At 69.6% G+C, this 54,286-nt stretch carries 61 protein-coding genes and 1 riboswitch (2 of these 62 only partly in view); of the genes, 31 read left to right on the top strand and 30 right to left on the bottom strand.

Going from position 1 to position 54,286, the window contains the following annotated elements:
• Nucleotides 1-146 carry the 5' portion of a glycine cleavage system aminomethyltransferase GcvT gene (gcvT, locus tag ACFC3F_RS04905; protein ID WP_376127253.1) on the bottom strand. 979 nt of this gene lie to the left of the window's left edge, so the window shows 146 of its 1,125 coding nt (coding positions 1-146); it begins with the start codon at nt 144-146; the stop codon falls past the left edge of the window.
• Nucleotides 147-297: 151 nt separating this feature from the next.
• Nucleotides 298-395, bottom strand: a riboswitch (glycine riboswitch).
• Between the two features lie 37 nt (nt 396-432).
• Nucleotides 433-1,605, bottom strand: a complete 1,173-nt coding sequence (locus tag ACFC3F_RS04900) for a MarP family serine protease (protein WP_376127251.1) — start codon at nt 1,603-1,605, stop codon at nt 433-435.
• Nucleotides 1,606-1,711: 106 nt separating this feature from the next.
• Here ACFC3F_RS04900 and ACFC3F_RS04895 point away from each other — a divergent pair, with 106 nt between their 5' ends.
• From ACFC3F_RS04895 to ACFC3F_RS04870, 6 genes are read left to right on the top strand one after another with little or no spacing between them, the layout of a single operon-like run.
• Nucleotides 1,712-2,452, top strand: coding sequence for an NUDIX domain-containing protein (locus tag ACFC3F_RS04895; RefSeq protein ID WP_376127249.1), 741 nt, complete (start codon nt 1,712-1,714; stop codon nt 2,450-2,452).
• A 24-nt stretch (nt 2,453-2,476) separates the two neighbouring features.
• Entirely contained in the window at nt 2,477-3,802 is a 1,326-nt protein-coding gene (nadA, locus tag ACFC3F_RS04890) for a quinolinate synthase NadA (protein WP_376127247.1), read from the top strand.
• A gap of 59 nt (nt 3,803-3,861) precedes the next feature.
• Complete coding sequence (nadB, locus tag ACFC3F_RS04885) at nt 3,862-5,571, top strand: L-aspartate oxidase (RefSeq protein ID WP_376127246.1); 1,710 nt, start codon at nt 3,862-3,864, stop codon at nt 5,569-5,571.
• The gene (gene nadC, locus ACFC3F_RS04880) at nt 5,565-6,413 is read left to right on the top strand and encodes a carboxylating nicotinate-nucleotide diphosphorylase (RefSeq protein WP_376127244.1); all 849 of its coding nucleotides are present in this window, start codon (nt 5,565-5,567) and stop codon (nt 6,411-6,413) included. The genes nadB and nadC overlap by 7 nt, the downstream gene beginning before the upstream one ends.
• Before the next feature lie 2 nt (nt 6,414-6,415).
• On the top strand, nt 6,416-7,546 hold the full coding sequence (locus tag ACFC3F_RS04875; protein WP_376127274.1) for a cysteine desulfurase family protein: 1,131 nt from the start codon (nt 6,416-6,418) through the stop codon (nt 7,544-7,546).
• A complete protein-coding gene (locus ACFC3F_RS04870; protein WP_376127242.1) occupies nt 7,543-8,472 on the top strand; it encodes a glycosyltransferase family 2 protein in 930 nt (309 codons plus the stop codon). The genes ACFC3F_RS04875 and ACFC3F_RS04870 overlap by 4 nt, the downstream gene beginning before the upstream one ends.
• 22 nt (nt 8,473-8,494) lie before the next feature.
• Here the strand turns inward: ACFC3F_RS04870 and ACFC3F_RS04865 are convergent, their stop codons facing one another.
• On the bottom strand, nt 8,495-10,426 hold the full coding sequence (locus ACFC3F_RS04865) for an ABC transporter ATP-binding protein (protein ID WP_376127272.1): 1,932 nt from the start codon (nt 10,424-10,426) through the stop codon (nt 8,495-8,497).
• Nucleotides 10,427-10,481: 55 nt separating this feature from the next.
• On the opposite strand from ACFC3F_RS04865, the gene ACFC3F_RS04860 reads away from it, so the two are divergent.
• A complete protein-coding gene (locus ACFC3F_RS04860) occupies nt 10,482-10,697 on the top strand; it encodes a hypothetical protein (protein ID WP_376127240.1) in 216 nt (71 codons plus the stop codon).
• A gap of 9 nt (nt 10,698-10,706) precedes the next feature.
• Here ACFC3F_RS04860 and ACFC3F_RS04855 read toward each other — a convergent pair whose 3' ends face one another.
• The gene (locus ACFC3F_RS04855; RefSeq protein ID WP_376127238.1) at nt 10,707-11,345 is read right to left on the bottom strand and encodes a DUF1345 domain-containing protein; all 639 of its coding nucleotides are present in this window, start codon (nt 11,343-11,345) and stop codon (nt 10,707-10,709) included.
• A gap of 118 nt (nt 11,346-11,463) precedes the next feature.
• Between ACFC3F_RS04855 and ACFC3F_RS04850 the strand changes: the two genes are divergently transcribed.
• Complete coding sequence (locus ACFC3F_RS04850) at nt 11,464-12,975, top strand: DHA2 family efflux MFS transporter permease subunit (RefSeq protein WP_376127237.1); 1,512 nt, start codon at nt 11,464-11,466, stop codon at nt 12,973-12,975.
• A gap of 22 nt (nt 12,976-12,997) precedes the next feature.
• On the opposite strand, the gene ACFC3F_RS04845 is transcribed toward ACFC3F_RS04850, so the two are convergent.
• Nucleotides 12,998-13,543, bottom strand: a complete 546-nt coding sequence (locus ACFC3F_RS04845; protein WP_376127235.1) for a hypothetical protein — start codon at nt 13,541-13,543, stop codon at nt 12,998-13,000.
• A 247-nt stretch (nt 13,544-13,790) separates the two neighbouring features.
• On the opposite strand from ACFC3F_RS04845, the gene ACFC3F_RS04840 reads away from it, so the two are divergent.
• Complete coding sequence (locus ACFC3F_RS04840) at nt 13,791-14,339, top strand: type 1 glutamine amidotransferase domain-containing protein (protein WP_376127234.1); 549 nt, start codon at nt 13,791-13,793, stop codon at nt 14,337-14,339.
• A gap of 3 nt (nt 14,340-14,342) precedes the next feature.
• Here the strand turns inward: ACFC3F_RS04840 and ACFC3F_RS04835 are convergent, their stop codons facing one another.
• The gene (locus tag ACFC3F_RS04835; protein ID WP_376127232.1) at nt 14,343-14,813 is read right to left on the bottom strand and encodes a GNAT family N-acetyltransferase; all 471 of its coding nucleotides are present in this window, start codon (nt 14,811-14,813) and stop codon (nt 14,343-14,345) included.
• Entirely contained in the window at nt 14,810-17,308 is a 2,499-nt protein-coding gene (locus ACFC3F_RS04830) for an MMPL family transporter (protein WP_376127230.1), read from the bottom strand. Before ACFC3F_RS04830 ends, ACFC3F_RS04835 begins: the two co-directional genes overlap by 4 nt.
• A gap of 74 nt (nt 17,309-17,382) precedes the next feature.
• On the opposite strand from ACFC3F_RS04830, the gene ACFC3F_RS04825 reads away from it, so the two are divergent.
• The gene (locus ACFC3F_RS04825) at nt 17,383-17,958 is read left to right on the top strand and encodes a TetR/AcrR family transcriptional regulator (RefSeq protein ID WP_376127228.1); all 576 of its coding nucleotides are present in this window, start codon (nt 17,383-17,385) and stop codon (nt 17,956-17,958) included.
• Between the two features lie 8 nt (nt 17,959-17,966).
• Here the strand turns inward: ACFC3F_RS04825 and ACFC3F_RS04820 are convergent, their stop codons facing one another.
• A complete protein-coding gene (locus ACFC3F_RS04820; protein WP_376127227.1) occupies nt 17,967-18,701 on the bottom strand; it encodes a hypothetical protein in 735 nt (244 codons plus the stop codon).
• A 540-nt stretch (nt 18,702-19,241) separates the two neighbouring features.
• Here ACFC3F_RS04820 and ACFC3F_RS04815 point away from each other — a divergent pair.
• Nucleotides 19,242-19,445, top strand: a complete 204-nt coding sequence (locus ACFC3F_RS04815; protein ID WP_376127225.1) for a cold-shock protein — start codon at nt 19,242-19,244, stop codon at nt 19,443-19,445.
• Between the two features lie 52 nt (nt 19,446-19,497).
• Here ACFC3F_RS04815 and ACFC3F_RS04810 read toward each other — a convergent pair whose 3' ends face one another.
• The gene (locus tag ACFC3F_RS04810) at nt 19,498-19,815 is read right to left on the bottom strand and encodes a YchJ family protein (protein WP_376127223.1); all 318 of its coding nucleotides are present in this window, start codon (nt 19,813-19,815) and stop codon (nt 19,498-19,500) included.
• 30 nt (nt 19,816-19,845) lie between these two features.
• Here ACFC3F_RS04810 and ACFC3F_RS04805 point away from each other — a divergent pair, with 30 nt between their 5' ends.
• The 4 genes from ACFC3F_RS04805 to ACFC3F_RS04790 all read left to right on the top strand — a co-directional run bounded on the left by ACFC3F_RS04805 (nt 19,846) and on the right by ACFC3F_RS04790 (nt 23,281).
• A complete protein-coding gene (locus ACFC3F_RS04805) occupies nt 19,846-20,094 on the top strand; it encodes a DUF4287 domain-containing protein (protein WP_376127221.1) in 249 nt (82 codons plus the stop codon).
• Nucleotides 20,095-20,180: 86 nt separating this feature from the next.
• Nucleotides 20,181-20,402 (top strand): DUF2188 domain-containing protein, encoded by a 222-nt coding sequence (locus ACFC3F_RS04800; protein WP_376127219.1) that lies wholly within the window; start codon nt 20,181-20,183, stop codon nt 20,400-20,402.
• A 4-nt stretch (nt 20,403-20,406) separates the two neighbouring features.
• A complete protein-coding gene (locus ACFC3F_RS04795; RefSeq protein WP_376127217.1) occupies nt 20,407-21,600 on the top strand; it encodes a saccharopine dehydrogenase family protein in 1,194 nt (397 codons plus the stop codon).
• Between the two features lie 97 nt (nt 21,601-21,697).
• Nucleotides 21,698-23,281 carry a glycosyltransferase family 2 protein gene (locus ACFC3F_RS04790; protein ID WP_376127215.1) on the top strand — a complete coding sequence of 528 codons (1,584 nt, stop codon included), beginning with the start codon at nt 21,698-21,700 and terminating at the stop codon, nt 23,279-23,281.
• Here ACFC3F_RS04790 and ACFC3F_RS04785 read toward each other — a convergent pair.
• Nucleotides 23,278-24,045, bottom strand: coding sequence for an EI24 domain-containing protein (locus ACFC3F_RS04785; RefSeq protein WP_376127214.1), 768 nt, complete (start codon nt 24,043-24,045; stop codon nt 23,278-23,280). The genes ACFC3F_RS04790 and ACFC3F_RS04785 overlap by 4 nt on opposite strands.
• 118 nt (nt 24,046-24,163) lie before the next feature.
• Here ACFC3F_RS04785 and ACFC3F_RS04780 point away from each other — a divergent pair, with 118 nt between their 5' ends.
• Both ACFC3F_RS04780 and ACFC3F_RS04775 read left to right on the top strand, forming a co-directional pair.
• Complete coding sequence (locus tag ACFC3F_RS04780) at nt 24,164-24,382, top strand: hypothetical protein (RefSeq protein ID WP_376127212.1); 219 nt, start codon at nt 24,164-24,166, stop codon at nt 24,380-24,382.
• A gap of 108 nt (nt 24,383-24,490) precedes the next feature.
• Nucleotides 24,491-24,841: a LysR family transcriptional regulator gene (locus ACFC3F_RS04775; RefSeq protein WP_376127210.1), complete on the top strand. Its 351-nt coding sequence runs from the start codon at nt 24,491-24,493 to the stop codon at nt 24,839-24,841.
• 9 nt (nt 24,842-24,850) lie between these two features.
• On the opposite strand, the gene ACFC3F_RS04770 is transcribed toward ACFC3F_RS04775, so the two are convergent.
• Nucleotides 24,851-26,491, bottom strand: coding sequence for an ABC-F family ATP-binding cassette domain-containing protein (locus tag ACFC3F_RS04770; RefSeq protein ID WP_376127208.1), 1,641 nt, complete (start codon nt 26,489-26,491; stop codon nt 24,851-24,853).
• 99 nt (nt 26,492-26,590) lie between these two features.
• Here ACFC3F_RS04770 and ACFC3F_RS04765 point away from each other — a divergent pair, with 99 nt between their 5' ends.
• Both ACFC3F_RS04765 and ACFC3F_RS04760 read left to right on the top strand, forming a co-directional pair.
• Entirely contained in the window at nt 26,591-26,971 is a 381-nt protein-coding gene (locus tag ACFC3F_RS04765) for a hypothetical protein (RefSeq protein ID WP_376127206.1), read from the top strand.
• A gap of 201 nt (nt 26,972-27,172) precedes the next feature.
• Entirely contained in the window at nt 27,173-28,561 is a 1,389-nt protein-coding gene (locus ACFC3F_RS04760; RefSeq protein ID WP_376127204.1) for a DUF222 domain-containing protein, read from the top strand.
• Nucleotides 28,562-28,602: 41 nt separating this feature from the next.
• Here the strand turns inward: ACFC3F_RS04760 and ACFC3F_RS04755 are convergent, their stop codons facing one another.
• The 3 genes from ACFC3F_RS04755 to ACFC3F_RS04745 form a co-directional block, all read right to left on the bottom strand.
• Nucleotides 28,603-29,052, bottom strand: coding sequence for a VOC family protein (locus tag ACFC3F_RS04755; RefSeq protein ID WP_376127202.1), 450 nt, complete (start codon nt 29,050-29,052; stop codon nt 28,603-28,605).
• A gap of 10 nt (nt 29,053-29,062) precedes the next feature.
• A complete protein-coding gene (locus ACFC3F_RS04750) occupies nt 29,063-29,620 on the bottom strand; it encodes an alpha/beta fold hydrolase (RefSeq protein ID WP_376127200.1) in 558 nt (185 codons plus the stop codon).
• Between the two features lie 79 nt (nt 29,621-29,699).
• Nucleotides 29,700-30,389, bottom strand: a complete 690-nt coding sequence (locus ACFC3F_RS04745; RefSeq protein ID WP_376127198.1) for an SDR family oxidoreductase — start codon at nt 30,387-30,389, stop codon at nt 29,700-29,702.
• 86 nt (nt 30,390-30,475) lie between these two features.
• On the opposite strand from ACFC3F_RS04745, the gene ACFC3F_RS04740 reads away from it, so the two are divergent.
• Nucleotides 30,476-31,048 (top strand): YdeI family protein, encoded by a 573-nt coding sequence (locus tag ACFC3F_RS04740; RefSeq protein ID WP_376127196.1) that lies wholly within the window; start codon nt 30,476-30,478, stop codon nt 31,046-31,048.
• Between the two features lie 3 nt (nt 31,049-31,051).
• Here ACFC3F_RS04740 and ACFC3F_RS04735 read toward each other — a convergent pair whose 3' ends face one another.
• Together ACFC3F_RS04735 and ACFC3F_RS04730 are read right to left on the bottom strand one after the other, a co-directional pair.
• Complete coding sequence (locus ACFC3F_RS04735) at nt 31,052-31,516, bottom strand: aromatic ring-opening dioxygenase LigA (RefSeq protein ID WP_376127195.1); 465 nt, start codon at nt 31,514-31,516, stop codon at nt 31,052-31,054.
• A gap of 205 nt (nt 31,517-31,721) precedes the next feature.
• On the bottom strand, nt 31,722-32,564 hold the full coding sequence (locus tag ACFC3F_RS04730) for a PhzF family phenazine biosynthesis protein (protein ID WP_376127193.1): 843 nt from the start codon (nt 32,562-32,564) through the stop codon (nt 31,722-31,724).
• A gap of 19 nt (nt 32,565-32,583) precedes the next feature.
• Here ACFC3F_RS04730 and ACFC3F_RS04725 point away from each other — a divergent pair, with 19 nt between their 5' ends.
• On the top strand, nt 32,584-33,156 hold the full coding sequence (locus ACFC3F_RS04725; protein ID WP_376127191.1) for a tetratricopeptide repeat protein: 573 nt from the start codon (nt 32,584-32,586) through the stop codon (nt 33,154-33,156).
• Nucleotides 33,157-33,302: 146 nt separating this feature from the next.
• Here ACFC3F_RS04725 and ACFC3F_RS04720 read toward each other — a convergent pair whose 3' ends face one another.
• The 6 genes from ACFC3F_RS04720 to ychF form a co-directional block, all read right to left on the bottom strand.
• Nucleotides 33,303-34,214, bottom strand: coding sequence for a restriction endonuclease (locus ACFC3F_RS04720; protein WP_376127189.1), 912 nt, complete (start codon nt 34,212-34,214; stop codon nt 33,303-33,305).
• 74 nt (nt 34,215-34,288) lie between these two features.
• Nucleotides 34,289-34,609, bottom strand: coding sequence for a HigA family addiction module antitoxin (locus ACFC3F_RS04715; protein WP_376127187.1), 321 nt, complete (start codon nt 34,607-34,609; stop codon nt 34,289-34,291).
• Nucleotides 34,584-34,790 carry a type II toxin-antitoxin system RelE/ParE family toxin gene (locus ACFC3F_RS04710; protein ID WP_376127186.1) on the bottom strand — a complete coding sequence of 69 codons (207 nt, stop codon included), beginning with the start codon at nt 34,788-34,790 and terminating at the stop codon, nt 34,584-34,586. Before ACFC3F_RS04710 ends, ACFC3F_RS04715 begins: the two co-directional genes overlap by 26 nt.
• 183 nt (nt 34,791-34,973) lie before the next feature.
• Complete coding sequence (locus ACFC3F_RS04705; protein ID WP_376127184.1) at nt 34,974-35,453, bottom strand: flavin reductase family protein; 480 nt, start codon at nt 35,451-35,453, stop codon at nt 34,974-34,976.
• The gene (locus tag ACFC3F_RS04700) at nt 35,441-36,163 is read right to left on the bottom strand and encodes an LLM class flavin-dependent oxidoreductase (RefSeq protein ID WP_376127182.1); all 723 of its coding nucleotides are present in this window, start codon (nt 36,161-36,163) and stop codon (nt 35,441-35,443) included. Before ACFC3F_RS04700 ends, ACFC3F_RS04705 begins: the two co-directional genes overlap by 13 nt.
• 66 nt (nt 36,164-36,229) lie before the next feature.
• Nucleotides 36,230-37,303 (bottom strand): redox-regulated ATPase YchF, encoded by a 1,074-nt coding sequence (gene ychF / locus ACFC3F_RS04695; RefSeq protein ID WP_376127271.1) that lies wholly within the window; start codon nt 37,301-37,303, stop codon nt 36,230-36,232.
• A 108-nt stretch (nt 37,304-37,411) separates the two neighbouring features.
• On the opposite strand from ychF, the gene ACFC3F_RS04690 reads away from it, so the two are divergent.
• A complete protein-coding gene (locus ACFC3F_RS04690; protein WP_376127180.1) occupies nt 37,412-38,017 on the top strand; it encodes a 3'-5' exonuclease in 606 nt (201 codons plus the stop codon).
• A 93-nt stretch (nt 38,018-38,110) separates the two neighbouring features.
• Nucleotides 38,111-39,409 carry a DNA recombination protein RmuC gene (locus ACFC3F_RS04685; RefSeq protein ID WP_376127178.1) on the top strand — a complete coding sequence of 433 codons (1,299 nt, stop codon included), beginning with the start codon at nt 38,111-38,113 and terminating at the stop codon, nt 39,407-39,409.
• A gap of 3 nt (nt 39,410-39,412) precedes the next feature.
• On the opposite strand, the gene ACFC3F_RS04680 is transcribed toward ACFC3F_RS04685, so the two are convergent.
• A complete protein-coding gene (locus tag ACFC3F_RS04680) occupies nt 39,413-39,622 on the bottom strand; it encodes a UDP-N-acetylmuramyl pentapeptide phosphotransferase (protein WP_376127176.1) in 210 nt (69 codons plus the stop codon).
• A 172-nt stretch (nt 39,623-39,794) separates the two neighbouring features.
• Nucleotides 39,795-40,784 carry a class II fructose-bisphosphatase gene (gene glpX, locus ACFC3F_RS04675; protein ID WP_376127174.1) on the bottom strand — a complete coding sequence of 330 codons (990 nt, stop codon included), beginning with the start codon at nt 40,782-40,784 and terminating at the stop codon, nt 39,795-39,797.
• A 183-nt stretch (nt 40,785-40,967) separates the two neighbouring features.
• On the opposite strand from glpX, the gene fbaA reads away from it, so the two are divergent.
• Nucleotides 40,968-41,999 (top strand): class II fructose-bisphosphate aldolase, encoded by a 1,032-nt coding sequence (fbaA, locus tag ACFC3F_RS04670; protein WP_376127172.1) that lies wholly within the window; start codon nt 40,968-40,970, stop codon nt 41,997-41,999.
• A gap of 145 nt (nt 42,000-42,144) precedes the next feature.
• Here the strand turns inward: fbaA and ACFC3F_RS04665 are convergent, their stop codons facing one another.
• The 3 genes from ACFC3F_RS04665 to ACFC3F_RS04655 are packed head-to-tail and all read right to left on the bottom strand — an operon-like array spanning nt 42,145 to nt 44,296.
• Nucleotides 42,145-42,699 carry an MOSC domain-containing protein gene (locus ACFC3F_RS04665; protein ID WP_376127170.1) on the bottom strand — a complete coding sequence of 185 codons (555 nt, stop codon included), beginning with the start codon at nt 42,697-42,699 and terminating at the stop codon, nt 42,145-42,147.
• Complete coding sequence (locus tag ACFC3F_RS04660) at nt 42,696-43,259, bottom strand: DUF6264 family protein (protein ID WP_376127168.1); 564 nt, start codon at nt 43,257-43,259, stop codon at nt 42,696-42,698. Before ACFC3F_RS04660 ends, ACFC3F_RS04665 begins: the two co-directional genes overlap by 4 nt.
• Entirely contained in the window at nt 43,256-44,296 is a 1,041-nt protein-coding gene (locus ACFC3F_RS04655; RefSeq protein WP_376127269.1) for a 4-hydroxy-3-methylbut-2-enyl diphosphate reductase, read from the bottom strand. Before ACFC3F_RS04655 ends, ACFC3F_RS04660 begins: the two co-directional genes overlap by 4 nt.
• A 108-nt stretch (nt 44,297-44,404) precedes the next feature.
• On the opposite strand from ACFC3F_RS04655, the gene xseA reads away from it, so the two are divergent.
• From xseA to ACFC3F_RS04620, 7 genes are all read left to right on the top strand, one after another.
• On the top strand, nt 44,405-45,709 hold the full coding sequence (gene xseA, locus ACFC3F_RS04650; protein ID WP_376127167.1) for an exodeoxyribonuclease VII large subunit: 1,305 nt from the start codon (nt 44,405-44,407) through the stop codon (nt 45,707-45,709).
• Nucleotide 45,710: 1 nt separating this feature from the next.
• Nucleotides 45,711-45,950 carry an exodeoxyribonuclease VII small subunit gene (locus tag ACFC3F_RS04645; RefSeq protein ID WP_376127165.1) on the top strand — a complete coding sequence of 80 codons (240 nt, stop codon included), beginning with the start codon at nt 45,711-45,713 and terminating at the stop codon, nt 45,948-45,950.
• Nucleotides 45,950-46,603: a DUF4245 family protein gene (locus tag ACFC3F_RS04640; RefSeq protein WP_376127163.1), complete on the top strand. Its 654-nt coding sequence runs from the start codon at nt 45,950-45,952 to the stop codon at nt 46,601-46,603. The genes ACFC3F_RS04645 and ACFC3F_RS04640 overlap by 1 nt, the downstream gene beginning before the upstream one ends.
• On the top strand, nt 46,600-47,250 hold the full coding sequence (locus ACFC3F_RS04635) for a carbonic anhydrase (protein ID WP_376127161.1): 651 nt from the start codon (nt 46,600-46,602) through the stop codon (nt 47,248-47,250). Before ACFC3F_RS04640 ends, ACFC3F_RS04635 begins: the two co-directional genes overlap by 4 nt.
• A 28-nt stretch (nt 47,251-47,278) precedes the next feature.
• Entirely contained in the window at nt 47,279-48,673 is a 1,395-nt protein-coding gene (locus ACFC3F_RS04630) for a class II fumarate hydratase (protein ID WP_376127159.1), read from the top strand.
• Between the two features lie 97 nt (nt 48,674-48,770).
• Entirely contained in the window at nt 48,771-50,237 is a 1,467-nt protein-coding gene (locus ACFC3F_RS04625) for an ATP-binding protein (protein WP_376127157.1), read from the top strand.
• A complete protein-coding gene (locus tag ACFC3F_RS04620) occupies nt 50,234-50,890 on the top strand; it encodes a response regulator transcription factor (protein WP_376127155.1) in 657 nt (218 codons plus the stop codon). The genes ACFC3F_RS04625 and ACFC3F_RS04620 overlap by 4 nt, the downstream gene beginning before the upstream one ends.
• Nucleotides 50,891-50,968: 78 nt before the next feature.
• Here the strand turns inward: ACFC3F_RS04620 and ACFC3F_RS04615 are convergent, their stop codons facing one another.
• The 3 genes from ACFC3F_RS04615 to ACFC3F_RS04605 all read right to left on the bottom strand — a co-directional run.
• On the bottom strand, nt 50,969-51,631 hold the full coding sequence (locus tag ACFC3F_RS04615; RefSeq protein WP_376127154.1) for a hypothetical protein: 663 nt from the start codon (nt 51,629-51,631) through the stop codon (nt 50,969-50,971).
• A 108-nt stretch (nt 51,632-51,739) separates the two neighbouring features.
• Nucleotides 51,740-53,095 (bottom strand): PhoH family protein, encoded by a 1,356-nt coding sequence (locus ACFC3F_RS04610; RefSeq protein WP_376127152.1) that lies wholly within the window; start codon nt 53,093-53,095, stop codon nt 51,740-51,742.
• A 183-nt stretch (nt 53,096-53,278) separates the two neighbouring features.
• Nucleotides 53,279-54,286, bottom strand: partial view of an aminotransferase class V-fold PLP-dependent enzyme gene (locus tag ACFC3F_RS04605; RefSeq protein ID WP_376127150.1) — the 3' portion only. It continues 117 nt past the right edge of the window; 1,008 of the gene's 1,125 nt are visible here — the last part of the coding sequence; its start codon lies beyond the right edge, outside the window; the stop codon is at nt 53,279-53,281.

The following is a 54,286-nucleotide window of genomic DNA, read 5'->3' as shown; positions in this document are numbered from 1 at the left end:
AAGATCCCGGCGGCCGAGCGCACGGCGTGGTGCTCGGCGAGATCGGAGGTGTAGCGCACGGGCATCGACCACCCGCCGAAATCGGTGAAGGACGCACCGAGCGCCTCGTGGCGCTCGCGCAGCGGGGTCGAGCGTAGGTCGGACATGAGTTCTCCCGTCGAGCAGTCGGGTCGGACACCACGCGGCGTCCGGGGAACTCCCCCTCTGTCATAGGCCTGAGAGCTTCGCCGGCGAACCGGCTTTCTCCTTCGGCGGATGCGTGCTCACCAGCTCGCGCGCATCACTCTCCAGAGCGGCCGGACGTGGGCGGTACGCGGACCTGAGAGATTGGCGGGGAGGCTTGCTCCTTCGGTGCCCGCTCCGTCGCCGGATCGGGGCTCTCCCGCACACGTCATGCGGCCTGTCTTCAATTACTCCGCCAGCATAGCGGGCTCACCCGACACAGCGCCCCGACGAGACGGCGTCGGAGTAGCCGGGGGCCGCCTCGGCGACGGGGGTGAGCTCGGCCATCGTCATGGCGTAGCCGCGCGTGTCATCGCCCTCGGCGCGCGCGAACACGACACCGGCGACCTCGCCGCCGGCCGTGAGAAGCGGTCCGCCCGAGTTCCCCGGCCGCACGGTGGCCTGCAGCGCGTACACCTCGCGGGGAGTGAGCCCCTCGTCGTGGATGTCGGCGACCGGTACCGTGCCGACCGAGAGGACGCTCGCGGGGTTCGACGTGAAGGGTCCGCCGTGCGGGTATCCCTGCACGGCGCCCGCTGCCCCGGGCGCGAGCGTGGGCGAGCGCGGCAGTGGCGCCGCACCGAGGTCGTCGACGGCGATGACGGCGAGGTCGTCGACGGGGTCGAAGTACACGATCCTGCCCTCGCGCGCCGCCGCGCCGGGAAGCTCGACGATGGGCACATCGACACCCGCGACGACGTGCGCGTTGGTCACGACACGGTCGGGGGCGACGACGAAGCCGCTTCCTGTCGCGCTGAGACCGCACGAGTACGCGGTCCCCGAGACGCGGGCGACGGATGCCGCGGCCCGCTGCAGCGCCGGATCGTCGAGTGCGACCGGCGGTGCCGGCTGTGCGCCGCCCGGACCGAGCAGATCGCCCAGACGCGGAAGCCCGTCGTCGAGCACGGTCGAGCGAAGCTCCGCCAGCGCGGCGTCCACGGGCGCCGGGGTGAGCGCATCGAGCACCTGCAGCACGCGGGACGACGCGACGGCGGTCGAGATCCCCGGAATGCCGACGGCGGAGACGGCGGGCGCCACGAGCACGAGCGCGAGGGCCGCGACGACGACGCTCGCGATCCCCCCGAGGAACCGTTCGATGCCGCGCAGCTTGAGCCGGTCCGTGCCCGAGCGCAGCGCCGTGCCGATCACCGAGCCGATGAGCGTGCCCGCGACGAGAAGGCCCACGGCCGAGGCGAGCACGGCGACGCCGCGCCACGCCGACGAGGGCACCCACGCGCTCACGAGAGGCGTGAGCCAGAACGCGGCGATGCCGCCCGCGACGAGCCCCGCGAGCGTGCCGACGCTCGCGAAGAACCCGCGCCGGATGCCGCCGACGAGGGCGAGCACGAGCAGCACGACGAACAGGACATCGACGATGATCACGCGCGTCCCCCTCTCCGCGACAAGCGTAAGCACGTCGACCGACAAAACGCCGGTTTGCGTTGGCGTCGCCCGGACCCTACGATCGCTTGCGGGAGTTAGGGTCACGATGACACGAACACGAGCGACGGCGGATGCCGCGCCCTCGGGCGCCGCAGACGAGGCGACGCGCGTCGCCGTCTCGACCGTCATCTTCACGCTGCGCCGCGCGGCCGGCGCGGAGCACGCATCGCTCGCCCTGCCGCTGGTCCGCCGCACGCGCGACCCCTACGCGGGCCTGTGGGCGCTGCCCGGCGGCTGGCTCGACGTGACCGAGAGCCTCGATGCCGCGGCATCCCGCACTCTCGCGGAGACGACCGGCCTCGCGCCCAGCTATCTCGAGCAGCTCTACGCCTTCGGCGCCGTCGACCGCTCCCCCACGCGGGTCGTGTCGATCGTCTACTGGGCGCTGCTGCGCGCCGACGACGCCGCGACGGGACTCGTCGACCCCGCGGTGCACGACCCCGAGAACGTCGGCTGGTTCGATGCGTCATCCCTGCCGCCGCTCGCCTTCGACCACGGCGAGATCATCGACTACGCCCTGTGGCGCCTGCGCAACAAGGTCGGCTACAGCCGCATCGCGCACGGTCTGCTCGCCGACGAGTTCACGCTCGCCGAGCTGCGCGCCGTGTACGAGTCGATCCTCGGCCGGCACCTGGATCCGGCGAACTTCCGTCGGCAGGTCGAGAACTCCGGCACCCTCATCCCGACGGACCGCTTCCGCACGGGCAGCCACCGACCCGCACGGCTGTACCGCTACAACCAGAACGTCGAGCTCACCGACCGCGGTCCGCTCGGCGCTCGCGACTGACCCGACCCGAACGGAGCACCCGGCATGCCCGCCGTCAACACCACCCTGCAGCCGCGTCGGCAGCTCGACGCATCGGTCGACCACCTGATCCAGGACATCGTCTCGGGCGCATCGGCCGACGAGACCTGCAGCACGGATCTCGCGGCAGGCCCGTGGGACTTCGACGCGCGACCCGGCTACGGTCCGGGCTCGTCGATGGGCGACGTCATCCCGACGGGAGCGCCGCGCCAGGGCGAGCTGCCCCGCGCGTACCGCGAGGCATCCGACGACGAGCTGCACGCCCGCATCGTCGCGGCGAAGCAGACGCTCGGCGACCGCGTCGTGGTGCTCGGCCACTTCTACCAGCGTGAAGAGGTCGTGCGTCACGCCGACTACGTGGGCGACTCGTTCCAGCTCGCGAACGCGGCGCTCGAGCATCCCGATGCGGACGCGATCGTCTTCTGCGGCGTGCACTTCATGGCCGAGACCGCCGACCTGCTGTCCCGCCCCGAGCAGGCGGTCATCCTGCCGAACCTCGCGGCCGGGTGCTCGATGGCCGACATGGCCGACATCGACCAGGTCGAGGAGTGCTGGGAGCAGCTCGAAGACGTCTACGGCGACCTCGCCGCCGTGGATGCCGACGGCCGCGTGCCCGTCATCCCCGTCACCTATATGAACTCCTCGGCCGCGATCAAGGGCTTCGTGGGGCGGCACGGCGGCATCGTGTGCACGTCGTCGAACGCGCACACGGTGCTCGAATGGGCCTTCGCGCGCGGGCGCCGCGTGCTGTTCTTCCCCGACCAGCACTTGGGGCGCAACACCGCGAAGGCGATGGGCGTGCCGCTCGAGCAGATGCCGCTGTGGAATCCGCGCCGACCTCTGGGCGGTGCATCCGTGGCCGAGCTCGAAGACGCGCGCGTCATCCTGTGGCACGGGTTCTGCTCGGTGCACCGCCGGTTCTCGGTCGAGCAGATCGACAAGGCGCGTGCCGAGCATCCCGGCGTGCGCGTCATCGTGCACCCCGAATGCCCCATGGAGGTCGTCGACGCCGCCGACGAGTCGGGGTCGACCGACTACATCCGTCGCGCGATCGAGGCGGCGACCGAGCCCACGACGTTCGCGATCGGCACGGAGGTGAACCTCGTCCAGCGCCTCGCGGCGGCGAACCCGCAGCACGAGATCTTCTGCCTCGACCCCGTCGTGTGCCCCTGCTCGACGATGTACCGCATCCACCCCGGGTACCTCGCCTGGGTGCTCGAGGGGCTCGTCGCCGGCGAGGTGGTCAACCGGATCACCGTTCCCGCGGACGTCGCCGATCCTGCTCGCGTCTCGCTCGAGCGGATGCTGGCGGCCAAGCCCCCGGCTCGATGACTCCGCCGCCCGGCTCCCCGGCTCCCACGCCCGCCTCGGCGGCGCCACCGCCCGCCTCCGTGAGCCTCCACCCGGCCCCTGAGCCTGCCGAAGGGTCGCCGCACATCGTCGTCGTCGGCAGCGGCATCGCCGGGCTCACGACGGCGATCCGCGCGACAGACCGCGGGTGCCGGGTCACCCTCGTGACGAAGGACGAGCTCGAGCACGCCAACACGCGCTTCGCGCAGGGCGGCATCGCGGGGGTCATGTTCGGCGACGACCGCATCGACGACCACATCGCCGACACCCTCACGGCCGGAGCCGGGCTGTGCGATCCCCTCGCTGTGCGTGTGCTCGCCGAAGAGGGACCGGCGCGCATCCGTGACCTGGTCGCGGCCGGTGTCGCCTTCGACCGGGGCGCGGACGGCGGCTTCGTGAAGGGGCTCGAGGCCGCGCACTCCTACCCGCGCATCCTGCACGCCGGCGGCGATGCGACGGGGACCGCGATCGAGTCCGCGCTCGTGATGCAGGTGCGCGCGGGCGGCATCCGCGTCCTCGAGCACGCCTTCCTCGTCGACCTCGTCGTGCACGACGGTCGCACGACAGGGGTCGAGCTGCTCGTGGGCGGCGCCTCGACGGGGGCTCCGCGGCGCGAGGTCGTCGCGGCGGATGCGGTCGTGCTCGCGACCGGCGGTGCCGGCCGGCTCTATGCGCACACGACCAATCCGCCGGTGGCGACAGGCGACGGCATCGCCGCGGCGCTGCGGGCCGGTGCGCGGATCGACGATCTGGAGTTCTTCCAGTTCCACCCGACCGTCGTCGGCGGCGCAGACGCCTTCCTGATCTCCGAGGCCGTGCGCGGCGAAGGCGCGACGCTCATCGACGAGGAGGACCGGCGGTTCACGTTCGATGTGCACCCCGACGGCGAGCTCGCGCCGCGCGACGTCGTCGCCCGGGCGATCGCGCGCCGGATGGAGCGGCAGGACGGGCGTCCCGTCCGCCTGGATGCCACGCACCTCCACTCCGACGATGCCGACGAGCGTGCGGCCTTCCTCGCCCGGCGCTTTCCGACGATCGACGCCGCACTGCGCGCGCGGGGCTTCGACTGGGCGCGCACGCCTGTTCCCGTCACCCCCGCAGCCCACTACCTGATGGGCGGTGTCACGACCGACCTCGACGGCCGGACCACTGTTCCCGGCCTCTATGCCGTGGGCGAAGTCGCCCGCACGGGAGCCCACGGGGCGAACCGTCTCGCTTCGAACTCGCTGCTCGAAGGCGCCGTCTTCGGCGCCCGCGTCGCCGACGTCGTGGCCACCGACGCGGCATCCGGTTCCTGGCCTCGCTCCCGCCGCTTCGTGCCCCCCTCTCCCGTCGCTCCCCGGCGGCGTTCCGCGGGGCCCCACCCCGACCGCCCGCACGGCGCGGCCGGGGAGCCACCCGCCGCCCAGCCGTTCTCGCGCGAGGCGCTGCAGCGACTCATGTGGGAGTACGCCGGACTCGTGCGCGACGCGGACGGCCTCGAGCACGCCGCGGGCGTCCTCGAGAGCTGGCGCGACGAACCTCGCACGCCGGGATGCATCGCCGAGTTCGAAGACGAGAATCTGCTCGTCGTCGCCTCGGCGCTCGTCGACGCGGCCCTCGCGCGGCGTGAATCGGTCGGCGCGCACTTCCGCGCCGACGGCGGTGCGCCCGTTCCCGCGCACTCCCGGGCCGTACTCCCGACAGCCCGTTCGACCACCCCTGTGCACCCGATCCGCACGCACCAGCCCGAGGAGGCCGTCCTGTGTTGAGCCCCGCCACGATCGACCGTGTCGTCGCCGCAGCGCTCGAGGAGGATGCGCCGTGGGGCGACCTCACGAGCCAGACCCTCATCGCGTCGACCGCGACGGCGCACGCCGACCTGGTCGCCCGCGAAGCCGGCGTCTTCAGCGGCGGCGCGGTGTTCGCCGCCGCGTTCCGGCTGACCGATCCCCGCATCGGGGTCGAGCTCGTCGTCGAGGACGGCGAGTGGTTCGAGCCCGGCACCGTGCTCGCGACCGTGACGGGCCCCGCTCGCGGCGTGCTCCAGGCCGAGCGCATCGGGCTCAACTTCGCGCAGCGCATGTCGGGTGTCGCGACCCTGACGGGCCGCTACGTCGCCGAGGTCGCGCACACGGGTGTGCGCATCGCCGACACTCGCAAGACGACGCCGGGACTGCGTGCCTTCGAGCGCAAAGCCGTGCGCGACGGCGGCGGCCGCAACCACCGCCATTCGCTCTCGGACGCCGTCATGGCCAAGGACAACCACCTCGCCGTGCTGGGCGGGTCCGTCACCGATGCGCTGCGCGCAGCGAAGGACCTGCTCCCCCACACGATGCACATCGAGGTCGAGGTCGATCGTCTCGACCAGATCGAGCCCGTGCTGGCCGCGGGAATCGGCACGATCATGCTCGACAACTTCTCGCTCGACGACCTGCGCGCGGGCGTCGCGCTCGTCGCGGGTCGCGCGACGGTCGAGGCGTCGGGCGGTGTCGACCTCGGCACGGTGCGCGCGATCGCCGAGACCGGCGTCGACGTCATCTCGGTGGGCGCCCTCACCCACTCGGCCCGTGCGCTCGACCTCGGCCTGGACGTGCGCATCGAGGCGCCGTGACGATGCGCTATCTCGACAATGCCGCGACGACGCCCGTGCGCCCCGAAGTGCTCGAGGCGATGATGCCGTTCCTCACGCACGCGTACGGCAACCCGTCGAGTCACCACACGATCGGCGAAGCCGCCGCCGACGCTCTCACCGACGCTCGCCGCCGGGTCGCGCGCGTGCTCGGGATGCGGGCATCCGACATCGTCTTCACATCGGGCGGCACCGAGGCGAACAATCTCGCCGTCAAGGGCATCGCCCTCGCGGCCGCGGGCAAGCGGCACATCGTGACGACGGCCATCGAGCACGAGTCGGTCCTCGCGGCGGTCCGCTATCTCGAGCGTCTGCACGGCTTCGAGACGACCTTCGTCGCGGTCGACGACACGGGCCTCGTCGCTCCCGACGCGCTCGCCGCGGTCCTCCGCGACGACACGGCGCTCGTCTCGGTGGGCTACGCCAACAACGAGGTCGGCACGATCCAGGATGCCGCGGCCCTGGCCGCCGTCGCGCACGCGCGCGGCATCCCGTTCCACCTCGACGCCGTCCAGGCGGCCGGCTGGCTGCCGCTGGCCGGCACGGGTGCCGACGCCCTGTCGATCGCGGGGCACAAGCTCGGCGCACCGAAGGGCACCGGCGCGCTCGCCGTGCGCGGACGGATCCCGCTCGAGCCGCTGCTGCACGGCGGGGGGCAGGAGCGCGGCCGCCGCAGCGGCACGCCGGACGTCGCGGGCGCCGTCGGCCTCGCGACGGCGCTGGAGCTGGCCGAGAACGGACGGGCAGAAGCGGCCGCACGCGTGCGGGCGCTGTGCGATGCGTTCGTCGCGGGGGTGCTCGGGAGCGTTCCGTCGGCGCGCCTCACGGGGCACCCCGTCCGGCGGCTGCCCGGCACGGCGAGCTTCACGTTCGCCGGAACGAGCGGCGAGGCGGTCCTCCTCGAGCTCGAACGACGCGGCATGGTGAGCTCGAGCGGCTCCGCGTGCGCGGCGGGCAGCGACGAGGCATCCCACGTCCTCGTCGCCCTCGGCGTCTCGCCAGAGGTCGCCCATACGGCGGTGCGCGTCACGCTCCCGCACGACGCGCGGCTCGATCCCGGCGAACTGGCAGCCGACGTCGCCGCGTCCGTGGCGGCGGTAGCATCGGGCGGGTGAGTCCCGCCGTCACGGTCATCGTCCCCGGCTTCGACGTCGCACCCTACGCGGCCGAGGCGATCGACTCGCTCAGGGACCAGACCCGCGTCGACTGGACGGCCGTGCTCGTCGACGACGGCTCCACCGACGAGACGGGTGCGATCTTCGACGCGGCCGAGGCGATCGACTCGCGCTTGCACGTCGTGCATCACCGCGAGCGGTCGGGCCTGGGCGCAGCCCGAAACACGGGCCTCGCGCTCGTGCGGACACCGTTCGTCGGCTTCCTCGACGCGGACGACGTCATGATGCCGGATGCCCTCGACCGCCTCGTCGGCACGCTCGAGCGCACGGGCAGCGACCTCGTCGCGGGCGCGTACGTGCGGCTGCGGCCGGACGGGGCGGGAGGCTATGCGCCCGGACCCGTGCAGCCGTGGGTCGCCGCCGCGACCGACCCCGCGCGCGACGGCACGAGCCTGGCCGCACACCCCGAGGCATCCGGCAACATCGTGGCCTGGTCCAAGATCACGCGTGCCGACATGTGGCGGGATCTGCGGTTCCCCGTCGATCGGGCGTACGAGGACCAGATCGTCGCACAGCTGCTCTACACGCGTGCGCGGGCGTTCGATGTCATCCCCGACGTCGTCGTGCGCTGGCGTGAGCGCGCCGACGGCACGTCGATCACGCAGCGCACGCGTGCCCTGCCCGTGCTGCGCGACTATCTCGACGCGCTCGCGGCCGGCATCGACGTGCTGGATGCCGCGGGGCAGCCGGCGGCCGTCGCGGCACGCGTCGACCTCATCCTCGCGATGGACCTTCCGCCTCTCGTCCGCGTCGCGGACAGCCACCCCGACCCTGCGTACCGCGGCGAGCTCGCGGCGTTCGCGCGGCGGCTCGCCACCCGCACGACGGGCGTCCCCGACGAGCTCGCGCGTGTCCTGACCTGGTGAGCCGTCGGAGCCGCTGAACGCATCAGCGGTCGGGCGCCCGGTCGGCACGGCGGTCGGGCAGCGCGGCGGGCGGGTCGGACCCTTCGGCCTCGAGAATGCGGGATGCCGCCATCTGCTCGGCCGCGAGCTCGCTGTACAGTCCCCCGGCCGCGAGCAGTTCGGCGTGCGTGCCCGATTCGACGATGCGCCCCGCTTCGACGACGTGGATGACGTCGGCGCCGATCACGGTCGACAGCCGGTGCGCGATGGACAGCGTCGTGCGGCCCCGGGCCGCGGCATCCAGCGCCTCTTGCACCACGCGCTCGGACACGGTGTCCAACGCCGACGTCGCTTCGTCCAGCAGCAGCACGGGCGGGTCCTTCAGCAGCACGCGCGCGATGGCGATGCGCTGCTTCTCACCGCCGGACAGGCGGTATCCGCGCTCGCCCACGACGGTGTCGTAGCCGTCTTCGAACCCCGCGACGACGTGGTGGATGTTCGCGGCCCGGCACGCCGCTTCGAGCTCGGCGTCGGTGGCGTCGGGCTTGGCGTAGCGCAGGTTCTCGCGGATCGTCGCGTGGAAGAGGTAGGTCTCCTGCGACACGATGCCGACGTCGTCGATGATCGACTCCTGCCGCAGCCGCCGCACATCGGCTCCCGCGAAGAGCACGTCACCGCCGGATGCCTCGTACATGCGCGGCGTCAGGTAGAGGATCGTCGTCTTGCCGGCACCCGACGGACCCACGAACGCGACGTGCTGCCCCGGCTCGACCGTGAACGAGACGCCGCCGAGCGTCGGGCGCGCGTCGGGCGCGGCATCCGGATAGCGGAACACGACATCGCGGAACTCGATGCGTCCGGCAGGTCCCGGAGCGTCGGCGACCGAGATGGCGTCGGGCGCGTCGCGGATCGCCGGCACGAGGTCGAGGTACTCGAAGATGCGGGCGAAGAGGGCGCGCGAGGTCTGCAGGTCGAGCGCGACCCGCATGAGCCCCATGAGCGGCTGCAGCAGCCGGGCCTGCACCGTCGTGAACGCCACGACGGTGCCGGCGGTGATGAGGTCGGTGCCGCCCGTGATGAAGTAGCCCGACACGAGGTAGATGACGGCCGGCACGCTCGACATGAGCACCTGCACGACGGCGAAGAACCCCTGGCCGCTCATGGCGCGGCGCACCTGCAGCACGACCTGGTTGCGGTTCTCCTCGGCGTAGCGCGCCGACTCGGTGCGCTGACGGTTGAACGACTTCGACAGGAGGATGCCCGAGACGCTCAGGGTCTCCTGCGTGATGGCGGACAGCTCGGACAGCGACTCCTGCGTCTCGCCGGCGATGCGGGCGCGAACCTGGCCGACGCGGCGCTGCACGATGATGAGGAACGGCATGAGCACGACCGCGACGATCGTGAGGCGCCAGTCGATGAGGATCATCGCGACGAGCGACGCGATGACCGTGACGACGTTGCCGAGGATGCTCGTGACGGTGTTGGTCAACACGCCGGCGACGCCGCCGACGTCGTTCTGCAGCCGCGACTGGATGACGCCGGTCTTGGTGCGCGTGAAGAAGCCGAGCTCCATCGACTGCAGGTGCTCGAACAGGCGCACGCGCAGATCGCCCGTCACGGCGTTGCCGACCGTCGAGGTCAGCCACGTCTGCACGACGCCGACGCCCGCCGACAGCAGGAACAGCCCGATCATGATGAGCACGAGTCGCCAGAGCAGCCCGAGGTCGGGGGCGCCGCCGTCGACCGGGAAGAGCGCGTCGTCGAAGATGCGCTGCACGATGAGCGGCGGGATCACGGCGATCGCGGCGCCGATGACCACGAGCACCGCCGTGACGACGATGCGGCCCCGGTAGGGGCGGAAGAGCGCGACGATGCGCGGGCCCAGGTGCGCGACGCGCGGCGCCTGCGCATTGAGCTTCTTCTGGGCCGCGAAATCGAGGGGGCGTCCTCCACCCCCACCGCGTCCGCCAGCCATGCTCATGCGCGTCAGCCTAACGAGGGGATGCGACAGCCCCGGCTAGGCTTGCTGCATGACCTCGACCCCCGAGAACCCCCACACCGACGGCGAAGACCTCGTTGAGCTGCGCGAAGAGATCGATCAGCTCAAGGCGATCCCCGAGGAGGAGCTCGTCAGCCCCACGCCGACGATCGCCGAAGAGATCGAGCCGGTGCCGCACCCGACGAACGCGATCGGCAGCGAGCAGTGGGACAAGCCCGTCGAAGACGAGTCCCTCGAGCAGGAATGACTCCGCGCGTCAGCCGAGATCGATCACGAGGTTGACGACGGTGCCGATGATGACGGCGCCGAAGAGGTAGGCCAGGAGCGTCTGGCCGATCACGATGCGGCGCAGCTGGTTCGTGCGCACCGTCGTGTCACCGACCTGGTAGCCCGTGCCCACCGACAGCGCGACGTACGCGAAATCCGTGTAGCAGGGGTCCTCCTCCTGATTGAAGCCGATCCCGCCGACGGGCTCCGAATAGTAGATGTGGGCGAGGCGCAGCGTGTAGTCGATCTGGATGATCATCCAGGATGCCGCGACGCTGAGCACGGCGATCACGGCCAGCGCGTACGACTCCAGCTCGGGTGAGCGGCCCGTCTCGATCAGGACGATCCCGACCGCGCCCAGGCTGACGATGCTCCCGACGACGGCGACGATCCGGGCGACCGGCCGACCCGGGTCCTCCGTCACGGCGTGCGCACGCGTCGTGGCGGCATCCATCGGCCAGATCAAGATCGCGAGCCACACGCTCGCGGTGAGGGCGAGCGCTCCCCAACCGGCGACGAGGCCGGCCGCGATTCCGAGCCACATCGTGACGGCGATGCAGACGGCCACGCCCACGATGATCGCGACGGCCGCGCGCAGCGCGATGCTGGAGGGGGCGGAAGCGGCCATATCCGAATGCTTCCATGCGCATCGGGAATGCGATGTCGGACCGCGCCGTTATCCTGGAAGCTTTCCGCCCGAGGGCGGTCTCTCTCCCCTGCTATCCCACCACCTCGAGGAGTGCCGCATGGCCACCGACACCGCGCCGTCCATGAAGACGGCGCCGGCGCCGTCGGGCGCGATCCTTCGCCCCGAAGAGAGCCGCGTCATCTGGCTGCTCCTGGGCGCGGCCTTCGTCGCGATCCTCAACGAGACGACGATGGGTGTCGCGATCCCGCACCTCATCGACGACCTCGGCATCACCGCGCTCGCGGCGCAGTGGCTCACGACGGCGTTCATGCTCACGATGGCCGTCGTCATCCCGATCACGGGGTTCCTGCTGCGGCGCTTCACGACGCGCACGATCTTCGTCGCGGCGATGTCGCTGTTCTCGGGCGGAACGCTCATCGCGTTCCTCGCGCCGGGCTTCGAGCTGCTGCTCGTCGCCCGCGTCGTGCAGGCGTCGGGAACGGCGATCATGATGCCGCTGCTCATGACGACGCTCATGACGATCGTGCCGCCGCACTCGCGCGGCCGGATGATGGGGCGCGTCTCGATCGTCATGGCGCTGGCCCCCGCGATCGGCCCGTCGATGTCCGGCCTACTGCTGGACACGGTGGGCTGGCGGTGGATCTTCGGCATCGTGCTGCCCATCGCACTGGTGTCCCTCGCGGTCGGCGCGCGGTGGATCCACAATCTCGGCGAGACGACGCGCGCGCCGATCGATGTCCTCTCGATCATCCTCTCGGCGTTCGGCTTCGGCGGACTCGTCTACGGGCTGAGCCAGATCGGCGGAGCGGGCGCCCACGGCAGCGGTGCCCAGGCCGCCGCGGCGAGCACCGTCTCGACCGTGTCGCTCATCGTCTCGCTGTCGGTCGGCGTCGTCGCGCTGGGCCTGTTCATCTGGCGCCAGGTGCTGCTGCAGCGCGTCGACGATGCGCTCCTGGATCTGCGCGTCTTCCGCTCGGCGAACTTCTCGTTCTCGGTCGGGCAGATGCTGCTGATCTCGCTCGCCTTCTTCGGTGTCATCACGGTGCTGCCGCTGTACATGCAGCGGGTGCTGGGGATCTCGGCGCTCGAGACGGGTCTCGTCGTGCTTCCGGGGGCGCTCGCCATGGGTTTCGCGGGTCCGTTCATCGGGCGCATCTACGACCGGTGGGGCACGCGTGTCCTGCTCGTGCCCGGCGCGTTCGTGGTCGTGGGTCTGCTGTGGTTCTTCACGACGCTCACCGAGACGACCCCGATCTGGGTCGTCGCGGTCGCCCAGACGATCCTGTCGATCGGTCTCGCGCTGTCGTTCACGCCGCTGTTCACGGCGTCGCTGGGCTCGCTCGAGCCGCGCTTCTATTCGTACGGGTCGGCGATCGTCAGCACGGTGCAGCAGGTGGCCGGAGCCGCCGGCATCGCGCTGCTCATCACGATCATGGAGAGCGTGACCGCCGGCGCCGTCGCCGACGGTGTCGAAGCGACCGCGGCAGGTGCCGCGGGAGCGCGCGCGGCGTTCCTGACGGCGGCGATCGTGGCGCTGCCGATCCTCGTGGGAGCGTTCCTCGTGCGCAAGCCCGCCGATCAGATCGGCGCTGTGCCGCCCGCACACTGACCGGGGCGGAGCCGCTCCCGCGTCAGTGGTGGATGAACGCCTTCAGCGCGACGAGGACGAGCCCGAACGCCGCCGTGATGAGCGCGCTCACGATGCGCGGCCACACGTGCTTCGTCCAGCGTGAGACGGCGAACCAGCCGAGCAGTCCGAGAAGGGCCGTGTCCACGAACAGCGCCGTCCAGATGGCGGTGTCGTCTTCGAACACGCGCCAGACGCCCAGCAGCAGGATGACCAGCGGTGGAACAGCGGCCACCAGCATCCCGAGCGAATGCCGTGCCGAGGCGCGCAGACTGGGGAAGAACCCGGCGACGCCGTCGGTCGCCGCAAGGCGGGCGAGGGTGCCGGCGTAGATGTGCGCCGCATAGAACACCAGAACCGTCACGATGACGGTGATGAGTGCGTTGAGCGACGTGCCGACCAGGCTGTTGCTGACGACGATCATCCCCGAGACGAGGATGAGCCCGTACACAGCCTCTTCGGACTGCATGACCCGGGCGACGCCGGGACGGAGCAGTCGACGGTCGGTCACGACCGGACGTGCGACGGCGGTGTCGTCAGTTGGTGCCACAGCTGCTGCCACCGCAGCAGCTGCCGGCGGCGGTGTCGGTCACGGTCAGCAGGTTCTTGTCGTCGGGCTGAGCGGTCGTGGGCGTGGTGAGAGGCGAAGTCGTCATGGCGTCCATGCTACCCACGCGCACGCGATCCCGGGTCGCACCCGCGCATTGGCATGCGCCGTGCGCGGACGCAAGCCCCTCCGGCCCCTGTCGCGGCCCGCCTACCGTGGAGAAGCACCCACCGACACGAATGGAGACATCATGCCCCGCATCGCAGGCAAGAAGATCGCGTTCCTGCTGACGGACGGTTACGAGGACAGCGAGCTCACGTCACCCTGGGAAGCGGTCACGACCGAGGGCGGCCAGGCGACCCTCGTCTCGCCCGCCGACGGCTCGGTCTCGGGCAAGAAGGGCCACGAGCAGACGATCGATCTGCCCGTCGCGAGCGCGGAAGCCTCGGACTTCGACGCTCTCGTGCTACCCGGCGGCGTCGTGAACGCCGACCATCTGCGCATGGACGAGGACTCCGTCGCCTTCGCCCGAGCGTTCTTCGAGCAGCACAAGCCCGTCGCCGTCATCTGTCACGGCGCGTGGATCCTCATCGAAGCGGGCGTCGTCGACGGGCGCACGATCACGAGCTATCCGAGCCTCAAGACCGATCTGCGCAACGCCGGTGCCGATTGGGTCGACGAAGAGGTCGTCGTCGACAGCGGCCTCGTGTCCAGCCGCACCCCCGATGACCTTCCCGCCTTCAACGCGAAGCTCCTCGAAGAAGTCGCCGAAGGCGCGCACGAGGGCCAGACTGTCTGACGCCTACGCGAGACTCTTGCGCAGGTACACCTCGGCGATGCCCTCGCCCTGCTCCACACGCTCCGACTCGACGTAGCCGAGACGTTCGTACAGGCGCAGGTTCGCTTCGCTGAGCGAGCCGGTGAACAGCTCGGCCACGCGGCATCCGACCTCGCGACCGCGCTCTTCGACGGCTTCGAGCACCGCCGAGCCGACGCCCCCACCCTGCACGTCGGGCGCGATCGCGATGCGTCCGACCAGAAGGAGCTCGCCGTCGGCACGCGCCCGTGCGGCGCCGACGACACGCGTGCCGGCGACGGCGACGCACCCGAGGTTCTCTTCGAGCTCGGCTGTCAGCTCATCGAGGGTCTGCGTCAGCGCGGGCATGTGCGGGTCGCCGTAGACGAGGGCCTCCTGCACGAACGCGGCACGCTGCAGCGTCAGCACCTCACCGGCGTCGTCGACGGCGATGGGGCGGATGCGGAACGACGTCATGTCCCGATCGTAGGCGCCGCGTGGTGCGGCGGGTGCGACCGCTCGAGCGCAGAGCCCTCGACGTCGACGTTCGGCAGGACGCGATCCAGCCACGCCGGCAGCCACCACGCCGACCGGCCGAGCAGGTGCATGACGGCCGGCATGAGCACGAGCCGCACGACGAAGGCGTCCAGCAGCACGCCGATCGCGAGGCCGAAGCCCATCGACTTGATGATGGTCGACTCCGACGTGATGAAGCCCGAGAAGACGGCGATCATGATGAGCCCCGCCGCGATCACGACGCTGCGACCGGCCCGGAAGCCCTGCGCCACGGCGAGGCGTGCCGGCGAACCGTGCACGTACGCCTCCCGCATCCCCGTCGCGAGGAACAGCTGGTAGTCCATCGCCAGACCGAACAGGATGCCGACGAGGATAACGGGCAGGAAGCTCAGCACGGGTCCGGTGCTGTGGATGCCGAACAGCTCCGCGCCCCAGCCCCATTGGAAGACCGCCGTGATGGCGCCGAACGTCGCGAACAGCGACAGGATGAACCCGCCCGTCGCGACGAGAGGTACGAGCAGCGAGCGGAACACCATGATCATGATGAGGAACGACAGCCCCACGACGACCGTCAGGTAGAGCGGCAGCACATCCTGCAGCGACTCCGAGATGTCGATGTTGATCGCCGCCTGGCCCGCGACGCCGAGCGGCTCGCCGTCGACGTCGAGTGCCCGCAGGTCACGCACGAGGGCATCGGTCGACAGGCTCGTCGGACCCTCGTCTGGCACCACCTGGAACGCCGCGAGACGGCCGTCGTCTGAGACGGCGATCGGCGCGACAGCCACGACGTCGTCCTGATCGGCGAGCAGTGCGCCGACGTCGAGCTGACGCTCGAGGATCTCGTCGTCGCCGAGGTCTGCAGGAAGCACAGCGGTCACGAGGAGCGGACCATTCGCCCCCTCGCCGAAAGCGGCCTCGGTCGCCGTGAACGCGCGATAGGCGCTCGAGCCGGCGGGCTCGGATGCGCCGTCGGGCAGTCCGAGCCTCATCGACAGTGCGGGCACGGCGACGATGAGGAGCACGACGACCGCGACGAGCGAGGTCAGGACGGCGCGCACGGTGGACATCGTCCGCACGGGCTTGGACACGACGTCCGCGGTGCCGATCCGGGCACGAGCGCGCCGCGAGAGCAGCCGCTCACCGGCGAGGCCGAGCAGCGCCGGGGTGAGGCTGATGGCGATGAGCACGGCGATCGCGACGCTCACACCGCCGACGGTTCCCATGAGACCGAGGAACGGGATGCCGGTGACATTGAGCGCGAAGAGCGCGATGACGACCGTGGCACCGGCGAAGACGACGGCGTTGCCGGCCGTGCCGTTCGCGAGCGCGATCGAATCGGTCGTCTCCACCCCCTGCAGCAGCTGCTTGCGGTGGCGATAGATGATGAAGAGCGAATAGTCGATGCCGACCGCGAGCCCCAGCATGACGCCGAGCACGGGCGTGACCGAGGCCATCTGCACGGCGCCCGAGAACGCGAGCGTCGACAGCGCCCCGATCGCGACGCCGACGATCGCCGTGACGATCGGGAAGGATGCCGCCAGGAGCGATCCGAGCATGACGATGAGCACGATCGCCGCGATCGCCACACCGACGATCTCGCCGACGCCGAGGATCTCGGGCACCCCCTGCGAGATGTCTGTCGAGAACGACACGTCGACGCCGTCGATCGGCTCGGACTCGAAGTGCGCGATGACCCCCTGCTTCGATTCCTCCTGCAGTTCGAGCCGCGGCTCTGAGAATGCGACGTTGACGAGCGCCGTCGAGCCGTCTTCCGACACGACGCGGATGCCGTCGGCGAGCGCCAGCAGCTCGGCTCCGCGCTCGAGCTGCGTCTCGGCGGCGTCGAGGTCCGCGCGGCCCGTGTCGATCTTCTCCTGCTCGACGCTGAGCACGGCGCGCTGCTCGTCGAGGAGCTGCTGCTGCGCGTCGAGCTGGGCCGTCGGGAAGCCCGCCGCCTCGGCCTGTGCACGCCCCGCGTCGAGCTGCGCCTGTGCGTCATCGAGCTGTCCCGCGCCGGCGTCGAGCTGCGCCTGACCCGCATCGAGCTGCGCCCGTCCGTCGGCGATCTGCTGGCGTCCGTCGGCGATCTCGGCGGCGCGGGCGGCGCGCTCCTGCTCGGTGTCGAAGGGGTCGATGACGTCGGTGACGTCGGTGAGCCCGCCCGCCGAGGCGACGAGGTCGCTGATCGCCGCGCGCTGACCGGCGGTCAGCCCCGATCCGTCCTCCGTCGCGAAGACGACCGTGCCCGATGCCCCGCCGTACTCGGGCAGACGCTCTTCGAGCTCCTCCAGCACGGCGCCCGATGCCGTCCCCGGCACGTCGAAGCTCGAGCTCAAGCCCTTGAACCCGATGAGGAAGCCCCCGACGGCGACGGCGATGATGACGAGCCACGCCGTGATGACGGTCCAGGCGCGGCGGGACGCGAAGGCCCCCAGTCGATACAGCAGTTCAGCCACGCGGCATCCTCTCGAGTTGTCCCTTAGATGATACGCACCGTCTCGTCTTGACGATGCTCCGTAGGATGACGCGCATGACCCGTGTGCGAACCGGACCCGTGCGCAGCGAGGCGGCGCGGCTCGCGATCCTCCGCGCGACGGCGCGTCAGTTCGCGCAGCGCGGCTACGACCACCTCACGATCGAGGGCATCGCCGCCGACGCCGGCGTCGGCAAGCAGACGATCTACCGGTGGTGGGGATCCAAGAGCGCCCTGGTCGCCGAATGCCTGCTCGAGGGGATGCTGCTGCCCGATCGCCTCGCGCCGCCGGACACCGGAGACATCAGGGCAGACCTCACCGCCTGGGTCGATGAGGTGCTGTCTCTCCTCGAGCACGCGCAGGGCGAGGGGCTGCTGCGCTCGCTCGTGGCTGCGGCGGCCGAGAACGCCGAGGTCGGAAAGCGCCTGCGCGACAGCCTCACGGGGTCCGAGGCGCTCGCCGGCAGACTCGAGGCCGCCGTCGGGCAGACGCCGAACCTCACCCCGGCAGCACCCTTCGACGAGATCATCGAGTCACTCGCCGGCGCGCTGGTCCTGCGGGCCCTGAGCCGTGCCCCGCGGGTTCCCGGCGATGCCGCCCGTCTCGTGGCGGCGTCTCTGGGCCCGGCCTGACCGGCCTCTCACTCGGCGTCCGGCGGGCAGGCCGCGCTGATGCGGCCCCATTCCTCGGGCGACAGGTCGGTGACGAAGCCGTACGCCGTCCACGCGTCGGGGGTGTCGTAGAGCGCCGCGAACTCGCGCCGCGACGGCAGTTCGGGAACGTCGATGCCCTGCGCCCGCAGGCAGCTCGCGATGCGCATCTCGACCGGGTACCACCGCAGACCGCGCAGCTCACGGATGCGGTCGTCGTATTCGGCACGCACCGTCGCGGCGCACGCCCTGACGGCCGCGGCGTGACCTTCGCGCTCGTCGGTGAAGCCCAGCGTGCCGGTCGCTTCGTCCCATTCCACCTGCCACGCGTCTGCTTCGAGGCAGTCGATGACGGCGCTCGTACTGTCGGTGAGCCACCCCTCCCCTTGCACGATCGTCTGGAAACGCACGGGATCTGCCGGCTCGGGCGCGGCGATGGTCGTCGCGACGGCGGCCGAGACAGCGGCGGTGACGGCCACCACCGCGACGAGGATCGCGGCGAACCGCCATCGTCGGCGCGCAGACACGGGCGATTCCTGCGCCGGCACCCCACCGGAGGGCGGGTCGGGCGCCGCATCGGGCACGACGGCGTCCCCGGCGTGCGCCCGGTCCTCCAGCTGCTGCAGCCTGACGAGGGCCCTCGGGTCATCCCGCAGATCGCCGTCGGGCGCGTACGCGCGAGCTCGCAGCCGGGCGAGCTCGCGGATCTCCTGCGCATCGAGCACACGCCCATCATGCGCGGACGAGACGCGCCATGCCAGCATCCGTTCGAAGCCGTGCTACACTCGGACCATCCTGCCTGGCACACGCGACCCGTTCCACCTTCTCACAGTGGAGAAGCATCGCTGTAACGCGCTCTTCGCGGCCCGCCGGCCCTTCATCTCATCATCACCTGCGCTTCGGGTTCTCACCCTTTCGCAAGCTTGGACCACTTCTTGTTCGACAGCATTTCGACTGCTGCCCTCGCGCCTGACACCACGCCGCAGTGGCGTCAGGCCGACGACGGCGTGCACGTCGCCACATTCGCCGGAGAATACGCCGGCTTCACCGACACCACATCCGGCGGTGTGCACGCGCACGGCGCCCGCGGCCAGAGCCTCGGTGTGCACAGCACGCAGAGCAGTGCACGTGCCGCCGTCGCGGCGTCCCTCATCACTCCGGAGCCGTCGCACACGCGACTGGCTCCGCACCCCCGTCCGCGTCGCATTCGTTGGCGCGGCACAACCGGTCGCTCCGGCGGCCCGAATGGTAAAAGGAAAGACACGATGGCCACTGGCACCGTGAAATGGTTCAACTCCGAAAAGGGATACGGGTTCATCGCACCCGATGACGGCTCCGCCGACCTTTTCGCTCACTTCAGCGCGATCGCGGCCGATGGCTTCAAGGAGCTCCGCGAAGACCAGAAGGTCGAATTCGACGCAGAGCGTGGCCCCAAGGGCATGCAGGCGGCGAACATCCGTCCCCTCTGATCCACGCGTTCAACGAGGCCCGTCCCCTACCCGGGGGCGGGCCTCGTGCCATTCACCCCACGTCACCGTCGACATAGAACCAGCGTCCCCCCTCGCGCACGAAGCGCGATCGCTCGTGCAGCACGCCGACACCGCCCTCGTCGGCGAGATACGTCGCCCGGAACTCGACAATGCCCGTCTGGTCGCCCGGCCCGCCCGCGACCGTGTCGATGATCTGCAGACCGCGCCAGCGCGGATTGTCGCCCAGGTCCAGCGACTCCGGTCGGGTGGACGGATGCCACGTGTGCCGCAGCCACGCGGCATCCGCTCGTCGGAACGCGTCGAAGCGCGAACGCATCAGTTCTTCGGCGGTCTCGGGTTCGCGGGACATGCGACCATCCTGCTCGATACTCTGTCGGTCATGACCGCACACCGCGTGACCGCGCCCGATCCGGCCCCCGGCGAGAAGGTGAAGGGGCCCGCTTCGTACTTCCCGAGCATCGAGCAGACCTATGGGCGTCCGATCCAGGAATGGCTCGATCTCGTCGCCGACCGGCTCGATGACAAGCCGCACATGCAGGTCGTCGCCTGGCTGAAATCCGAACACGGCCTCGGCCATGGCCACGCCAACGCGCTCGTCGCCTATGCGAAGGCCCAGCTGGCCGGCTGATCAGCGGCGAGCGGACACGGTCGCGTCAACCCCCTCGCGCTCGGGCGGCAGTTCGCGCAGGCTGAACGCGTGCGATGGGAGGACCTGTGACCGAGAACACGCGCACCGTCATCACCCGTTCCAACCGCGGGCAGTGGGAGAACATCGTCGAGGGGCACCCCGACCTGTCGCGCAGCTACACAAGCCGTGAAGAGGCCGTCGACGAGGGTCGAGCGGTCGCAGACCGCCTCGGCTGGTCGCACGACGTCGAGGACGCCGAGCCCACGGGGGCGATCACCGACCCGCAGCACGGCGACGAGCGGCCGTAGACGGATGGGCGACCGCGAACATGACGTCGTCCTGCTCGGAGCGACCGGCTTCGTCGGGCGCTTCACGGCCCGCCACCTCGCGCACTCTGCTCCACCGGGCGTCCGCATCGCCGTCGCGGGCCGGTCGCGCGAGCGTCTGAACGCGCTGAAGCGCGACCTCGGCGTCAAATGGCCGATCGTCGAAGTCGACACGGCGGACGACGCGGCCGTTGCGCGGCTCGCGGCGTCGACGTCGGTCGTCGCCACGACGGTGGGACCGTACCTGCGCTACGGAGTCGAGGTCGCTGCCGCCTGCGCCCGCGCGGGCACGTCATACGCCGACCTGTCGGGCGAGAGCATCTTCGTCGCGCGCAGCATCGAACACAATCACGCGGCCGCCGAGGCGAGCGGCGCGCGGATCGTGCACTCGTGCGGTTTCGATTCCGTTCCGTCCGACCTCGGACTGGGGATCGCTCACGCAGCGGCAGGCGGCATACCGATCGTCGAGGCCACGGTGCGGGTGCGTTCGCTGCGCGGCGGTGTCAGCGGGGGCACGATCGACTCCCTGCGACAGCAGATGAAGGAAGCGCAGTCGGATGCCGCGGCTCGCCGCATCGTCGCGGATCCCTATGCCCTCACGCCCGGCCCCGCGGTTCGTCTGCCGCGTCCGTCCTCGAGCGGCGCGTCCAGAGTCGGAGCCTCATGGCAGGCACCGTTCGTCATGGGCGCGTACAACCAGCAGATCGTGCAGCGCTCGAACTACCTCACGGGGTGGAGCTACGGCCAGCTCATGAGGTATCGCGAGGTCGTCGCCACCGGCCGTGGCGTTCCGGGCGCGATCCGTGCAGCCGGCATCGCTGCAGGCACGGCGGGTCTCGTCGGCGCGCTGTCGTTCCCGCCGACGCGGGCACTGCTGGATCGGGTGCTCCCGGCTCCGGGGACCGGACCGGACGACGAAGCGATCGAGCGCGGGCGGTTCACCATCGAGGTCGACGTGTACCCCGTCGACGGCGAACCGGTGCGTGCTCGGGTGGCGGCACCGTTGGATCCGGGATACAGCGGCACGGGCGTCATGCTCGGCGAATCGGCGCTGAGCCTGGCATCCGATGATCTTCCCGATCGTGCCAGCGTGCTCACCCCCATGGTCGCGATGGGCGACCACCTCGTGGAGCGTCTGCGGGCACATCGCTTCACCGTGTCGGTCGAGTCGCTGCGCTGAGCGTCGCCACGAGGATGTCCGCGCCTGTCAACCCCACCGGAACCCGCTGCTCGGACGCATATCGTTTCTGTTCGACGTGTGAGACGACAGGAGCACGATGGCCCGCACCGACGACCACCGGGTCCGCGTGAGCGTGATCGTTCCCGTCTTCGAGCCGAAGCAGTCCTTCGACGACCTCATCCGCTCGCTCGACGATCAGACGATGGATGCCGCTGAGTACGAGGTGCTCCTGTGCGACGACGGTTCGGGCGAGGACACGCGGGCCCGGCTCGCCGACGTCGCCCGAACGCGTGAGCACGTCCGCGTCCTCACGCTGGAGCACTCGGGATGGCCGGGGACGCCGCGCAACCACGGCATCGACGCGGCGCGCGGCCGCTACGTCTTCTTCGCCGACCAGGACGACCGGCTGTTCGACGACGCCCTGCGGCGGATGTGCGACGAAGCGGATGAACGTGCATCGGATGTGCTCGTCGGCAGGGTCGTAGGTGTCGGCCGTCGGATCCCCGAAGCGATCTTCCGTCGCGACATCCCCCGCGCCGAGCTGGGACGGGACCCGCTGCTTCAGTTGCTGACCCCGCACAAGCTGTTCCGCACGTCGTTCCTGCGAGACAACGGCATCCGCTTTCCCGACGGCCGCGTGCGGCTCGAGGATCACCTGTTCGTCATGCGCGCGTATTTCGCCGCGTCGACGATCTCGACCCTCGCGTCGGAGTCGTGCTACGCGTGGCGGAAGAACGAGGGCAGCGCGAGTTCGTCGCGCATCGATCCGGAGACGTACTTTCCGTCCTTGGCCGCCGTGCTCGACGTCGTCGAGGCGAATACGGCGCCCGGAGAGCTCCGGGACGATCTGCTGCGGCACTGGTTCCGCGGAAAGATCCTGAAGCGCATCGAGGGCGGCCGCATGCTGCGCTATCCCGACGAGTACCGGGACCGGTTCCTCGACGTCGTGATCCCGCTGGTGCGCGAGCGCTTCGGGGTGGGCGTCGCCGCCGGTCTGTCGTTTCCGCACCGGGTGCGATCCGAACTGCTGCGCGCGGGGCGACGTGACGATCTGATGGCTCTCGCTCGATTCGAGTCCGATCTGGAGTGTCGCGCGGAGCTGGTCTCGGTGCGATCACGCCTCGGCCTGCTGACGCTCGGCGTCCACGTGCGGGTGCGGAGCGACGGGACGGATGCTCTCGTCTTCGACAGCGAGGGCGTGTGGCGGGCGCCGGATGCGCTCGGCGCGCTCACTCGTGAGGTTCGAACCGCGCGGCGGGACCTGAACGCGAGCCGCGTGGAGCTCGTGCTCACCGAGGATGGGGGGGTCCGCGTCATCGGTCGGTCACGGTTGCGGGCGGGCGAGGCGCACATCGCTCTGGACCCGGCCATCGCCTTCGACCGGGTGAGGGACGGCACGCTGAGGGCACGCGTCCGGGTGCGCCGGCTGGACGTTCGATGTGCTTCTGCGGGGGTCCCCGGCGCTGCGCGAAGAGCATTCCCCGACCGGTATCACGTGTCGGATCGAAGTCGGCGACGACGGCGCGGTCCGCGTGCGACCCGCACGCGTCGACACCCGTTGGGGTGTTTTAACCGCACGCGGATTGCGCGGCGTGCGACGCTTCGCCGGCCGCGTGCTGCCCCCGGGCATCAAGCGGAGGCTGACGGACAAGCTCCTGCGATGAGCCGGTCGGCGACCTAGCGCGGAGTCGGCGGAGCCGCTTCGCCCCGTCGAGCAGTGTCGGCGTCGAGCAGTGTTCGGGCGAGGACGGTCGAACCGGCGACAGCAGCCGGCATCGTCGCGACAGCGCCGCCGGGAACGAGGAAGCAGAGCTGCGTGGCGACGCCGAACCCGAGCGCCCGGGCGCGGTGCCGGCGCAGCAGATCCTTGCGTGCCGCCGGCAGGATGCCGCGGGCAGTGAGCGCGCGCGATGTCAGCTCCGTGGCCAGCAGCCAGCCGGTGAGAAGCAGCCCGAGGATCGTCGCGAGGATGCCCCCGACCACGGGGATGAGCCCCGTCAGCGCCGCGAGCAGTGCGATCGCTGCTCCTCGAGCGATCAGCCCGACGGTGTCGCACACGGAGCGCCAGAATCCGTAGGCCGCGCCGACGCCGGCGTCGCCGAGATCCTCCTCGACCGCCTGCCAGATGCGGTCGTAGAAGGGCTCGCCGATGAGCAGTGTGAGCGCCGTGAACGTGACGGCGACGAGCACGAGGGCGGCGCCGAGCAGCGCCGTGCCGATCGCGATGCGGATGACGGTGGCCCACAGCGCCGGCCACGATCCGGCGAAAGGCGTCAGTGCTTCGGTCAGCCCCGGCAGCGACACGGCGAGCGCGATGAGTCCCGCGAGGAACAGGGCCCCGACGATCGCCGCGGGCACGAGCCCGAGGACCATGAGCCCGGGGCGTTTCGACCAGTAGCCGAACCCGCGCCCCAGCAGCGCGACCCCCCGCCCGAACTCTCGCATCGGCTCAGCTTAGGCGCCGCGTGTCGCGAGGTCTGGCGCGACGTCGTCGCCGGATGCTCAAAAGCACGCCACCGTCAAGGGGGTGCGTCGCGCATGCGCGCGAGTCCAAGGTGACGGCATGACCAGCCACACGAACCACCATCTCGCTCTCGATCCCGACCGGGCCGAGGCGATCGAGAACGTCGTCGAAGAGGTGGCCGACGAGATCCGCCACGGCCAGGTGTCCGGTGACGTGAGCCACCTGCTCGGCCAGCGGCTCGATGCCGCGGGCATCGCGCTGCCACCCGAGGCCGTCGAGGACCTCGCCGAAGACATCGAGACCGAGGTGTCCCTCTGACCCCGAGTGCTCCCACGCAGGGCCGGAGATCATGTCGTCGGCGCGAGAGACGCGCCCGGTAGGGCACCATGGAGTGACCCACCCCGGCGAACAAACGGAAGCTCTCCAGTGAAGATCATCGACCTGCAGCGGTTTCTGGCGCTCGTCGCCGACGACCTCTACGTTCCGCGGGCGGCCGCGACTCTCGGCATCCCGCTCGCTGCGCTTCACTCTTCGATCGAAAGGCTCGAGGCAGAAGTCGGGCATCCGATCATCAACCGCGCGAAATCCGGATGGGTTCTCACCGACGCGGGGATGCTGCTGCTCGAAGAAGCGAAGCGCCGAACTGCCGACGCCCCTGCTCCGGGAGCGACGTCGTCCGCACCGGCGGGCGGCAAGGCGAAAGCGTCGAAGGGCAAGGGCCGCGCTCCGGTCGTGAAGGGTCAGCCGAAGCCGTACAAGAAGCGTCAGGGGCGGTAGCGGCTCGAGCTACAGCTCGGTCACCTGACCGGCATCCACCCGCCACTGCCGATCGGTGCGCACCGTCGACAGCATCCGCCGGTCGTGGGTCACGAGCAGCAGCGTGCCGTCGTACGACTCCAGCGCCTGTTCGAGCTGTTCGATCGCCGGCAGGTCGAGGTGGTTCGTCGGCTCGTCGAGCACGAGCACGTTGACTCCCCGTGCCTGCAGCAGAGCGAGCGCGGCACGCGTGCGCTCGCCCGGCGACAGCTCGTCGACGGGGCGCAGCACGTGATCCGCCTTGAGCCCGAACTTCGCCAGCAGCGTGCGCACCTCGCCCGCCGCGAGGACCGGCACGAGAGCCTCGAACGCATCGGCGAGCGGCTGTGAGCCGGCGAACGCCGAACGTGCCTGATCGATCTCGCCGATCTGTACATTCGCGCCGAGCGAGGCCGTGCCCGCATCGGGCGTCTGTGCGCCCAGCAGTGCGCGCAGCAGCGTCGACTTTCCGGCGCCGTTGGGTCCCGTGATGCCGATGCGCTCCCCCGCGTTCACCTGCAGCGACACCGGCCCGAGCGTGAACGAGCCCTGCCGGAGCACCGCGTCGCTGAGCGTCGACACGACGGTGCTCGAGCGCGGGGCTGACCCGATCGTGAATTCGAGCTGCCATTCCTTGCGCGGCTCGTCGACCTCGTCGAGCCGCGCGATGCGGCTCTCCATCTGACGCACCTTCTGCGCCTGTTTCTCGCTGGACTCCGTCGCCGCCTTGCGCCGGATCTTGTCGTTGTCGGGGGACTTCTTCATCGCGTTGCGCACGCCCTGGCTCGACCACTCGCGCTGCACGCGCGCCCGCGCGACGAGGTCGGCCTTCTTGTCGGCGAACTCGTCGTACTTCTCGCGCGCGTGTCGACGAGCCGTCGCGCGCTCCTCGAGATACGAGTCGTACCCGCCGCCGAAGACGCGGTTCGAGTTCTGCGCCAGGTCGAGTTCGAGCACTCGTGTCACGCACCGTGCGAGGAACTCTCGGTCATGGCTGACCAGCACGACGCCGCCGCGCAGTCCCCGCACGAACGTCTCGAGACGCTCGAGTCCGTCGAGGTCGAGGTCGTTCGTGGGCTCGTCGAGAAGCACGATGTCGAAGCGCGACAGCAGGAGCGCCGCGAGCCCGACGCGCGCCGCTTGCCCGCCCGAGAGCGACGTCATGAGCGCGTCCCCGCCCACATCGAGACCGAGATCGGCGAGGAGGGCCGGCATCCGCTCGTCGAGATCGGCCGCTCCGCTCGCGAGCCAGCGTTCGAGGGCCGCCGAGTAGACGTCGGATGCTGCGGAGTCGGTGCCGTCACCGAGAGCGGATGCCGCGGCATCCATGTCTGTCGTCGCTTCGGTGCATCCCGTGCGACGTGCGATGTACCCGGCGACCGTCTCACCCTCGACGCGCTCGTGCTCCTGCGGCAGCCAGCCGACGAAGGCATCGGTGGGCGCGAGCGAGACGCTGCCGGCCTGCGGCTCGTCGATGCCCGCGAGGATCCGCAGCAGGGTCGACTTGCCCGCCCCGTTCGCGCCGACGACGCCGACGACGTCTCCGGGCGCGACGGTCAGATCGAGCGAATCGAAGAGCGTGCGATGGCCGTGGCCGCCCGCGATTCCACGTGCGACAAGGGTTGCGGTCATTGCCCAATCCTCTCAGCTCGGGTGGCCTCTCGAGCTTGTCAACCCCCGCGCGATGCCTCGCCGCTTGCGGGACTCTGGAGCTGACGGGAGGAGTACCCCATGACCGATCCCACACCTGACCCGCACGGACCGCTCCGGCTGCCCGACCAGCAGCCGATGCCGAATGCGACCGATCTCACCAACCAGGCCGCGCTCCAGACGGGCGCGAGTTCGCGCTGGCTCGTGCCGGCGGGCGTACTCGCCGTCGTGGCGGTCGTGCTCTACTGCTTCGCCTTCCAGATCCAGGTCGTGCTGCCCATCATCGGCATCGTCTTCGTGATCGTGATGTGGCTCGTGATGTTCGCGACGGCGCGCAGGGGGCACGACCGGGTCGCGACCAATCGCCGCCTCGCCTGGCTCATGGGCGGCCTCGCCCTGGGCGCGCTGCTCGTCTCGCTCGGCATCTACGTCGTCGAGTCCACGCGACTGCCCTGGACCTGAACCGACCCGAAGGCGGATGCAGCGAAGCGAGGTCTGCGCCCGCTCGCGTGAGTCATGAGTGCTCGACCAAGGCCGCGCCGAGTCGGGTCGATTCCAGGCGTCTCCCGAGGTCATCGGCGCGAAGACGGACGACGCGGAGCGAAATCTCGCGCCTGTGGACAACACAGAGGCGATGTCGGAGGCCCCGCGTAACCTTAGCACATGCATTCGAACCGGTTGATCGGCCTCAGCGACGCAGACAGCGCGAAGCTGGCCGAGATCGTCGCCGAGGTCGAGAAGACGCAGGCGGTCATCGCCGCAGCTCAGGCCGCCCAGACCCGCGCGCTCGCCCGCGCCGGGCACCTCGCCCGCACCCAGTCCGCGCGCAGTCGCGCCAGCGTCCGAGAGCACGACATGGTGCTGCGATCGATCGCCGCCGAAGTCGCCGGTGTGCTGCGCCTGACCGACCGATCCGTGCAGCGCCAGATCGGCGACGCGACCGAATTGGTCGAGGACTACCCCGCGACCCTGCAGACGTGGGAGGCGGGTGAGATCACCCGCGCGCACGTCCGGGTCATCACCGAGACCGGCACGCACCTGCCCCCCGACCAGCGCGGGGCGTTCGAACTCGACGCACTGCGCCGGTGCGCGGTCGAAACCCCCGGGCGGGTGCGGCGCGAACTCGAACTCCTCGCCGAGCATCTCCACCCCCGCACCCTCGCCGAGCGGCACGCCGACGCCGCCGAACAACGCACCGTCCGGATCGTGCCGATCGGCGACGGCATGTCCGACCTCTGTGCGACCCTGCCCTCGCTCCTCGCCGATGCGATCTACGACCGCCTCACCCGACAAGCCCGCGGCATCACCGACGCGCGCACACGCGCCGCGGCCGACGCGCGGAAACGGATCGCCGCCGCCGACGGCATCGATGACGGCGATGAGACACCAGTCGATGAGGAAACCCTCCGGCTCCAGCTCATCGCCTCCGACACCCGCACGACGAACCAGCTGCGCACCGACCTGCTCGCAGACATGCTTCTCACCTCGGCGCCAGGCGCCGACCCGACTCGCACCGACGACGGCCCCGGGCGCCTGGGCGCCATCCGCGCGAAGGTTCAGATCGTCGTTCCCGTCCTCACGCTCCTCGGCTCAGACACCGCACCGGCCGACCTCGTCGGCCACTCTCCCATCGACCCCGCCACCGCCCGCGAGCTCGCCGCCGCCACACGCAGCCCCTGGGAACGCGTCCTCACGCACCCCATCACCGGCACCGTCCTCCACGTCGACACCTACCAGCGCACCACAGCCATCGACCGCTACCTCCGAGCGCGCGACCAACACTGTCGCTTCCCCGGCTGCCGCCTTCCCGCCATCCGCTGCGAAGTCGACCACACGATCGACGCCGCCCTCGGCGGGCCCACCGACGTCCGCAACCTGGCCCACTTCTGCCAACGGCACCACAGCATGAAGCAATTCACCCCATGGAAAGTCGAACAGCTCCCCGACGGGGTGCTGAGATGGACCTCACCACTGGGACGCGACTACCTCGAGCATCCCCCGTCCCTCGGCGTGCATTTCCGACCCGACGACGGACCACTCGCACCCTTCTGATCCGCCCGCGGGTCCGGCGGTCGCTGCTTGTCGACTCGCGCCTACGACTCGGCGTCGATCCTCTGCGCCAGCGCGACGATGATGCCTTCGGGACCGCGTACATATGCCATGCGCCACACACCTTCGTACTCGCCCATACCGCCGACGAGCGCGTACCCGTCCGTCGCGAGCTGCGCGATCGTCGCGGGAAGGTCATCGACTTCGAAGGCCACGCTTCGCAGACCCAGCTCGTTCGCCATCGGCGCGATAGATCCCGGCACCATGTCCGGACGCTCGAAGCTCGACACCTCGATCATCGTGCCGCCCTTCGGCGGTCGCAGCATGACGATCTCGCTGCGTGACCCCGGGATGCCCGTCACCGTGTCGATGAACTCGCCCTCGACGACCGTGCGGCCCTCGATCTCGAGGCCGAGACCCACGAAGAACCCGACCACGAGGTCGAGGTCGCGGACGGTGACCCCGATGTGGTCGAAGCGCACGATGCGTGGCATCCGGTCCTCCTCAGTCCCAGTCGAGATACTCCTCGATGATGACCGCGGTCTCAATGGGGTGCGTCAGCGGGAAGAGATGCCCGGCGCCCTCCACGGTTTTGATGCTGGCACGCTCGGGCGCCGTGGACTGCAGCCGCTCGCCGTTGGCGGGCACCGTGACCTCGTCACCGTCGCCCTGGACGATCAAGACCGGGATCACCGGCGCGAGAGGGATGTCTTCGTCTTCGACCCCGAGAAGAAGCAGCCCGTTCGCGCGGTCGCCGTGCGCCGAGACGACGGCACGCGCGACCGTGCCCCCCGAGCCGTGTCCGCCGACCCACGTGTGGTCCAGGCCGAGGTGGTCGATCACCGCGATGACGTCCTGCACCCGTTCGTCCAGGTTCGCAGCATCCGGACGGAGACCGATCCGGATGACGTGGAACCCCGCCTCTTCGGCGAGGTAGTGCGCGACGATGGCCAGGAGGTCCTGCTCCGACTCGGGGAGCAGGACGAGCTTGACGGGGCCCTCACCTTCTTCGACGAACGGGATGCTGCGGCCCTCGGGTTCGAAGATCTGGGTGTCTGTCATGGGTGGGGGTCCTCTCGCGTGGCGTGGCCTCCCTCAAGGGTATTAGGCCGACGGGGCACGGACCGGACCGCGCGCGCGGCTACGCGCCCGGCCGAATCGCCACATCGACGACCTGCGCGTCGCGTGGCAGATCGAGCGCCGTCAGGATGCTCGTCACGACCGACTCGGGGTCGATCAGGCCGGCCGTGTCGTACTCGCGGCCCTCCTGCTCGTGGACACGCTGCTGCATCGGCGTGGCGGTCCGCCCGGGGTAGACCGACGTCACCCGAACGCCGTGCGGCGCCTCTTCCTGGCGCAGCCCGTCGGCGAGCGCCTTGAGGCCGTGCTTCGAAGCCGCGTACGCGGCCCACTCCGGCGACGTGCGCAGGCCCGCGCCCGAATTGACGAAGAGCACCTGCCCCTTCGCCGCGCGCACGGCCGGTAGCAGCAGCCGCGTGAGCTCGGCCGGAGCGATCAGGTTGACCGTGAGCTGGCGATCCCAGAGTGCCGTCGGCATGTCGGCGACGGCACCGAGATCGACGACTCCGGCGATGTGCGACAGCGTGTCGATCCGTGCGGGCAGATCCTGCGGCGACAGCGCGTCGGCCAAGCCGGCCGGGTGAGCGAGGTCGGCGACGACGGTACGCGAACCGGGCAACTGCGTCTCGAGCTCACGCGCCCGCTGCGCATCGCGGGCGAGCAGAACGAGGTCATCTCCGCGCGCGAGCAGGCGGGCGGCGAGTGCCGCGCCGATACCCGATCCGGCGCCGGTCAAGAAGTGCGTCGACATTGCTCCATCGTCACACACACGCGTATCCACGCGGCCCCGGCTGATCGGGGACACCTTCTGTCCTCCTGAGGTGACAGGGTGACTCCATGAGAACTCCCGAGACCGAGCCGGTTCCGCTGGTCGTCGCGGACGCCGATGCCTGGCGCGCGTGGTTGATCGCTCATGAGCACGACTCCGACGGTGTCTGGCTGATGCTCGCGAAGAAGGGTGTCGCATCCCCGACCTCTGTCACTTACGCCGCGGCGCTCGAAGAAGCGCTGTGCAGCGGCTGGATCGATGGACAGAGCAAATCCATCGACGACCGGGTCTACCGCCAGCGGTTCACTCCGCGCCGCGCACGCTCGATCTGGTCGCAGCGCAACGTCGGCATCGTCGCGCGGCTCGATGCCGAGGGGCGTCTGCGCCCGCGCGGGGTCGCAGAGATCGAGCGCGCGAAGGCAGACGGCCGCTGGGACCGCGCCTATGCCGGTTCGGCGACGGCGGAGCCGCCCGCCGCCCTGGTCGCCGCTCTCGAGGGGGCGCCGGAGGCACGGGCCGCGTTCGCCGCGCTGAGCCGCTCCGAGCGCTACAGCGCGTTGCATCCGCTCCTCGTCGCGGCGACGCCCGCGACACTCGAGCGGCGCATCGAGAAACTCGTCGCGCGGCTCCTGTCCGGATGAGTGCTAGCGGTCGTCGGCGCAACGCAGCTGCGCGCCCACGATCACGAACAGAGCGCCGAGCCCGACGACGAGCGCACTCACGCCATACGCGAGCACGGAGGTCATGAGGGATGTGCGCAGCGAAGCCGCCGTCGAAAGCGCAGAGCTCTGGTTGCGCAGTTCGCGCGCCTCATCACTGTCCGCGTCGACACCGCGCAGCGCGGCGCTGATGTCGGCGAAGGTGCGTCCGTCGGCGCCGCGTTCGGCGTTGGTCTTGATGACGAGCGCTTCGACGTAGGCCGATGCCGGACCCTGCACCCGCTTTCCCGCGAGCGCGGGGGCATTGGGAGGGATCGTGATCTTCTCATCACGCAGCTGCTTCGTGACGGCGAACCACGCTCCGGCGCCGGCCGTCGCGAGCAGGGAGCCCGCCGCAACACCGAGCGTTCCGACGCGGCGGAGGGCGGAAGCAGTGCGCACCGAGGTCATCGATGATCCTTTCGCAGGGGGGGCGACGAGAACGAAGCGTCAGCACGTCAGCCTACGGACCCGATCCCGTCGATGGGTAGTGACGACGCGTTCGAAGCCGATCAGATCTTCACCATCCGCGAGGTAGACGAGCCGAAGCGGGTCGGCTATGTGCGCCGCGAGCGGTGGGACGGTGGACCGCTGGCGGGACCGGGTGCAGGCGCCGTCATAGAGTCGCGGATCCGGAGAGGATGACCTCGGCCTGCCCGCCGACCCAGAGCTTGCCACCGTCCGCGCTGATGTGGATGCGGCCGCGTCGGCCCATCGCGGTGCCCTGCGCGGCGAGATAGGGTGCGTCGGCGCGGCCCGTCGCGATAAGCCATTCCGCGGCGGCGGCGTTCAGACTCCCCGTCACTGGATCCTCGCGCAGCGCGCCATCACCCTCGGTGAAGAACGCCCGCAGTTCGAACGCGCTATCCGATCCCGCATCGTGTGCGCCGATGATACCGATGTCCCACCGGCCCGGGTGCGCCGTCGCATCCGGGCGCAGTGCCAGCACCGTGTTCGCGTGGTCGAGCAGGACTCCCACCCACCCAGGCCCATTGTCGAGCCACTCCGCGTCTACAACCTGCTCGCGCTCGACCCCGAGAATCTCGACCAGTGTGGTCAGAAGTCCCGGATCAACGGGGCCCGAACGCTGTCGATGCGGCGCGGAGAAGGCGAGCCTGTTCCCCTGGATTCGGACGGGAACCAGCCCGGCGCCGCACTCCTGCATCACGACATCCCGCTGCTTCGGAACGCCTCCCGCCGTCAGCCAGGCGCGCGCGGTTCCGAGCGTGGGGTGCCCGGCGAACGGCAACTCTGTGTTCAAGCTGAAGATGCGCACCCGGTAGTCCGCCACGGTGTCCGTCGGCGGCAGCACGAAGGTGCATTCGGACAGGTTCGACCACACCGAGAACCTCCGCATCGCCTCTTCGTCGAGTCCTTCAGCATCCAAGACGACCGCGACGGGATTGCCTGTGCAGGGATACTCACCGAACACATCGACCTGACTGAATCTGCGGTTCATGCGCCGAGTCCTCCCGCTGGTGTCGCTCATCGAGCACAAGGTCCCTGACCTTTCGGGTCGTGCCAGAGTTGATGCTATGACACGTGCAGTCGAGCAGTGGGAAGCCTCCGTCGCCGATCTCTGGGACCGCTTCGACTCGTTCGAGCGCGATGAAGGCGTGGCCGCGATGCGCGAAGTGGCCGAAGCATGCCCCGCCACAGATGGTCGGGCGGCATTCGAACTCGCCGGCATGTATGACTCGATGGGCTTCGAAGCTGAAGCCGGCGCAGAATACGAGCGGGCTCTCGAGCTCGGCCTCGACGATGCCCGGCACGCGCAGCTCGCCGTCCAGTACGGATCGACCCTGCGCAACCTCGGCCGGCTCGACGAAGCGATCGCCGTCCTTCAGGCCGCCCCGACCCATGAATCGACAGGTTCCGCACCCCGCGTCGTGCTGGCTCTGGCGCTCCATAGCGCCGGCCGCAAGGACGAAGCCCTCCGCGTCGCCATCGAAGCGCAGATCGATGCGCTCCCTCGCTACCGGCGTTCGATGCGCAATTACGTCGCCGCGCTCACCGAGTCGGAGACCTCAGCCGAGCCGAATGGACGCTGATCTCCACAGGCGCCCTCAGATCGATCAGTGGGCAGCTGACCCAGACGTCAAGCCGGAACTCGACGACACGTTGAAGCGGAACTCCACGACGTCGCCGCAGCCAACAACCTTCGATGTGAACGCCGCCATGGTCTGAACGCAGACGGCTACTGGAAGTAATCCTCGTCGACCTCAACAGCACTGAATCGCTGTTTCTCCTGGACACCCACCCGGTAAGCGATCATCAGATCAACAAGCTTCGCTCCGTCGATCAGGATGATGCGCGACTGCACCTTCTGCGCGTAGTCACTGGCACCGGAGGTGAAAGCACTCGTGGTCAGGAACACTCCACGAGAGGCCCCGAAGCCATGGAGCGCTCCGACGAATGCCTGAATAGACTCGCGCCCGACGTTGTTTCCTGCTCTGTATCTCTTCGCCTGAATGTAGACCTGATCGAGCCCAAGGGCATCCTGATCGATCAACCCGTCGATTCCTTCATCGTTGCTTCCACCGATGCGTTTGCCGCGCTGGGCCGCTCCGCCGTAGCCCATCTTCAGGAGCAGATCCACGACTGCCTGCTCGAAGAAATCAGGATGACTGTTCCTCAATCGATCGAGAAGGTCCTCACCGACCCTGGCTTCAATCCGAGCCACAGCATCTTCGATGACTTCGATGGGATCGGAAATCTCGTCGGAAGTCTCCGGTGTTTCGCTCGGTGACGCCTTGGACTTCTCAGGCCAGAAAGGCGCGAAGACCTCTCGCGCGAGAGCGTAATCGAATCCATTCGGATAATCCGCCAGTGCTTTCCTGCCTGCATCGTTGATGACGTAGCGGCCACGTTCGGGTTTATCGACCCATTGCGCCTTCCCAAGATGACTGAGCACCCATCCCATACGCTGCTCGTAACGAGTCCCGCCCGACTTCAGCGTTTCGGCACGTGCGTCATCGCCGATGCCGGCGTGCTCCGCAACGGCGTCGAAAATCTCGCGCCGCTGATAGTTCCTACCGTCGGAAAGCACCCTCAGCGTGGGAACAGTCAAGACCGGCCAGATCGGTACGAGCGAAGCATCTTCGGACATGTTTGCATTCTCCCCGATGAACGTGAGGTGCCTCGACCGCTATCGACGGACGGGAACTCCGCGTCCCGCCTGACTCACGCGACCTTCAGCGGCGTGATAGCCGCGACCTTATCGCGCAGGACGCGACGCTCGAGCCGCAGCTCGTAGTTCGATTGCAGGTTCATCCAGAACTCCTCGGATGTCCCGAAGTACCGGGCCAGACGGATCGCCGTATCAGCGGTGATCCCCCGCTTACCGTGCACGATCTCGTTGATCCGGCGCGGCGGCACGCCGATCGACACTGCGAGCTTGTTCTGAGTGATCCCGAAGCCCTCGATGAAGTCCTCCATCAGGATTTCTCCCGGGTGGATCGGCTCGATCAGGTCACTCTCAGTGGTAGTCGACGAGTTCGACATCTTCGGCACCTCCCTCTCTCCAGACGAAGCAGAGACGCCATTGCGCGTTCACGCGGATGCTGTGCTGCCCGCGTCGGTCGCCGAGCAAACGCTCCAGGCGGTTGCCTGGTGGGACCCTGAGGTCCTCGACATCCTTGGCCGCATGAATCAGCTCGAGCTTCCGCAAGGTCGCCCGCTGCACCGTCCGGTCAACACGCGCTTGACATACTGCTCATGCCAGATGCGCTCGGTGTCCGTGCTGCCGAACGATCTGATCACGAGACCACTGTATAACGGACACCGTCATTAACGGTATACGTTAAACCTAAACTCCACCGCGTTCCGGCACAGACCAACCTCTGACGACATCACGGACGGCAGTACGTCAACCTGCGAGCGTGCGCACACGACTGCCGAAGAAGACGAGGGGCTCTCGCGTCTCATCTCGTTCGAGAGCAAGTACCTCTAGCAGTATGAGTGTGTGATCGCCCGCTTCAACGGCAGTGCGCGGAATGACCTCGATCGTCGCGAGCGCGCCAGCAACAAATGCCGCCTGGCCCATCACTCCCATCTCGACGCCAACGAACCGCGAGGCGGCCGGACGTCGCAGATCGCTCAGCACCTGTTCCTGTCCAGCGCCGAGCACACTGATCCCCCAGCGTTCGGCCTGCCGGAGAACTGGCCAGGTCGTCGATGTGTGCGCGAACGACAGCGAGACGAGCGGCGGCTCCAGCGACAACGAGACGAGCGAGTTCGCGGGCATGCCCACGATCTGCCCGTCGATTTCAGCTGCGACGACCGACAAGCCGGTCGAGAACCCCGCGAGCGTATGGCGCATCCGATCCGGCGTGATCACTTCAACCACTCGCCAAGACCGTACTGGTCGGGGATGCCGAGGTTCTCTCGCAACGTGGATCCCACGTAGTCCTCGGGATAGAGGCCACGATCGCGCAGGATCGGAACCACCTCGTCGACGAACGCGTCGATGCCGTCTTCGTAGACGTCGGGCGACAGCCAGAAGCCGTCGGCGGCACCGGCATCGAACCACTCATTCATGTGATCGGCGTGTACATGCCCCGGACCCACAGTCACCGGATGATAGTCGATGACGCCATGGGCAAGAATGTCACGCGGCGACCACCCCTCGCGCGCCACCTTGAGCGCGATCTCGGAGCGCGGATCCTGAGGTGACGCGTGCGCGATCGCCAGCTGTTCGGGCGTGAGCGGCTCGTCGATGTGCTGCGACTGAATCGGCACGCCGATCATCGCGCTGAGGTGTGGCAAGCGCGCCTCGATGACCTGGCCCGACATTGACATACGCCGGTCGAGTCCTTCGCGCACCGTCGGGGTCACGGTGGTCATGAGGCCGACGATGAACTTCACGTCGTCGGGGTTGCGACCGGCTTCCTCAGCCGCCCGACGCAGCGCTGCGCGCGAAGCGCGAGCCTCGTCGATCGTCCATACTTCGGTGATGAAGCCGCTCGCGTAGCGCCCCGCGATCTCAACCAGAAGGGCTGCCCTCTCCGGCGTTTCGATTGACTGAGCAATCCTTCTCAAGCCGAGGCCGGTTGCCACAGATTTGCTCCAGGAGCGCCCCCACTGCAGGATTCTGTGGCGCGCCATGGCCCTCTGACCTGGGGTTTAGACGTTAAACCTGAACTCCACGACGTCGCCGTCCTGCATGACGTAGTCCTTGCCCTCGAGCCGAGCCTTGCCCTTCGCGCGAGCTTCGATCACCGATCCGGTCGCGACGAGGTCGTCGAACGAGATGACCTCGGCCTTGATGAAGCCCTTCTCGAAGTCCGTGTGGATGACACCGGCGGCCTGCGGAGCCTTCCAGCCCTTGCCGATCGTCCACGCGCGCGCTTCCTTCGGTCCCGCCGTCAGGTAGGTCTGCAGCCCGAGCGTGTCGAAGCCGATGCGCGCGAGCTGGTCGAGTCCCGACTCTTCCTGACCCGTGGATGCCAGGAGCTCGGCGGCATCCTCGGGGTCGAGGTCGATGAGCTCCGACTCGATCTTCGCGTCGAGGAACACGGCCTTCGCCGGGGCGACCAGAGCGTCGAGCTCGGCCTTGCGCGCAGCATCCGTCAGCACTGCCTCATCGACGTTGAAGACGAAGATGAACGGCTTCGCCGTGAGCAGTCCGAGCTCCTTGATCGGTTCGAGGTCGATGCCCGACGCGGACAGCAGCACGCCGCGCTCGAGCGCGTCCTTCGCGGCGCGCGCGGACTCGAGCACCGAGGGGTCGAGCTTGCGGCCCTTGACCTCTTTCTCGTAGCGCGTGATCGCCCGCTCGAGCGTCTCGAGGTCGGCGAGCTGCAGCTCGGCATTGATCGTCTCGAGGTCGTTGCGCGGGTTCACGCCGCCCTCGACGTGAACGACGTCGTCGTCGGTGAAGCCGCGCACGACCTGCGCGATCGCGTCTGCCTCGCGGATGTTCGCGAGGAACTTGTTGCCGAGCCCCTCCCCCTCGCTCGCACCGCGCACGATGCCGGCGATGTCGACGAACGACACAGCGGCGGGCAGGATGCGCTCGGAACCGAAGATCTCGGCGAGCGTCTGCAGCCGCGGATCCGGCAGGTTCACGACCCCGATGTTCGGCTCGATCGTCGCGAACGGGTAGTTCGCCGCGAGAACCTGATTCTTGGTGAGGGCGTTGAAGAGAGTGGACTTGCCGACGTTGGGCAGGCCGACGATGCCGATAGTGAGAGCCACGGGGGTCGAGTCTACTTCGACGGATGCTGCGAATCCCTCGACCCGTCGTTTCGCCACGGCGCGGCGCGCCTGGCGGTTCGGCCGCAGTGCCCGCGTGAGGGTGGTCACGTGCCTCTGGATTTCACCGCGATCGACTTCGAGACGGCGAACTCCAGCAGCGCGTCCGCCTGTGCTGTGGGGCTCGTGCGGGTGCGCGACGGCCAGGTTGTGGAGCAGGCCGGATGGCTCATCCGCCCGCCGGCGGGACACGACGCATTCTTCGAGATCAACACGCGCATCCACGGGATCCGCGCTGAGGACGTGGCGGACGCGCCGACGTGGAGCGAACAGCTCGACGACCTCGCGGCCTTCGCGGGAGCCGACATCCTCGTCGCCCACAACGCCGGATTCGACATGTCCGTGCTGCGACGGGCGTGCGAGGCGACGGGCGACGAGTGCCCGCCCTACCGCTACGCATGCAGCCTGCAGGTCGCACGGAAGGTGTACCAGCTCGAGTCGTATCGGCTGCCTTTCGTCGCCGCCGAAGCCGGCTTCGCCGACTTCGCGCACCACAATGCGACAGCCGACGCCCTCGCGTGCGCGCATGTCATGATCGACGCGGCGCGGCGCATGGGCGCCTCGGACATCGATGCGCTGGCCGCGGGCGCGAGCGTACGGGTGTCACAGATCGCCGTCGCGGCGGAACCTGCGGCGGCGGTCGCGTTCGTCGCCTGAGTCCGGCGGAGCGCGCGGGGTCGCGCGAGCGGATCGCGGACATCGCACCGGTGTCGGAGCGGCGATGTCGGAAGGCCACGGCACGATGGGCGTATGGACGCATTCAGCATCACGCTCGTCGTCATCGGCTGCCTCGTGCTCGGGGCGGTCGCCGGGTGGTTCGGGGGCAGCAGCCGCCGCGCTGCGACGGCTGCGCGCGAGCAGTCCGACCTGCGCGCGCAGCTCGCCGCCGCCGACGCGGCGCGGCTGGGGGTGCAGGCGCAGCTCGACCACCAGCACGCCCTCTACCGCGAACTCGCCGCCCAGACCCGCACCGACCAGGCCGCACGCGAAGAGCGTGAGCGACGCGAGCAGGCGGTGCTGCGCGCGCTCGCCCCGGTGCAGGAGTCGTTGCAGACCATGCAGTCCAAAGTCGACGATCTCGAACGCGACCGACACTCGCAGTTCGGGGCGCTGGCAGAGCAGCTGCGTCGCGCGCACGAGTCCGACGAAGTCCTGCGGGCCACGACCGAATCGCTCGCCGGCGCACTGCGGTCGGGGGTCACCCGCGGGGTCTGGGGCGAGACCCAGCTGCGCCGCGTCGTCGAAGCCGCCGGCCTCATGCGCTACGTCGACTTCGATCTGCAGACCACGATCGAGTCGGATGCCGGTGCGGGACGCCCCGACATGGTGATCCGGCTTCCCGGCGAGAAGGCGATCGCCGTCGACGCCAAGGTGCCCCTCGATGCGTATCTCGAAGCGAGCTCGATACCCCTGACGGCGCAGGGCGCCGAAGCTGCGCGCCGGCGCACGCTGCTCGACAAGCACGTCAAAGCAGTCCGGGCGCACGTGGATGCCCTCGCGAAGAAGGCGTACTGGTCAGGACTCGCCTCGAGCCCCGAGTTCGTGGTCTGCTTCGTGCCGAGCGAGTCGCTCCTCGCGGCAGCCCTCGAAGAAGACCCCGCGCTGCTCGATCACGCCTTCGCGAAGCGCGTCGCCCTCGCGTCACCGGTCAACCTGTGGGCGGTGCTGAAGACGGTGGCCTACGCGTGGACGCAGCAGGATGTCACGCTGGAGGCCCGCGCGCTGTTCGACCTCGGCAACCAGCTGTACGAACGACTGGGGCTGCTGGCCGGTCACGCCGACGATCTGCGACGCGCGATCGAGCGGACGGTCGACAGCTACAACAAGTTCGCCGGCTCGCTCGAGTCGCGCGTGCTCGTCACGGCGCGACGATTCCCCGGGATCGACGAGACCAAGCTCGACGCCGTGTCCGCACCCGCCGCGATCGAGAAGTCGACGCGACGACTGACCGCTCCCGAACTGCTCGAAGGTCTCGAAGCGTCAGACAGGATCGAGTCGAGCGCCGCCGACGTGGGCGAACTGCGCGAGCGACTCACCCTGCCGGAGTAAGCCTCAGGCTCCACCCGGAACAAAACTCAACAGCGTGATCACCGCCGCCGAGACGAACACGAAGGCCCCGATCATCCACCAGGGACTCGGCTCGTGACCCTCGTCACGCCGCACGCGCAGCAGCACATCCGGCCGGCGTGCGGGGTCGAGTGCGTCGGCGACGACGGCGTGGGCTCCGGTCTGCGGACCCGTGGTGCCTGATTGCGGTGACATCGAGAGCCTCCTCGAATCGGGGAACAGCGACGTGTCGTCGCTGACACCACTGCCGATTGTGCCAGACGCGCCCGAGAAAACCCGGCAAGCCGCATCACATCAGCCACTCGAGTCACAGCGGTCACACCGAGTACACCCCGGAAAGATCCGAGAATCGCAGGTCAGAGCGGGATCAGAGCCACTTCGACACGAGGTGCTCCGACGACACGCGGCGCAGCGTGCCCGACGCTCCGCGCAGCACGACGCTCTCGGTGTACACGTACTGGTCGTCGCGACTCACGCCGGCGACGAGCTGTCCGTCGGTGACTCCTGTCGCGACGAAGATCGTGTTGTTGCCGCGCACCAGGTCGTCGGCCTCGTACACGTGATCCCCGAGCTTGAGGCCCGCGTCGATGCCGCGCTGCTTCTCGTCGTCGTCGCGTGCCCACAGGCGCCCCTGGATGTGCCCGCCGAGTGCCTTGATGGCACACGCCGTCACGATGCCCTCGGGGCTTCCCCCGACGCCGACGCACATGTCGGTGCGCGAGTTGTGCCGCGCCGCGTTGATCCCGCCGGCGACGTCGCCGTCGGTCATCAGGCGCGTACCGGCTCCGGCTTCGCGGATCTCATCGATGAGCTGCTCGTGGCGCGGGCGATGCAGCACCGAGACGACCATCTCGTCGATCGGCTTGCCCAGCGCCTTCGCGAGCAGACGGATGTTCTCGCCGATCGGCAGACGGATGTCGACGACCCCGACGCCGGCGGGGCCGGTCACGAGCTTGTCCATGTAGAACACGGTCGAGGCATCGAGCATCGTGCCGCTGTCCGAGACCGCGATGACCGACAGGGCGTTGTTGCGCCCTGCGGCGGTGAGCGACGTGCCGTCGATCGGGTCGACCGCGACGTCGCACTTCGGCCCGCGGCCGTTGCCGACGCGCTCGCCGTTGAAGAGCATGGGCGCTTCGTCCTTCTCGCCCTCGCCGATCACGATCGTGCCGTCGAAGTTCACCGTCGTGAAGAACGCGCGCATCGCGTCGACGGCCGCGCCGTCGGCATCCTCTTTCCGCCCACGACCGATGAAGGGCACGGCGCGGATCGCGGCGGCCTCCGTCGCACGGACGAGCTCGAGAGCGAGATTTCGGTCGGGATGCAGCGGACTCATGTCGGCGGTCAGACTCACCATGGCGCCAGCCTATTCCAGCAGCGAGGAGAACCCGCGCCGTTTCACGCGCCGACCACGGAAGGAATTCACGAACTTTCACGCACGGCAGGTCAGGGTGAAGCCGTGCACGACTACCCGGCCGCCGTCTGCCCCCTTCGCTAAAGTCGAAGGTACGCGAGAGCCCATCGACCGCTAGGAGCACTCATGCCCGTCGCCACCCCCGACCAATACGCCGAGATGCTGGACCGCGCGAAGGCCGGAGGCTTCGCGTACCCCGCCATCAACGTTTCGAGCTCGCAGACGATCAACGCCGTTCTCCAAGGCCTCACCGAGGCCGGGTCCGACGGCATCCTGCAGGTCACGACCGGCGGCGCCGACTACTTCGCCGGACACACGGTCAAGGCCCGCGCGACCGGCGCGCTCGCTTTCGCGCGCTACGTCACCGAAGTCGCCAAGAACTACCCCGTCACGGTCGCGCTGCACACGGACCACTGCCCGAAAGAGGCGTTGCCGAGCTTCGTCATGCCCCTCATCGAGGCATCCGAAGAAGAAGTGCGCGCGGGGCGCAACCCGATCTTCCAGTCGCACATGTGGGACGGCTCGGCCGTGCCGCTCGACGAGAACATCGAGATCGCGAAAGACCTCCTGCCGCGCCTGAAGAACATCAACGCGATCCTCGAGGTCGAGATCGGGGTCGTCGGCGGCGAAGAGGACGGTGTCACGCACGAGGGCTCCAACGAAGCCCTCTATACGACCGTCGCCGATGTGACGAAGGCCGTCGAGGCCCTCGGTCTCGGCGAGAACGGCCGCTACATCTCCGCGCTGACGTTCGGCAACGTGCACGGCGTCTACAAGCCCGGCAACGTCAAGCTGCGCCCCGAACTGCTCGGCGAGATCCAAGAGGGCATCGCCGCGAAGTTCGGCACGGGCCCGAAGCCCCTCGATCTCGTCTTCCACGGCGGCAGCGGGTCCAGCGACGAAGAGATCGCCACTGCCGTCGCCAACGGCGTCATCAAGATGAACATCGACACCGACACCCAGTACGCGTTCACCCGCTCGATCGCGGGGTACATGTTCTCGAACTACGAGGGCGTCCTCAAGGTCGACGGCGAGGTCGGAAACAAGAAGCAGTACGACCCGCGGGCATGGGGCAAGATCGCGGAATCCGCGATGGCCGCCCGCGTCGTCGAAGCGACGCAGCAGCTCGGATCGCACGGCAAGAGCCTCGGCGCGTGACGGCTTCCGCCGAGACTGTCGCTTCCGCTCGCTGAGCCTGTCGCTTCCGGTCGCCGAGACTGTCGCTTCTGGTCGCTGAGCCTGTCGAAGTGCGGATGCCGCGGCCCGGCCGGGTCGCGGCATCCGTCATCTGCGCGCAGAAGCCTCAGGGCGCTCGGAAGACCTCGAGCACGGTCGGGGCGTCCTCCGGGCGGTGCGTCACGACGATCTCGTCGCCCGCCTGCACGCGTCCGGTCGTCACGACCCGCAGGTAGGGACCGAGGCGTCCGGCGGCGGAGAAGCGCTTGACCCATCCCCGCTCGTCGTCGCCGCCGACCCAGCGCGCGAACGTCTGGCAGGGCGTGCGCGGCATCGTCACCTCGACCTCGACGCGATCGCCGATGCGCCAGCGCTCTCCGATGCGCGCGGCGTTGACGTCGATCCCCTCGGTGCGCAGGTTCTCACCGAACCAGCCGGGCGCGAGCTGTCGACCGAGCTCGCTCTCCCAGAACCGGGCGTCTTCCTGGGCGTACGCGTAGACGGCCTTGTCGAGCCCGCCGTGGTGTTTGCGATCGGCCTGCACGTCGGCGTACACGCCATAGGCGCCGATCCGCACGGGGCCCGCCACGGCGCGCTTGTCGATGCCGGTGACGCCGACCGACCCGACATCGGAGCGCAGCTGGTGCACAGCGCAGACGGCGACGAGTCGAGGCGTGGTCATCGGACCGACGTGACGTATTCCTGGAATGCGGGGTCGCCCATGAGCGGCACCATGAGGCACAGGCTCACGATGAAGAACGTCACGACGCCGCCGACGATCGGAATCCACCACGACACGCGGCCCGCTTTCAGCCGCTTCCACGACAGCATGAACGTCGCGATGTAGCCGGCGACGAGGACGATCGCCGCGATGAGGCCCCACTGCCGCGCAGCCGCGAGGTTGGTGAACGCGCCATCGATGCCGAGCAGTTCGTAGGAGTTCTCGAGCGCGGACGCCAGGTCGAGGTAGCTGAACAGCGAGATCAGCACATTGGCCGCGCCGACCGCGAGCAGCAGGATCGTCGCGAGCCGATTCGCCGGCGATACGCTGCGGCGCGGTTCCGGCCCGGGCGCGGCGGCGATCGGTTCGGGATCGGATGCCTCGGGCACGACACCCGCCGAGAGAGCTTCGGTCACGTCGGGCTGCTGGATGCGGGCGCGCTGCTCTTCGGGCGACGCGTACTCGCCGAACCTCGGCCGTTGCCGGCCGTCGGGCCCTACTTCGGGCGCGTAATCGCTCACGCGCGGATCCGCCCGCCGACAGCGCGGGGGTCGCGCTTGCCGTTGACATCCTGCCGCAGCTCCTTGGGGAGCGAGAAGAGCAGATCCTCCTCGGCCGTGCGCACCTCCTCGACGTCGACGTAGCCCGCGTACGCGAGGTCTTCGAGCACTTGCTGCACGAGCACTTCGGGTACCGAAGCGCCACTGGTCACCCCGACCGTCTCGACGCCGTCGAACCACGCCTGCTCGATCTCGTCGGCGTAGTCGACGCGATACGCCGCCTTCGCGCCGTACTCGAGCGCTACTTCGACCAGTCGCACACTGTTGGAGGAGTTCGCGGATCCGACGACGATGACGAGGTCGGCATCCTTCGCGACCTTCTTGATGGCCACCTGACGGTTCTGCGTCGCGTAGCAGATGTCATCCGACGGCGGGTCCTGCAGGTGCGGGAAACGCACGCGCAGACGCCGCACGGTCTCCATCGTCTCGTCGACCGACAGCGTCGTCTGGGACAGCCACACGATCTTGGAGGAGTCCTTGACCTCGATCGTGTCGGCTTCGTCGGGAGAGTTCACGATCGTGACGCGCTCGGGAGCGTGGCCCGCCGTTCCCTCGACCTCTTCGTGGCCCTCGTGGCCGATCAGCAGGATCTCGAAGTCGTCCCGCGCGAAGCGCACCGCCTCGCGGTGCACCTTCGTCACGAGCGGGCACGTCGCGTCGATCGCGCTCAGGCCTCGATCGGATGCCGCGTTGACGACGGCGGGAGAGACGCCGTGCGCACTGAAGACGATGTGCGCACCCGCGGGCACCTCGTCGACCTCTTCGACGAAGATCGCTCCGCGCTGCTCGAGCTCGGTCACGACGTGGATGTTGTGCACGATCTGCTTGCGCACGTAGACGGGCGCCCCGTACCGCTCGAGAGCCTTCTCGACGGCGACCACCGCTCGGTCGACACCGGCGCAGTATCCGCGCGGGGCGGCGAGCAGCACCTTCTTGTGTCCGGGCACGGGGATATCCTGGAGACGCTCGCGCCGCCGCGGAACGCGGGGCACCGCCATCCGCACGATCGGGTTCGCAGACACAGCAGTCACGTGCATGAGTCTACGGCCGGACACCTGAACGAAGGCCGGGTCACGCCGCGACGCGCGCCCGCACGAGAGGACCGCATGACGACCTTCCAGGCCGCCCCTGTGCCGGGCGAGGCTCCCCCGCCCGATTCCGTGCACCCGCGCGAGTCGTCCCGCGAGTCGCCGACGTCGGTCTCCCGGCTCAACGACACGATCCGCGGATTCGTCACGAAATGGGGCTCGGTGTGGGTCGAAGGCGAGATCACCTCGTGGAACCTGCGCGGCGGCAACGCCTTCGGGCGGCTGAAGGACCTCACGACGGACGCTGCGATCTCGTTCCGCCTGTGGTCCTCGACGCGCGAGCGCCTGCCGGCCGACCTCAAGGTGGGCGACCACGTCGTCGCGTGCGTCAAGGCCGACTACTTCGGGCGCACGGGCGACTTCAGCTTCGCCGTGTCGGCGATGCGCCACGTGGGCTTGGGCGACCAGCTCGAGAAGCTCGAGCGTCTGCGCGCGCAACTGAGGTCGGAGGGACTGTTCGATCCCGCCCGCAAGCGGCCGCTGCCGTTCCTCCCCCACCTCATCGGCCTCATCACGGGCGAGAACTCCGACGCTGAGAAGGACGTGCATCGCAACGCCGAGCTGCGCTGGCCGCACGTGCGCTTCCGCACGATCCACGCCGCCGTGCAGGGTGACCGGTGCGTGCCCGAGACGCTCGTGGCGCTTCGGACCCTCGATGCCGACCCCGAAGTCGACGTCATCATCGTCGCGCGGGGCGGGGGCGATCCGCAGACCCTGCTGGGGTTCAGCGACGAGCGCCTCGTGCGGGCCGTCGCCGCGGCATCCACTCCCGTCGTGAGCGCGATCGGACACGAAAACGACCACCCGATCCTCGACGACGTCGCCGACCTGCGGGCGTCCACGCCGACCGACGCGGCCAAGCGGGTCGTGCCCGACGTCGCCGAGCAGCGCGCGTACGTCGCGCAGCTGCGCGCGCGCCTGACGACACGGCTGACGCAGCGCATCGGCCACGACATCGCACAGCTCGAACAGCTGCGCTCACGTCCCGTGCTGCGTTCGCCCGAATCGCTCTTGACCACGCGCGCGCACGAGCTGCACCTGCAGTGCGCGCGAGGTCGCGACGTCATCGACCGAGCCCTGGAACGACAGAGCCGCCGCACCGCCGAGCTGCGGGCGACGCTGCGCGCACTGTCCCCCGCTGCGACGCTGGCGCGCGGCTACGCGATCGCGCACCTCGGCGACGGCGTGATCGTGCGCGATGCCGAGCAGGCTCCGGCGGGAGCACATGTCGCCGTCACGGTCGCGCGAGGGTCGTTCGCCGCGCGGTCGGAGGGCCCGCTGGACGAAGGGGATGCGGCGGGGGCCTCGCCCGCTGCGAACTAGGATGGAGCCCATGACCGACTCGACCGCCGCGGCAGTCTCGGACCTCTCGTTCGAGCAGGCGCGCGACGAACTCGTCCGCGTCGTCGCCGAGCTCGAACAGGGTGCTCCGACCCTCGAGCACTCGCTCGCACTGTGGGAGCGCGGCGAAGCGCTCGCGGCTCGGTGCGAAGAGTGGCTGCTGGGCGCCAAACGCCGGCTCGAGGCCGCGCGCAGCACATCCGAGCCGGACGCGGAGGCGTGATGGCCCCGCGCCAACCACGGGTCGTGGCCGAGCTCGGCCGCCCTGAGACACCCGACGAGACCGCCAGCCGCAAGGCCGAGGCGTCCCGCGTCTACCGGTCGAGCCAGACCACGCGCAACCTCATCGCGGCGCTGCTCGTGACGATCGCGATCGTCGCGGTCATCGTGCTGGGCGTGCCCCGCGGCACCCCTCCGCCGCAGGATCCGATCGACGTCGCGGCGACGGCCGAGAGCATCGGCGTCGCCGAGGGCCACACAGCGATCGCCCCCGATCTGCCGGCGGCGGATTGGGTCGTCAACCGCGCGGCGGTCGAGGGCGACGGCTCGGTCCGCGCTTGGACGATCGTCTACGCCCCCGCCGACGAAGACATCCCCGGCTTCCTCCGCGTCGCGCAGGCCTTCGACGCCGACGACGGCTGGGCTGCCCGGATCCTGTCGGGCTCGGCACCGACCGGCACGCAGTCCATCGGCGGCGTGACCTGGGACCGTTACGATCTCGACGCCTCGCGCACCGGCAACATCACGGTCGCCCTCGGTGCGACCGCCGGCGACGACACGATCCTCATCTACGGCACCGCTGCCGACCCCCTGCTCGAAGACATGGCGGCCGCGGTCGCCGACGAAGTGCTGGCTCTGCGAAAGGACGCCGAATGAACGGGATGCCGACACCGCAAGAAGCGTGGGACGAGATGCGGCGCGGCAACGAGCGATTCGTGGCAGGCGCACCCCGCCACCCTCATCAGGGTGCCGATCGCCGGCACGAGCTCGCCACGGGGCAGCGTCCGCACGCGACCCTCTTCGGGTGCTCGGACTCGCGCCTCGCGGCCGAGATCATCTTCGACAAGGGCCTGGGCGACCTGTTCGTCATCCGGAACGTCGGCCAGGTGATCTCGGAGTCGGTCGTGGGCAGCATCGAGTACGCCGTCGAGGTGCTCGAAGTCCCCCTCATCGTCGTCCTCGGCCACGACGAGTGCGGCGCCGTCGCCGCTGCGATCGAGAGCACACAGCTCGACGCCCCCGCGCTCGCACCGCAGATCTGGCGTCAGATCGCGCCCATCGTGCCCGCCGCGCGACGCGTGATCCGCGAGCAGACGGTGCACGGCATCCGGCCCGAGAAGGTGGACCCCGAGCTCGTCGGCCGAGAGCATCTGCGCGACACCGTCTCGTCGCTGCTCAACGCGTCCGAGCTCATCAGCCTGGCCGTCGCCGAGCAGCGCGTCGGCATCGTGGGCGCCAACTACCGCCTGGCCGAGGGGCTCGCCGCCCCGGCCATCAGCCTCGGCGTCTCGACCGACGCCTGACCCACCCAGATACGAGAGGAACGACGCCGTGACCGACATCGAGTACCGCATCGAGCACGACACCATGGGAGAAGTCCGGGTGCCCAAGGACGCTCTCTATGCCGCGCAGACGCAGCGCGCCGTCGAGAACTTCCCGATCTCCGGAGACCGCCTCGAGCCGGCGCAGATCGCCGCTCTCGCGCGTATCAAGAAGGCCGCGGCTCTCGCGAACGCCGAGCTCGGCACGCTGGACTCCGGAGTCGCGAACGCGATCGCTCGCGCCGCGGACCGCATCATCGCGGGTGAGTTCGCCGACCAGTTCCCGATCGACGTCTATCAGACCGGCAGCGGCACGTCGTCGAACATGAACATGAACGAGGTGCTCGCCAAGCTCGCGACGCTCGACCTCGGGCAGCCGGTGCACCCCAACGATCACGTCAACGCGTCGCAGTCGTCGAACGACGTGTTCCCGACGTCGGTGCACATCGCCGTGACGCAGGAACTCATCGACGACCTCATCCCGGGTCTGGACCACCTCGCCGTCGCGCTCGAGGCGAAGGCCGAGGCATGGCGCAACGTCGTCAAGTCGGGCCGCACGCACCTCATGGACGCCACCCCCGTCACCCTCGGCCAGGAGTTCGGCGGCTACGCCCGGCAGATCCGCCTGGGCATCGAGCGGGTGCAGGCCGTTCTTCCGCGCGTCGCCGAGGTTCCCCTCGGCGGCACCGCCGTCGGCACCGGCATCAACACGCCGCTCGGGTTCCCGCAGAAGGTGCTCGAGCTCATCGTGAACGACACCGAGCTGCCCATCACCGAGGCGAAGGACCACTTCGAGGCGCAGGCGAACCGCGACGGTCTGGTCGAAGCATCCGGCGCCCTGCGCACGGTCGCCGTCTCGCTCACCAAGATCAACAACGACATCCGCTGGATGGGGTCGGGGCCCAACACGGGTCTGGGCGAGCTGCACATCCCCGACCTGCAGCCGGGCTCCTCGATCATGCCCGGCAAGGTCAACCCCGTCGTGCCCGAAGCCGTGCTCATGGTGTGTGCGCGGGTCATCGGCAACGACGCCACGATCGCCTGGGCCGGCGCGTCCGGCTCGTTCGAGCTCAATGTCGCGATCCCCGTCATGGGCTCGGCGCTGCTCGAGTCGATCGAGCTGCTCGCCAACGCGTCCCGCCTGCTCGCCGACAAGACGATCGACGGGCTCGAGGCCAACGTCGACCGCGCGGCGGCCTTCGCCGGCATGTCGCCGTCGATCGTGACGCCCCTCAACAAGCTCATCGGATACGAGGCTGCGGCCAAGATCGCGAAGCACTCGGTCGCCAACGGGATCACGGTGCGCGAGGCCGTCCTCGACCTCGGCTACGTCGAACGGGGCGAGCTGACGATCGAACAGCTCGACGAGAAGCTCGACCTGCTGTCGATGACCCATCCCGGCTGATCGGATTCGAACACCACACGGGCGCTCCGGGGTCCATAATCAGGGAGTGGCCCGAACACCACGCCCGATCTCCGCGCGCGTCCGCATCCTTGGTGCGGTGCTTGTCGTCGCCTGCGTCGGGCTCGCGATCGTCGGCGGGGTGACGTTCCTCGTGCAGCGCGCCTGGGTCGTCACCGAGATCACCGAGCGCCTCGAGGCGCAGGTCGCACGGCTGCAGACGGTGGCCGACGCCCCGACGTCGTCGACCCCCCAGGACGGGTCGGCGCAGACGGCGGTCGAGAACATCGCCGTCGCCGACTTCCCGTCCGTCGACGCGTATCTCGAGGCGGTCGTCGCGCGTCTCGTGCCCGCCCGGAACGAGGCCTCGATGGCGATCGTCGACGGCGTCCCCCGGTTCGTGCCGTCGACGCTGTCGGGCTTCGACATCTCGGACGACCAGGACTTCACCGACCGCGTCGTCGCCGAGACGGCGTCGGGCGCCACGGTGATCGGCACGGCGGTGACCCCACGCGGATCGCTGCGCTACATCGCGATCCCGATCCGCATGGACGGCGACCCGCAGGAAGGCGTGTATGTGCGCGCCGTCGACATGGAGGCCGAGCTCGAGCCGGTGACGGCGGCCATCGCGACCTACGGCATCGCCGCCGTCGTCGTGCTCGTCGCGATGGGCGTCGTGGGCTGGTTCGTCACGGGACGCCTGCTCTCGCCGATCCGGCATCTGCGCGAGACGGCCGACACCATCACCCTGACCGACCTGTCGCCGCGCCTGCCCGCCGTCGGTAACGACGAGATCGCCGACATGTCGCGCACCGTCAACTCGATGCTCGACCGTCTCGAGGGTTCGGTCGACGTGCAGCGTCAGCTGCTCGACGATGTGCGCCACGAGCTGAAGACACCCATCACGATCGTGCGGGGCCACCTCGAGCTCATGAATCCGAGGGATGCCGCCGATGTGACCAGCGCCCGGCAGCTGGGCATCGCGGAGCTCGACCGCATGACGCGGCTCGTCGAGGACATCGACCTGCTCGCGAGCGTCGAGGGGGGCTCGTTCGCCGTCGACCGCATCGATCTGGCCGCCCTCACGCAACGCGTCGGCGAGCTCGTCGCCGTCATCCCCGGGCACGTCTGGCGGGTCGAGCACGTCGCACGCGGCCGCATGATGGGCGACCACGACCGGTTGCTGCAGGCGTGGCTGCAGCTCGCCGACAACGCCGCCAAGTACACCGCCGAGGGTTCGGCCATCGAGCTCGGCAGCGACAAGGACGCCACCGGCATCCGTCTCTGGGTGCGAGACCACGGCAGCGGCATCCCCCCGGCGCAGCGGCACCGCATCTTCCGCCGCTTCGATCGCGCGCACGGCAAGCGCAGCGTCGGCGGATCCGGCCTGGGCCTGGCGATCGTCGATGCGATCGCCAAGGCGCACGGCGGACACTGCGCCGTCACGGACTCCCCCGGCGGCGGCGCGACCTTCACGATCCACCTCCCCGTCCCGGTCTCGACGACGGAGTTCCCCGCACCCGTCCGCGCCGGCGACGTCGTGCTGCAGCGAGAGGCTTCGGGATGACCACCATTCTGATCATCGAGGACGAACCGCACATCGCGGCGTTCATCGCGCGGGGGCTGAAGACCGCCGGCTACGACACGATCCTCGTCGAAGACGGCGCCGAGGGGCTCGAGGCCGCCCTCAGCGGCGCGGCCGATCTCGTGCTGCTGGACATCGGGCTTCCGACGATGGACGGCCTCGAGGTGCTCCGCGAGCTGCGCGCGCGGGACACCGGGATCCCGGTCATCATGCTGACCGCGCGGTCGAGCACGCGCGACACGGTCGAGGGTCTGGATGCCGGTGCGAGCGACTACGTCGCCAAGCCCTTCACGTTCGACGAACTCCTCGCGCGCGTGCGCTCACGGCTCCGCGAATCCGCCCAGCAAACCGGCATGCTGGTGAGCCACGGCGACGTCGTGCTCGACGTGCTCGCACGCCGCGTGACCGTCGCGGGGGTCGCCGTCGAGCTCTCGGCACGCGAGTTCGCCCTCGCCGAGCAGTTCCTGCGCCATGCGGGCAGCGTGCTCAGTCGCGAGCAGCTGCTCAGCAGCGTCTGGGGGCTCGACTTCGATCCCGGTTCCAACGTCGTCGACGTCTACGTCCGCTACCTGCGGGGCAAGCTCGGTGCACACCACATCACGACCGTGCGCGGCGAGGGCTACCGCTGGGAATAGTCCCGCGCACGAGAGAAGCCCCCGACGCTGGGGACGTCGGGGGCTGGAAGGCCGGTCTTGGGGGAAGCCGGCCGCACATCAATCGCGGAAGTCTGGGGAACCGTGCGATCGATCTCTCTTCGAGCCGTCTCCGGTCAGGGGTTTCTCGGAAACGGACGGTGTCACCGCCGGAGCGGAGGTCTGGGGGCGCGGCTTCGCCTCGCCGAAGCGGCTGGGGCGATCTTCGCGACCGTAGCTATCGTCGTGGTCGTCGGGACGCGCGGGATGTGAGCGGTCGCCGTCGTCGCCTCGATCGGGGCGTGTCGCGGGGGCGGGGGGAAGCGCCGCCGCGGGCGGCGCAGCGGGCGAGATGACCACCGGCGCAGGCGCGGGCACGGTGCGCGTGACGGGCGGGTCCGCCTCGTGCGGCACGGCGGGAGCGACGACATCGACCGGCGGTGCCGCCTCGGTCGGCGGGGCCGGGGGTGGGGCGGGGATGTGCGTCGTCAGCGGACCGACGGGCTCGACGACAGGGTCCGTGACCGGCTCGGTCACGGCAGACACGTCGGCGGGCCCGGCAGCGGGGCGCGGAGTGACGGTGAGCTGCGGTGCGGGCCGCACGTGGACCATGGCGGATTCGACCGGTTCGCCGGGCGATTCCGCGAGAACGGCGGTGTTGGTCACGGCCACGGTGGCGACGACGGCGGCCGTCACCGCGAACGCGGTCGTGCCTCCGATCGCGATCCGTGCACGCGTGTCCACGAGAGCCCCCTTCGAGTCCGCGATTTCACGGACCCTTCAATGGTGACAGAGCGCGCCCCCTGCGTGACCCCCTTCCGGGTGAGACTTCTCTCATGCCGGCATTCGGCTTCAGGCCATCTCACCGGCCTCGAGGAGGTCGGTGACGAGCGCTGCGATCGCCGAGCGCTCGGATCTGGTGAGGGTCACGTGTGCGAACAGTCCGTGTCCCTTCAGCGTCTCGATGACCGACGCCACACCGTCGTGCCGCCCCACGCGCAGGTTGTCGCGCTGCCCGACGTCGTGTGTGAGCACGACCCGAGAGTTCTGCCCGATACGACTGAGGACCGTCAGCAGGACATTGCGTTCGAGCGACTGCGCTTCGTCGACGATGACGAACGCGTCGTGCAGCGACCGCCCGCGGATGTGCGTCAGGGGCAGCACCTCGAGCAGGCCTCGCTCGATCACTTCGTCCAGCACGTTGCCCGAGACGACCGATCCGAGCGTGTCGTAGACCGCCTGTCCCCACGGGTTCATCTTCTCCTCCTGGTCCCCCGGCAGGTATCCGAGCTCCTGCCCGCCGACGGCGAACAGCGGCCGGAAGACGATGATGCGCTTCTGCTGCTGGCGCTCGAGCACGGCCTCGAGGCCGGCACACAGGGCGAGGGCCGATTTGCCGGTGCCCGCGCGGCCTCCGAGCGACACGATGCCGACTTCGGGATCCAGCAGCAGGTCGATCGCGATGCGCTGCTCGGCGGAGCGGCCATGCAGCCCGAAGACCTCGCGGTCCCCGCGCACGAGTGCGAACGATCCGTCGCCCGTCACCCGGCCGAGCGCCGATCCGCGCTCGGAGTGCACGATGAGTCCTGTGTTGACGGGGAGCCCGTGCACGTCGGCGCTCTCGGCGACTTCGCTCTCGTACAGGTCGCTCATCTCGTCGCCCGAGACGTGGATGTCGGCGATGCCCGTCCACCCCGAGTCGACCGCCTGCTCGGCGAGGTACTCCTCGGCGCTCACGCCGAGCGATGCCGCCTTCACGCGCATCGGGAGGTCCTTCGAGACGACGGTGACCTCGTGCCCGTCCTGCGCGAGGTGCATCGCGATCGCGAGGATGCGGGTGTCGTTGTCGCCCAGGCGCATGCCCTGGGGCAGCACGGTCGCGTCGGTGTTCGACAGCTCGACGCGCAGCGAGCCGCCCTCGCCCACGGGCACGGGGAAGTCGAGGCGGCCGTGCTCGACGCGCAGCTCGTCGAGGTGACGCAGCGCCTGACGCGCGAAGTACCCGATCTCGGGATCGTGACGTTTGCCCTCGAGTTCGGTGATGACGACGACCGGGATCACGACGCTGTGCTCGGCGAAGCGGAAGAACGCCCGCGGATCGCTCAGCAGCACCGAGGTGTCCAAGACGTAGGTGCGCAGCGTCTGGTCGGTCGGATCGACGCCCGACAGTTCCTGATCGCTCTGCTTGTGTGGTGCTCGTGTGGTCACAACCCACTCCCCGCCCCCGGGTGGAGAACCCGGCAGTCACGAGTCGACCAGGTGTCACGAGTCGCGATCCATGGGGCCGACCCGACCGGGCACGGTGCCCGATGCGACGAACGTACGTCTGCCGTGCGGCATCCGGCGCGTCCGACACGCCGCCGACGGGTTACGCGTCGGTGAACACGCGTGTCACCACACGCGCGCCGCAGCGAAGGCCGCGAGGGCGTCGCCGAAGAGCCGCAGCGTGTCTGCGGTCGTTCCGACGTGCGGTGACACGCGCACCTTACCGAAGCGCGCCGTGACGGTGAGGCCGTGGTTCTCGAGCGACGCGGCGAGAGGAGCGGCATCCTGCGGCGCGGGGGCGAGCGTCACGATCCCGCCGCGATGCCGGGCTTCGCGCGGGGTGACGACGGGCACGTCGTAGCGCTCCGCCGTGCGGACGACCTCGGCGGTGCGCCCCGCGAGCTCCGCCTCGATCGCGGCGACGCCGACGTCGCGCACGTCGCGCAGGGCGGTCGCGAGACGCGCTGCGGCGAGGGTGTCGGGGTACGCGACCGTGAACGAGCGGGCGGATGCCGCCGGCAGAGGCACGACGTCGGAGAGCGGATCCCCCTCGACGCCTGCGAAACCCGAGAGCACCGGCTCGAGCCGCTCGAGCGCGCGTTCGCCGAACCATGCGAACCCCGTGCCCTTGCCGGCGCGCAGCCACTTGTAGCCGTTGGCGCAGACCACGTCGGCGGCGAGGTAGTCCGCCTCCACGGCGCCGAAGCCCTGCACGGCGTCGACGATGAGCAGGCGGTCTCCGATGACGTCGCGCAGCGCCGTCAGGTCGGCTCGATAGCCCGTGCGGAAGTCGACGAGGCTCACGGCGACGGCACGCGTGTCGTCGGTCAGCGCAGCGCGCACGACGTCGGGCGTGACGAACCCGTCGTCGGGCTCGACCCACTGCGGCGTGATGAATCCGCGTGCGTCGCTCGCGCGCGTCGCCGCGACCGTGAGCGACGGGAACTCGCCGCGCGAGAGCACGAGACCGCCGCCGGTCAGCCCGTACAGCGCGTGCATGAGGCCGTACGTCGTCGACGGCTGCAGCGTCACCTCGTCGGGGTCCGTCCCCATGAGCTCGGCGATGAGCTCCTTCGCCTCGCGAACGTGGTCGGCGACGAGTTCGATGCTCGAGCGGCGAGCCGAGCCGAGCAT

The sequence above is a fragment of the Microbacterium sp. NPDC055910 genome (assembly GCF_042271185.1).
Classification (GTDB): domain Bacteria; phylum Actinomycetota; class Actinomycetes; order Actinomycetales; family Microbacteriaceae; genus Microbacterium.
The sequence above is the reverse complement of the archived record's forward strand: the minus strand, read 5'-3'. Positions and strand labels throughout refer to the sequence as shown.

Excerpts from the sequence above, each read along its gene's own strand:
- ACFC3F_RS04825 (WP_376127228.1), top strand. The coding sequence starts at position 17,383 with ATGACCCGTGTGCGAACCGGACCCGTGCGCAGCGAGGCGGCGCGGCTC.
- ACFC3F_RS04810 (WP_376127223.1), bottom strand. The coding sequence starts at position 19,815 with ATGTCCCGCGAACCCGAGACCGCCGAAGAACTGATGCGTTCGCGCTTC.
- ACFC3F_RS04805 (WP_376127221.1), top strand. The coding sequence starts at position 19,846 with ATGACCGCACACCGCGTGACCGCGCCCGATCCGGCCCCCGGCGAGAAG.
- ACFC3F_RS04770 (WP_376127208.1), bottom strand. The coding sequence starts at position 26,491 with ATGACCGCAACCCTTGTCGCACGTGGAATCGCGGGCGGCCACGGCCAT.
- ACFC3F_RS04865 (WP_376127272.1), bottom strand. The coding sequence starts at position 10,426 with ATGGCTGGCGGACGCGGTGGGGGTGGAGGACGCCCCCTCGATTTCGCG.
- ACFC3F_RS04895 (WP_376127249.1), top strand. The coding sequence starts at position 1,712 with ATGACACGAACACGAGCGACGGCGGATGCCGCGCCCTCGGGCGCCGCA.
- ACFC3F_RS04750 (WP_376127200.1), bottom strand. The coding sequence starts at position 29,620 with ATGACAGACACCCAGATCTTCGAACCCGAGGGCCGCAGCATCCCGTTC.
- xseA (WP_376127167.1), top strand. The coding sequence starts at position 44,405 with ATGACGACCTTCCAGGCCGCCCCTGTGCCGGGCGAGGCTCCCCCGCCC.
- ACFC3F_RS04640 (WP_376127163.1), top strand. The coding sequence starts at position 45,950 with ATGGCCCCGCGCCAACCACGGGTCGTGGCCGAGCTCGGCCGCCCTGAG.
- ACFC3F_RS04850 (WP_376127237.1), top strand. The coding sequence starts at position 11,464 with ATGGCCACCGACACCGCGCCGTCCATGAAGACGGCGCCGGCGCCGTCG.
- ACFC3F_RS04635 (WP_376127161.1), top strand. The coding sequence starts at position 46,600 with ATGAACGGGATGCCGACACCGCAAGAAGCGTGGGACGAGATGCGGCGC.
- ACFC3F_RS04755 (WP_376127202.1), bottom strand. The coding sequence starts at position 29,052 with ATGCCACGCATCGTGCGCTTCGACCACATCGGGGTCACCGTCCGCGAC.
- fbaA (WP_376127172.1), top strand. The coding sequence starts at position 40,968 with ATGCCCGTCGCCACCCCCGACCAATACGCCGAGATGCTGGACCGCGCG.
- ACFC3F_RS04740 (WP_376127196.1), top strand. The coding sequence starts at position 30,476 with ATGAGAACTCCCGAGACCGAGCCGGTTCCGCTGGTCGTCGCGGACGCC.
- ACFC3F_RS04720 (WP_376127189.1), bottom strand. The coding sequence starts at position 34,214 with ATGTCCGAAGATGCTTCGCTCGTACCGATCTGGCCGGTCTTGACTGTT.
- glpX (WP_376127174.1), bottom strand. The coding sequence starts at position 40,784 with ATGGTGAGTCTGACCGCCGACATGAGTCCGCTGCATCCCGACCGAAAT.
- ACFC3F_RS04680 (WP_376127176.1), bottom strand. The coding sequence starts at position 39,622 with ATGTCACCGCAATCAGGCACCACGGGTCCGCAGACCGGAGCCCACGCC.
- ACFC3F_RS04860 (WP_376127240.1), top strand. The coding sequence starts at position 10,482 with ATGACCTCGACCCCCGAGAACCCCCACACCGACGGCGAAGACCTCGTT.
- ACFC3F_RS04875 (WP_376127274.1), top strand. The coding sequence starts at position 6,416 with ATGCGCTATCTCGACAATGCCGCGACGACGCCCGTGCGCCCCGAAGTG.
- ACFC3F_RS04795 (WP_376127217.1), top strand. The coding sequence starts at position 20,407 with ATGGGCGACCGCGAACATGACGTCGTCCTGCTCGGAGCGACCGGCTTC.
- ACFC3F_RS04760 (WP_376127204.1), top strand. The coding sequence starts at position 27,173 with ATGCATTCGAACCGGTTGATCGGCCTCAGCGACGCAGACAGCGCGAAG.
- ACFC3F_RS04735 (WP_376127195.1), bottom strand. The coding sequence starts at position 31,516 with ATGACCTCGGTGCGCACTGCTTCCGCCCTCCGCCGCGTCGGAACGCTC.
- ACFC3F_RS04665 (WP_376127170.1), bottom strand. The coding sequence starts at position 42,699 with ATGACCACGCCTCGACTCGTCGCCGTCTGCGCTGTGCACCAGCTGCGC.
- ACFC3F_RS04815 (WP_376127225.1), top strand. The coding sequence starts at position 19,242 with ATGGCCACTGGCACCGTGAAATGGTTCAACTCCGAAAAGGGATACGGG.
- ACFC3F_RS04730 (WP_376127193.1), bottom strand. The coding sequence starts at position 32,564 with ATGAACCGCAGATTCAGTCAGGTCGATGTGTTCGGTGAGTATCCCTGC.
- nadA (WP_376127247.1), top strand. The coding sequence starts at position 2,477 with ATGCCCGCCGTCAACACCACCCTGCAGCCGCGTCGGCAGCTCGACGCA.
- ACFC3F_RS04855 (WP_376127238.1), bottom strand. The coding sequence starts at position 11,345 with ATGGCCGCTTCCGCCCCCTCCAGCATCGCGCTGCGCGCGGCCGTCGCG.
- ACFC3F_RS04765 (WP_376127206.1), top strand. The coding sequence starts at position 26,591 with ATGACCGATCCCACACCTGACCCGCACGGACCGCTCCGGCTGCCCGAC.
- ACFC3F_RS04785 (WP_376127214.1), bottom strand. The coding sequence starts at position 24,045 with ATGCGAGAGTTCGGGCGGGGGGTCGCGCTGCTGGGGCGCGGGTTCGGC.
- ACFC3F_RS04715 (WP_376127187.1), bottom strand. The coding sequence starts at position 34,609 with ATGTCGAACTCGTCGACTACCACTGAGAGTGACCTGATCGAGCCGATC.
- ACFC3F_RS04790 (WP_376127215.1), top strand. The coding sequence starts at position 21,698 with ATGGCCCGCACCGACGACCACCGGGTCCGCGTGAGCGTGATCGTTCCC.
- ACFC3F_RS04780 (WP_376127212.1), top strand. The coding sequence starts at position 24,164 with ATGACCAGCCACACGAACCACCATCTCGCTCTCGATCCCGACCGGGCC.
- ACFC3F_RS04745 (WP_376127198.1), bottom strand. The coding sequence starts at position 30,389 with ATGTCGACGCACTTCTTGACCGGCGCCGGATCGGGTATCGGCGCGGCA.
- ACFC3F_RS04685 (WP_376127178.1), top strand. The coding sequence starts at position 38,111 with ATGGACGCATTCAGCATCACGCTCGTCGTCATCGGCTGCCTCGTGCTC.
- ACFC3F_RS04655 (WP_376127269.1), bottom strand. The coding sequence starts at position 44,296 with ATGGCGGTGCCCCGCGTTCCGCGGCGGCGCGAGCGTCTCCAGGATATC.
- ACFC3F_RS04835 (WP_376127232.1), bottom strand. The coding sequence starts at position 14,813 with ATGACGTCGTTCCGCATCCGCCCCATCGCCGTCGACGACGCCGGTGAG.
- ACFC3F_RS04840 (WP_376127234.1), top strand. The coding sequence starts at position 13,791 with ATGCCCCGCATCGCAGGCAAGAAGATCGCGTTCCTGCTGACGGACGGT.
- ACFC3F_RS04620 (WP_376127155.1), top strand. The coding sequence starts at position 50,234 with ATGACCACCATTCTGATCATCGAGGACGAACCGCACATCGCGGCGTTC.
- ACFC3F_RS04645 (WP_376127165.1), top strand. The coding sequence starts at position 45,711 with ATGGAGCCCATGACCGACTCGACCGCCGCGGCAGTCTCGGACCTCTCG.